A 57,440-nucleotide genomic window follows, 5' to 3' on the forward strand; every position below is an offset into this window, starting at 1 on the left:
TATTGTCCAGTTGTTAACAGCTGCGCGCTAGCCGTCTCCTCGGATTGCCATCTGCATCGGCGTGGGTTAATGTGGTCGAGTCCGACGGGGAGATTTCGAGGCGCGATCAGGGGGGCCTGTTGTGTAGATTTAATTGCTTACAGCCCGTGTGCGATCCGGGGATGCTGAGAGTTGCATTTCCAACTGCGTGATCCGGTGTGCTGACTAGGAAATGGGCAGGTCAGACGACTTTCGGTGATGGTGCAGGATGGCGATATGGCTGAGGGTTCGCTGCCGTCTGATTCGATCATTGTCGAGATTCTGGAGGGTCCGGTTTTTCATTGGGCATAAGTCGGCATTTTTTGCTTAAAGGAGCGATTGTGTTTGGGAAGATTATTTCGACAGCTATGATAGCGGCCGCGATTTCGATCGGGGCAACCTCTATGGCGGTGGCCGATGACGGCAAGTATTACGGGCCGTATCCGGACTTTCAATCCTGCAATTTCGACGCCGGCGCCTCTGGAGCAAGTGGCGGCGCCTGCATTTATTACACAGATAAGCCCGGAGGCCCTGGCTTCTACTTCTGGCTCGACCATTGAGATGCCCGTCGTAAAGAAGTAGCTCGAGGTGTCGCTGCGTGGTAGCCACCGTGGACTTCTGCTCGTGGAGTGGTCTCCACCCCACGAGCAGAAGTCCTGCGAGTCGATCAATCATCCATGATGCTGTGGGGCGAACAGCGCTCCCAGGAGTGATTCAGGCAGGGACGTTCGCGCCGTAACCGAGATCGCGCAGCGCCTGCTTGATCTTGTCCTGCGCCTCGTCCAGCGACTCCGGGCTCGGATCGGTGTCCGCGCCGGAGATGTTGAAATCGCCCAGCTCGAACGCCGGGAAGACGTGCACGTGCAGATGCGGCACCTCCAGCCCGGCGATCAGCAGGCCCGCCCGCGGCGCATCCCACGCCTTGCGCACCGCCTGGCCGATCTTCTGGGCGACCTCGTTGAGCCGCGCGAACGTGGCGGGATCCAGATCCTGCCACTGGTCGATCTCCTTGCGAGGAACCACGAGCGTATGACCCTGGGTGACCGGGGCGATGGTCAGGAAGGCGACGAATTCCTCGTCCTCCCACACGAACCGCCCCGGCAGCTGTCCGGCAATGATCGCGCTGAATACAGATGGCATGGGTTTCATAGTGCCCCGCCCGGGCGGGCGGCGGTGGCCGGGGCGGCCGGCTGTCCTCCCGGTACCCGCATCTGCTGTTCACCCGCGTCCCCTAAGCTGTCACGCGTGCGCGTACTCGTCATCGGATCCGGAGCCCGTGAACACGCCCTGGTGGAAGCCCTGCGGCGGGATCCCGGGGTCACCGCGATCGCGGCCGCGCCCGGTAATCCGGGGATCGGCCAGGTCGCCGAGGTGCGGGCGGTCGATCCGGCCAGTGCGGAGGCCGTCGTGGGCCTCGCCCGGGATTTCGCCGCCGATCTGGTGGTGATCGGTCCCGAGGTGCCGCTGGTGCTCGGTATCGCCGACGCGGTCCGGGCGGCGGGGATCGCCTGTTTCGGACCGTCGGCCGCCGCCGCGCGGATCGAGGGATCGAAGGCCTTCGCCAAGGATGTGATGGCCGCGGCCGGGGTGCGCACCGCGCACAGCGAGGTCGTCGATCATCCGGGCGAACTCGACGCCGCGCTGGATCGCTTCGGGCCGACCTGGGTTGTCAAGGACGACGGGCTGGCCGCGGGGAAGGGCGTGGTGGTCACCGCCGATCGGTCCGCGGCCCGTGATCACGGTGCCGAACTGCTCGAACAGGGCCATCCGGTGCTGCTGGAATCGTTCCTCGACGGTCCCGAGGTCTCGCTGTTCTGCCTGGTCGACGGTGAGACCGTGGTGCCGCTGCTGCCCGCTCAGGATCACAAGCGCGTCGGCGACGGCGACACCGGTCCCAACACCGGCGGCATGGGCGCCTACACCCCGCTGCCGTGGCTGCCCCCGGAGACCGTCACCGAAATCGTCGACGACGTGGTGAAACCCGTTGCCGCCGAGATGGTTCGGCGTGGCGTCCCGTTCTCCGGACTGCTGTACGCGGGCCTCGCGATCGGCCAGGCCGGTCCCGCGGTCGTCGAATTCAACTGCCGCTTCGGTGATCCCGAGACCCAGGCCGTGCTCGCCCTGCTCGACAGTCCGCTCGGCGCGCTGCTGCACGCCACCGCGACCGGAACCCTGGCGCAGGCGCAGCCGCCGGTCTGGAAGGGCGGCGCGGCGATCACGGTGGTGCTGGCGGCGGAGAACTACCCGGGCCGTCCCCGCACCGGCGACGTCATCTCCGGCTCCGAGAGCACGCCGGCCGCGGGCGCGAATGCCGAAGTGCTGCATGCCGGTACGTCGCTGCGCGCGGACGGCGCGCTGCTGTCGGCCGGCGGTCGTGTGCTGAATGTCGTTGCGACGGGTGGTGATCTGACCGAGGCCCGGGCGAACGCCTACGAGCGCATCGCGGGAATCAAGTTGCCCGGTAGCCACTTTCGGACCGATATCGGCCTCGCCGCAGTGGAGGACCGGATCTCGCTGCCCACGCGGGTGTAGTCGAACAGCGGTCCGGGTCAGCCGAGCTGGATGCCGTGCATGGCCAGCCACGGCTGCGGGTCCACGTGTTGTCCGCCGATGAGGATTTCGAAGTGCAGGTGCGGGCCGGTGGAATCGCCGCGGTTGCCGATGCGGGCGATCTGCTGACCGGCGCGCACCCGCTCGCCGACCGAGACCGAGAAGTCGTACATGTGGCCGTACACCGAGATGGTGCCGTCGTCGTGGCGGATGCGTACCCACAGTCCGAAGCCCTGCGCCGGCCCGGCGTCGATGACGGTGCCGTCGGCGACGGCGTAGATCGGTGAGCCGATCGGCGCTGCGATATCGATCCCGTAGTGGAAGGTGCCCCACCGGCCGCCGTACCCGGAGGTGAACACCCCGCGCGCGGGTAGCGCGAAACCGCCGATGCCCGGGGCGATTCCGCCCGGAGCGATGCCGCCGGGAATCGTGGTGGCAGGTCCGGGCAGCCACGGTTGCGGCGTCCCGGCGACCGCCGCGGCGGCCTCGGCCTTCGCACGGTCGAGGGTGGCTCGCGAGGCCGCGGCCACCACCTGCGCCTCGCGCATGCGCTCCCCGTTGTCGATGGCGGCCAGATAGCGCCTGCTGGTTTCGGGTTCGGCCTGCACCTGCAGCGGGTAGGCGACCGCGATCCGTTGTGCCGTACCGGGTTTCGGTGTCGATTCGATCGGCTGCGGCGCCACGGTGTCGGCGGCGGCGAACAGTCCGACCACGACCATTCCGATCACCAGCACCCGATGGTCGCCGACCCAGCCGCGCACCCGGGGCCACAGGGTCTCGAATTCCTCGCGCCAGTCCCGATTCCGCAGCGTACGGCGCCACCGCCGCGACCGCGCGCGCCATTCGACCGCCGCGGCCTGCCCCAGTTCGCGTGAGTGGCGGGCCGAGGACCGTATCCGGCCGGCGATCGAAGGGCGGTCGCGGCGCAGCGTCGTTCGCCAGTCGGGGCGGATCACGGTCCAGCCCCCCTGGTACGACTTCGCGCGGCGTGCCTGGTCAGGCATTCTGCCGACGATAACAGGGGCTCGCCCGGACGCGCAGGCAGGCGCGGCGGCGCACAGCAACGTCTCAGGCACCCGGCGCCGAGGACTACGCTGCGCGCCGGCCGGCGGACGCGGTGTTCTACCGTCGTCTGGTGCGCAGTGAATCCCGGCGGTCCACCGTTCCGACCTTCTATGTCATGGATGTCTGGAAGGCCGCGGCCGAACGCGCCCGCACCCACGGCGATGTGCTGGTCCTGGCGGCCGGTCAGCCCTCCACACCCGCCCCGGTGCCGGTGCGGCGCGCCACCCGGGTGGCCCTCGACGCCGAATTACTCGGCTACACCGAGACTTTCGGCATACCGGAACTGCGCACCGCCATCGCGGCCCATCACCGCGACACCTACGGCGTCGAGGTCGAGGCCGACGACGTGGTGATCACGACCGGCTCCTCGGGCGCGTTCACGCTGATCTTCCTGGCCGCATTCGATGCCGGTGACACCGTCGTGGTCGCTCGCCCCGGTTATCCGGCCTACCGCAATACCCTCACGGCACTGGGCTGCCGGGTGATCGAACTGGACTGCGGGCCCCGGACCCGGTTCCAGCCGACGGTGGCGATGCTGGAGGAGCTGCCCGAACCGCCCGCCGGTGTGATCGTGGCCAGCCCGGCGAATCCGACCGGCACCATGATCGCCCCCGACGAGCTGGCGGCGCTGGCCCGCTGGTGCGACGACCACGGCACGCTGCTGATCTCCGACGAGATCTATCACGGCATCGCCTATTCCGGAGACGACGGCGATACCGAACCGGTGAGCTCGGCCTGGGAGACCTCGCGCGAATCGGTGGTGATCGGGTCGGTGTCGAAGTATTTCTCGATGACGGGCTGGCGGCTGGGCTGGATGCTGGCGCCCGCGCGGCTGCGTCCGGCGCTGCAGCGGCTGGCCTCCAATATGACCGTGTGCCCGCCGGCGATCTCGCAATTCGCGGCGGCGCACGCGTTCGGCGCGGAGGCGAAATCCGAACTCGACGGACACGTCCGCCGCTATGCCCGCAACCGGGCGCTACTGCTCGAGGGGCTGCCCGCACTCGGGATCACCGATCTGGCGCCTGCCGACGGCGCCTTCTACGCCTACGCCGATATCGGTCACCTGAGCGAGGATTCGACGCGCTGGTGCGCGGATCTGTTGGCGCACACGGGTGTCGCCCTCGCGCCCGGAATCGATTTCGACACCCGCAACGGACACCGCACGGTCCGCTTCTCCTTCGCCGGCGCGACCGCGGATATCGAGGAGGCACTCGTGCGACTGGGCCGATATCTGAGCTGACGCACAGACTTTCCGTACCGGCCCACCGGAGCGCGTGGATGCGGTACAAATGATTCGGGTTGTGATTTCAACCCTTGCTATTTCGAACCGGTCCCCGCTGTCCGCTCGGACCGGATCCCGGAAATTTGCGCGGTCCCATGGTCGATTGCACAGCAACGATTCGGCCGGGATTGCACAGACGCACAGATTTGCACAGATCGCACCGATTTGGCACGGATGAACCGATGATGACTGGCACGATGACACGGTGATCACCGCGACGACCCCGAAAGGCGAAAGGCGTCGCCAAGCGTTGGTTGCGGCTGCCGCGGAGTTGCTACTCGAAGGCGGCTTCGATGCCGTGCGCCACCGTTCGGTGGCGACGCGCGCGGACCTGCCCCTGGCATCCACGACCTACTATTTCGAATCGCTCGAAGATCTGATCGCGCGCGCGGTCGAGTTCAGCGGCAATGCCGAACTGGAGTCGATGCGCCGGCGGATCGGCGAGGTCACCCACCGCAAGCGCGGCGCCGAGGCGACCGTCGATCTGGTCGTGGATCTGATGGTCGGCACCGACGGACCCGACGAATTCGCGCGCGGGCGGCTGATCGCCCGGTACGAGCGCTCGGTGGCCTCGGCCCGGCATCCGGAACTGCGCGAGGTGCAGCTGCGGTTGCGCGCCCAGCTCGAGGACCTGCTGGCCGATGTGCTGCGCCGATCCGACCGCATGGTGCGCACCGATCAGTTGCGCCGGCTGGTGGCGGTGGTCGACGGTGCGGTGGTCGCCGCGCTGGCCGAATCCGATCCGCAACCGCGCCGCACCGCCCGCGGCGCGCTGCTGGAACTGATCGATGTGATCGCGCCGCCGGTGCCGCAACCGCTGATGGCGCCGCAGACCGTGCCGTCGGCCGCGGCACAGCATCTGCCCGCGGCCATGCCCCAGCAACCGAGCAGGCATCGAACACTAGACTGACTGTTCGTGAGTCTTGTCCCGAACGTCCTCGCCACCCGGTACGCGAGCCCGCAGCTGGTGCAGTTGTGGTCGCCCGAGAACAAGATCGTGCTGGAGCGCCGGCTGTGGCTCGAGGTGCTGCGGGCCCAGACCGAACTCGGCGCCGCCGGTACCGAGGCAGTCACCGCCGAGGTCCTCGAGGATTACGAGCGGGTGCTGGGCGAGGTCGATCTGGCCTCGATCGCCGAACGCGAGCGGATCACCCGCCACGATGTGAAGGCGCGGATCGAGGAATTCAACGCCCTCGCCGGTCACGAGCAGATCCACAAGGGCATGACCAGCCGGGATCTGACCGAGAACGTGGAACAGTTGCAGATCCGGCTCTCGCTGGAACACGTCTACGAACACGGGGTCGCGGTCGCCGCCCGGCTGGCCGAGCGGGCCGCCGAGTATCAGGCGCTGGTGATGGCCGGTCGCTCGCACAACGTGGCGGCGCAGGCCACCACGCTGGGCAAGCGGTTCGCGAGTGCGGCCGACGAGGTGCTGATCGCACTGCGCAGGGTGCGCGAGCTGATCGACCGGTATCCGCTGCGCGGGATCAAGGGCCCGATGGGCACCGCCCAGGACATGCTCGATCTGTTCGACGGCGACGCCGCCAAACTCGCCGAGCTGGAGCAGAAGGTCGCCCGGCATCTGGGCTTCGCGACCGTGCTCACCAGCGTCGGCCAGGTCTACCCCCGCTCACTGGACCACGACGTGATCTCCGCGCTGGTCCACTTGGGCGCGGGCCCTTCGTCGTTCGCGCACACCGTGCGCCTGATGGCCGGGCACGAACTGGTCACCGAGGGTTTCCAGCCCGGGCAGGTCGGCAGTTCGGCGATGCCGCACAAGATGAACACCCGCTCGTGCGAGCGCGTCAACGGTCTGCAGGTGGTGCTGCGCGGCTACGGCTCGATGGCGGCCGAACTGGCGGGCGCGCAATGGAACGAGGGTGATGTGTTCTGTTCCGTGGTGCGCCGGGTGGCGCTGCCGGACGCCTTCTTCGCCATCGACGGCATGATGGAGACCTTCCTGACCGTCCTCGCCGAATTCGGTGCCTATCCGGCCGTGATCGAGCGCGAGCTCAACCGCTACCTGCCCTTCCTGGCCACCACCCGCATCCTGATGGCGGCCGTCCGGGCCGGGGTCGGGCGGGAGAGTGCGCACGAGGTCATCAAGGAGCATGCGGTCGCGGTCGCACTGGCCATGCGGGAGCAGGGTCGCGAACCGGATCTGCTGGACCGCCTCGCGGCCGACGACCGGATGCCGCTGGACCGCGCCGGGCTGGAGGCCGCCCTGGCGGATCGGACCGCGTTCATCGGCGCCGCCGAGGCGCAGGTGAGCGATGTGGTGGCCCAGGTGCAGAAGCTGATCGACGCGCATCCGGAGGCGGCCCGCTACACCCCCTCGCCGATTCTGTAACCGCCACCGGCCCGATGGTCGCGGCACCGAATCCGCCCGGCGCCGCCGTGCGCGCGGTGGTGTCGCGCGTGCTCGGCGCCGTGCGAATGGTGCGGCGGCGCAGGCGAAATCGCCGACTAGGGTTGCCGGATATGGACCCCTATACGATTTTCGCCGATATCGTCGCCGGGCGGGCGCCCTCGTCCAAGGTCTACGAGGACGACGACGTTCTCGCCTTCATGGACATCCGTCCCATGACGCCCGGTCATCTGCTGGTGATTCCGAAGGTGCCGGCGCGCAGCCTGGCCGAACTCGATCCGGTGATCGGCGGCAAGCTCTTTCAGGTCGCGCAGCGCCTGGCGGCCGCGCTGCGGGAGTCCGAGGTGGCCTGCGACGGGGTGAATCTCTTTCTCGCGGACGGCGTTACGGCCGGGCAGGAGGTCTTCCACGTCCATCTGCACGTCATTCCGCGCACGCCCGGCGACGGCTTCGGGCTGCGCAATCGCGCGACGACTCCGCCGCGTGCGGATCTGGACTATCTGGCCGCATCGATCCGGGGTGCGGCCGGGCGGGCGCAACCGAATGCCGCGAGCGGACAGGACGGAAAGTGGTGGCTCACCTGAGTGGTAATGCGGACCGGGCGGTTTGCTGAGGAAACGCCAGGAGGTCGAAAGCTCCGCACGGCACCACAGTGTGCGTTACTTTGAGTAGCAGTTGTGGCGGGTCGACGGAGGTGGGGACATGCGACGTTCACTCGTTGCTGCGGTGGTGCTGACAGTCGGACTGGGCGTCTTCGGTCCCTGGGTCGGCCCACAGCCACGCGCATCGGCGGCGCGGGTGGTCGGAGAAAACGATATGAGCCCGACCCGGACGGCGCTGTTCATCGATTCGCCAGCCATGGGACGCACCGTTCAGGTCCAGGTCCTGCATCCGGCCGGCGGGGGTTCGCGGCCCTCGTACTATCTGCTCGACGGGCTCGATCCCGGTGTCCAGCAGAGCACCTGGACCAACGCCACCGATGCCGAACCCTTCTTCCACGGTAAGAACGTCAATGTCGTCCTGCCGATCGGCGGGCAGGCGAGCTATTACACCGACTGGCAGCGTGACGATCCGCATTTCGGCCGCTACCGGTGGGAGACCTTCCTGACGCGCGAACTTCCGCCGATCATCGACGCCACCTTCTCCGGCAACGGCGTGAACGCGATCGGTGGCCTGTCGATGGGCGGAATCGCGGCGTTCGTTCTGGCCGTTCGCCATCCGGAGCTGTACGAGGCGGTGGCGGGCTACAGTGCGTGCCCGGATCTGGGTATCGCGCAGGGGGCGATCATGTTCTCGATCGCCAACCGCGGCGGCGATCCGTTCGATATGTGGGGTGCGCCGGGCAGTCCGGAGTGGGGTGCCCACGATCCGGCGCTGCTGGCGGATCGGCTGCGCGGCAAGACTCTCTACCTGTCCACCGGCACCGGTATCCCCGGTCCGCACGAGACCGAGATCAAACCGCAGCTGCCGGAGAACATCGTCCTGGGCGGGCCGATCGAGGCCGGCGTGGACGTCTGTGTCACCGCCTTCGAACAGCGACTGCGCGGTATGCGCATTCCGGCCCGGGTCGATCACAGCCCGGTCGGGACACATTCCTGGTCGTACTGGCAGGACTATCTGCACGCGTCCTGGCCGACCGTCGGCGCGGCGATCGGAGCCTGATCGCCGGCCGTCCCGATCGGCGCGGGCCCGCGACGGCCCGCGCGACCGGATTCCCTCAGGGCTCGGTTCAGTGCGGCTGGGCGCCCGGGCGGTTGAATTCGCCGTCCTTGGCGCCGGCGACGAACGCCCGCCACTCGCCGGGAGTGAAGATCAGCGCCGGCCCATCCGGATTCTTGGCATCGCGCAGCCCGATATTGCCGCTGGCCAGGAAAGCCACCTCGACACCGCCCTCCCCGTCGCCGCTGCGCTGCCAGACCGCCCCGGGCTCGATCTCGCGATTCTTCGCTTCCAACCTGTGCTCCTGCATCGATGTGATCGCCCGCCGGAATCCGCACGGGCGCTGCCGTCCCCGAGCGTAGGCGGTCGCAAGCTGCCGCACCGGCGTCGTTTCCGAATCCGCGCGTACGGGCATGGCCGGAATCACACCGATATGCCGACCTGCGGAATGTGGCATTCGTCCACCCGTTCCGGCAACACCGCTGGTTTACGCCGCAACCTGATCGGAAACCCCATGCACTGTGGCAGTTGGATGGCGTCGACTGGTCAAGAGACCGAGAGGGCGTGCCCTGCCGCACTGAAGGGACGACAAGGATGGAGCACCGCATGGCACCCGTCTTCGACAGTTGCGCGGTGGTGCCCCGGCACCTCACCGTCGAGCAGGCACACAACATCCTGCACAGTCACAGCAGCTGTCCCACCGACCAATGCCCGCGCCGCAAAGCCGCACTGTTCTTCCTGATGGAATCTCGTCGTTCGGCCCGCGGCAACGGGCGTGACCTGCGTCGGCCCGCACCGCGGACCACCGGCTTGGGGTAACGCGGACCGAGCTCGCGCCCCCGTGCTCGCCGATCGGCTCGTGTCGGCGGGCGTGGGGGTGCGCGCCCGGACCGGGCCACCGCGATTACGGTGGTCACCATGGCTCTCGACAGTGGTACCGGAACCATCCAGAACGCCGGCGACGACACGGCGGCGGTAACCCCGCCGGTGGCCAAGAAGGTCCCGGCCGAACGCACCCATCACGGTGACACCTTCGTCGATTTCTACGAGTGGCTGCGGGACAAGGACGATCCCGAGGTCATCGCCCATCTCGAGGCCGAGAACGCCTACACCGACGCCCAGACCGCCCACCTGGCCCCGCTGCGCGCGCGGATCTTCGACGAGATCAAATCGCGCACCCAGGAGACCGATATGTCGGTTCCGGCGCGGCTGGGTGACTACTGGTACTACTCGCGCAGTTTCGAAGGCAAGCAGTACGGCGTGCACTGCCGCTGCCCGATCGCCGATCGCGATGACTGGACTCCGCCGCAACTCGAGGTCGACATCGAGATCCCCGGTGAGGAGATTCTGCTCGACAGCAACGTGCTGGCCGAGGGGCACGACTTCTTCGCCCTCGGCGCCTATTCGATCAGCCACGACGGCACCCTGCTGGCCTATTCGACCGACACGGTCGGCGACGAGCGATATGTGCTGCGGTTCAAGGATCTACGCAGCGGCGAACTGCTCGGCGACGAGATTCCCGGCACCGCGCCGGGGGCGACCTGGTCACTGGACGGAACCCACGTCTTCTATCAGACCGTCGACGAATCCTGGCGGCCCGACACCGTGTGGCGCCACCGCCTCGGCACCGCGAAGACCGACGACGTCACGGTGTTCCACGAGCCCGACGAGCGCTACTGGGTCAGCATCGGCGCCACCCGCTCCGAGAAGTACCTGATGATCTGGGTCGGGTCGAAGATCACCACCGAGGGCTGGATTCTCGAATCCGACGATCCGGAGGGCGAGTTCCGGGTGCTGCTGCCGCGCCGCGAGGGTGTGGAGTATTCGGCCGAACACGCGGTGATCGGCGGACAGGACCGGCTGCTCATCCTGCACAACGATGTGGTCGACGGCGTGAAAGCCGAGAATTTCGTCCTCACCGAGGCGCCGGTGGACGATCCGGCGGCGATGACCATGCTCATCGGCCATCGCGACGATGTGCGGCTCGAGGACGTCGACTGCTTCCGTGATCATCTCGTGCTCTCGTATCGGCGCGAGGCGCTGCCGCGAGTCGCGGTGTGGCCGTTGACTTCCGAGGGCTACGGCGAGCTGCGCGAACTGGAATTCGGCCTGGAACTGTTCTCCGCCGGCGTGGGCTCCAACCCGGAATGGGCGCAGCCGACACTGCGGCTGGGCGTGACCTCGTTCATCACCCCGATGCAGGTCTTCGACTACACGCCCACCACCGGTGAGCTGATGCTGCGCAAACAGCAGCAGGTACTCGGCGGCTACGACCCGGACGACTATGTGCAGCACCGGGATTGGGCGACCGCGGCGGACGGCACCCGGATTCCGATCTCGGTGGTGCGCCGCCGCGACAGTGAGGGTTCCGGTCCGAAACCGTTGCTGCTCTACGGTTACGGCTCCTACGAGGCCAGTATCGACCCCGGTTTCTCGGTGTCGCGGCTGTCGCTGCTCGACCGCGGCATGGTGTTCGCGGTCGCCCATGTGCGCGGCGGTGGCGAGATGGGCCGGCTGTGGTACGAGAACGGCAAGACGCTCACCAAGAAGAACACCTTCACCGATTTCGTCTCCTGCGCGCGCCATCTCGTCGACACCGCCGTCACCACGCCGGAGGTGCTGGTGGCCGACGGTGGCAGTGCGGGTGGGCTGCTGATGGGTGCGGTGGCCAATCTGGCCCCCGAACTGTTCGCGGGCATCCTCGCCAACGTGCCGTTCGTGGATCCGCTCACCTCGATCCTGGACCCGTCGCTGCCGCTGACGGTCATCGAATGGGACGAGTGGGGCAATCCGCTGGAGGATCCGCAGGTCTACGCCTATATGAAGTCCTATTCGCCGTACGAGAACGTGGCGGCCGTGGACTATCCGGCGATCCTGGCGATCACCAGCATCAACGACACCCGCGTGCTCTACGTCGAGCCCGCGAAGTGGGTCGCCGCGCTGCGGGCCACGAAAACGGGCGATGCCCAGCTCCTGCTGAAGACGGAGATGAGCGCCGGGCACGGTGGCGTCAGCGGCCGCTACGAGAAGTGGAAGGAAGTCGCCTTCGAATACGCCTGGGTGCTCGACCGGGTCGGTCTCGGCGAGGTCGGCTGAGGACGGTTTCGGCCGGACCGTGCGGTCGGGTGCCCGCTCCGGGAATTCGTCGGGGCGTCACTTCGGCTGCACGGGGCCGACACCTGCCGCGCGCACAGTGGAGGCATGAGCGGCAACGACCGGGGGTTCGGGCAGCTGATCGTCTCGGTGTCGGGTATTCGCGACACCACACTGGACCAGGCGCGCGCCTTCGCGGCCGAGATGGACGGCCGCGGGGTACGGCTGTCGCTGCTGGTGGCGCCGCGGTTGAAGGGGAAATACCGGCTCACCGAGGATTCGCGGACCCAGCAGTGGCTGCGGGATCGGCGTGCCGCGGGTGACGCGATCGTGTTGCACGGCTACGACCAGGCCGCGACCAAACGTCGCCGCGCCGAATTCGCCGCGCTGCCCACCCACGAGGCGCGCCTGCGCCTGACCGCCGCCGATCGGGTGATGGAGCAGATCGGCCTGCGCACCCGGCTGTTCGCGGCACCGCGGTGGACGGCCTCCGAGGGCGCCGTCGCAGCCCTGCCCGAGGTCGGCTTCCGGCTGGCGCTGGGGTTGACCGCCATCCACGATCTGGAACGGGACACGGCGCAACGCTGCTGGGTGCACGGCGTCGGTGAGGGTTTCCGGGCCGAACCGTGGTGGTGCCACGCACTGATCATGAGCGCGGCTCGCATCGCGCGGCGCGGCGGAACGCTGCGGCTGGCCGTCTCGGCCGCGCAACTGTCCCGGCCCGGACCGCACCAGGCCATGCTGGACGCGGTCGATCTGGCGTTGTTCCACGAAGCGGTTCCGGATGTCTACCGCTGGGCGCCGTACGCCCTGCCGCACGCGGCGTGAGCAGGCTCGATCTCAGCGGACGTCGGCCTGGTCCTCGCCGGCCGCGCGCCGCACGTCCTGCGCTTCGGTGACGATCGCCTCGTCCGATACGACGGCGGTGGCGTCGTGGGTGAAGCCGCCGGCCTCCCTACGGGTGAGTGAGGTCGACAGCGGATGCTTCTTCAGCTGGTCGATGCAACGGTCGATATCGGCCAGCAGCAGATCGGCCATATCGTGGGTGAAGCCGTGCCGGACGACCGCGCGCATGATCGTCTCGTCCTGCCGGTCGGCGGGGAGCGGATAGGCGGCGATCAGCCAGCCGCGCGAGCGCAGCCGTTCCGACAAGTCGTACAGATTGAAGCCGGGATCCTCGCGCAGCCGCCACGACACCGCGCTGATGCCCCGGGTGGGGTTGCCGTCGTGGATCATCTCGAACAGCCCGGTCTCGGTGAGCCCGTGGGCCAGATGTTCGGCGACGCGGTAGATCGCCGACTGCAGCCGGGTGTAACCCGTGCGGCCGAGCCGGATGAAGTCGTAGTACTGGGTGATCGCCTGACCGCCGGGACGGGAGAAGTTCAGATTGAAGGTGGCCATACTGCCGCCGAGGTAGTCGACGTTGAACACGAGTTCGTCCGGGAGGTCGGCGGCCGTGCGCCAGAGCGCCCAACCGGCGCCCAGCGGGGCCAGGCCGGTCTTGTGCCCGGAGGCGTTGATCGACTTCACTCGCGCCAGCCGGAAGTCCCACACCAGATCCGGCGCCGTGAACGGGGCGAGGAATCCACCGCTGGCGGCATCGACGTGCAGCGGGATGTCCAGGCCGGTGCGGGCCTCCAGATCGTCGAGGGCCGCGCTCATCGCGGCGACGTCCTCGAACAGTCCGGTGAAGGTCTGTCCCATCGTCGCGACGACCATGATCGTATTCGAATCACAGTGTGCGGCAATGTCATCCGGCTCCAGTGTGTACCGGTTCCCGCGCAGCGGCACCTGCCGGATCTCGACGTCGAAATACCGCGCGAACTTCTCCCAGCACACCTGCACCGGGCCGCAGACGAAATTGGGGATGCCCTGGCCGCCGTTCTTGCGCCAGCGCGTCTTCGCGGCCAGGCCGCCGAGCATCGCCGCCTCACTGGACCCGATGGTGGAGGTGCCGCGCGTCGAACCGGGATCGGGGCAGTGCCACAGGTCGGCCACCATGTGCACGCACCGGCGCTCGAGTTCGGCGGTCTGCGGATATTCGTCCTTGTCGACGATGTTCTTCGCCAGGCTCTGCGCCATCAGCCGCCGGGCGTTGTCGTCGATCCAGGTGGTGCAGAAGGTGGCCAGATTCATCCGCGACACGCCGTCGAGCATCAGCTCGTCGTGCACGATCTGATAGGCCTCCGGGCCCGGCATCTCGCGGTGCGGAAAGTGGTGTTTGGGTGCGCCGCGATCCAGATCGGGCATCGCGAACAGGTCGTCGGATTCCGATGATGCAGACATCTCGTCCTCTCCGGTGGTCGGATCGCGGTCGATCTCTCCCTCATCATGCCCCGCCGCGGTAGCGGGGCGGTCGCGTACGCGAGGGACAAATCGGGCGAATTCCGGCCCGCGCCGCGCCCGGCGCCGATGCGGCCGATCCCGGAAGGGAGTTAGGTTGGGTACATGACCGACGAATCTCGGACGGCGGCCCTGCGCGAACAGGTGCGCGCCTTGATGCCGCAGGCGAAAGCCGATCTGGCCCAGTTGGTTTCGTATCGGTCCGTGGCCGATGCGCGGCAGTTTCCGCCGGAGGAATGTCATCGGGCGGCGCGATGGGTCGCCGACGCCTTCGCCGGCCTCGGTCTCACCGACGTCGGCCTGCACGAGACGCCCGACGGTAGCGAGGCGGTCGTGGCCCGGTATCCGGCTCCGCCCGGCGCTCCCACGGTGCTGCTGTACAGCCACTACGACGTGCAGCCGCCGGTGGACGAGGCCGCCTGGGAGACGCCGGTGTGGGAGCTCACCGAGCGCGACGGCCGCTGGTACGGGCGCGGCGCGGCGGACTGCAAGGGCAATATCGTCGTCCACCTGACCGCCCTGCGGGCGCTGCGGAACACGCTGGGAGACAAGGGTTATCCGGTCGGCATCACGCTGGTCTGCGAGGGCTCCGAGGAGCAGGGCACCGGCGGTCTGGAGGAATTCGTTCCGCGGCACGCGGACCTGCTGCGCGCCGACGCACTGCTGATCGGTGACTGCGGTAATTTCGCGGCGGGCGTCCCGACCTTCACCCAGACCCTGCGCGGAAACGTGAACGTGCTCGTCACCGTCGAAACCCTCTCCGGCCCTTTACATTCCGGCATGTTCGGTGGGGCCGCTCCGGATGCCGTCGCCGCCCTGATCCGCCTACTCGCGACGCTGCGGGACGAACACGGGAACACCACGGTGGACGGGTTGGCGGCCGATCAGGTCTGGGACGGCGCGCAGTATCCGGTCGAGCAGTTCCGGGTCGACGCCGGCATCCTCGACGGTGTGCAGGTGCTGGGCAGCGGCAGTATCTCGGACATGCTCTGGGCGCGCCCGGCCCTGACCGTACTGGGCATCGATGTGCCGCCGGTGGTGGGATCGGCGGCGGCCGTCCAGCCGAGCGCGCGGGCCCGATTGAATCTGCGGATCCCGCCCGGCGTCGATCCGGCTCCGGCCTTGAAAGCCCTTACCGCGCATCTGGAATCGCATACGCCATGGGGTGCGCGGGTGCGGGTCGAGACCGAGGGCGTCGGTGCGCCGTTCCGGTCCGGGACCGGCGGCCCGGCGCGGCTGGCGATGGAGGACGCCTTCGCCGCCGCCTACGGCCGCACCGCCACCACGCAGGGGCAGGGCGGTTCGATTCCCCTGTGCAACGTCTTCGCCGAGACCTATCCCGACGCCGAGATCATGCTGCTCGGCGTCGAGGAGCCGAAATGCCTCATCCACGCCCCGAACGAGAGTGTCGATCCCAGCGAGATCGAGCATGTGGCGCTGGCGGAGGCATTGTTCCTGTCCTCGTATACGCGGTGAGGGGTTCGAGGACCGGAGGCGCCCGCTAGAAGGTCTTGTTGTCCTCCGGCTCGATGAGCGCGAATTCGGTATCGGCCGGGCGCATTTCGGACAGGCGGCCGAAGTAGATGCCCTGTGCCTCCGGCGCGATGATGCCGTAGTGGATGGGGACGGCGGTGCGCGGCGCCACGGCGCGCAGATAGTCCACCGCCTCGCTGATCTTCATCCACGGCGCGACCGCCGGCACCGCCAGCACTCCGACCGATACCGGCGGCACCCACAGCGAATCGCCCGGGTGCACGAACTGTGCCGGATCGTCGGCGGTGCCGAGCTGGAAGACGGTGTTGTCGACGACCGGCAGCTCCGGATGGATCACCGCGTGCTTGCCGCCGCCCCCGGTGATCTGCAGATCACCGATGGTGACGATATTGCCGGCGTGTACGGCCTGCCACGGTTCACCGCGCTGCTGTGCGGTCTGCGGATCGCTGAGCAGGCGGGCGCTCGGATTCGCGTCGACCAGGGCCTCGATCCGGTTGGGATCGATGTGGTCGGGATGCTGATGGGTGACAGCGATCGCGTCGAGACCCGTGATGCCTTCGAAGCCGTGCGAGAAAGTGCCCGGATCGAACAGGATCTTCGTGCCGTTCAATTCGACGAGGACGCAGGAATGACCGAAGTGGGCGATGCGCATGGATTCACGCTATATCCCCCGGCCGCAGCGTGGGCCCGGAGGCGGCAGCCTGCGTAACCAGGGAGGCCGGCCGACAGGCGCTGTGACGTCCCTCGCAGGGGCCGCGGCCCGGCGCGGCGCCCGGGAGTAGCCCCGATTAAGCTGTTGTGGTAATCCCCCCACCAGCTTGAGGAGCAACGCGTGGCACGAGTTGTGGTCGAGGTGATGCCGAAGGCCGAGATCCTGGATCCCCAGGGTCAGGCCATCGCCGGCGCGCTCGGACGCCTGGGTTTCCCGGGTGTGTCGGATGTGCGGCAGGGCAAGCGGTTCGAACTCGACATCGACGACAGCGTCAGCGATGCCGAGCTCGAGAAGATCGCCGAGGCCCTGCTCGCCAACACGGTGATCGAGGACTGGAAAGTGGTGCGGCTGCCGTGACCAGCTCTGCGCGAATCGGTGTCATCACCTTCCCCGGCACGCTCGACGACGTCGACGCGGCGCGCGCGGTCCGGCTGGCCGGCGCCGAAGCGGTGAGCCTGTGGCATGCCGACGCCGTCCTCAAGGGTGTCGACGCGGTGGTTGTGCCGGGTGGATTCTCCTACGGCGACTATCTGCGCGCCGGTGCCATCGCACGGTTCGCGCCCGTGATGGGCAAGGTCGTCGAGGCCGCCGGTAAGGGTATGCCGGTGCTGGGAATCTGCAACGGTTTCCAGGTGCTGTGCGAGGCCGGACTGCTGCCGGGCGCGCTGACCCGCAACGAGGGTCTGCACTTCGTCTGCCGGGATCAGTGGCTGCGGGTGGAGTCCACCGCGACCGCGTGGTCCTCGCGCTACGACGCGGGTGCCCAGATCCTGGTCCCGGTGAAGAACGCCGAGGGCCGTTACCAGGCCTCACAGGCCGTGCTCGACGAACTCGAGGGCGAGGGCCGGGTGGTCTTCCGCTACGTGGGCGGCAACCCCAACGGTTCGCAGCGCGATATCGCCGGCATCGCCTCGCCGAACGGTCGCGTCGTCGGTCTCATGCCGCACCCGGAACACGCCACCGAGCCGCTGACCGGGCCGAGTGACGACGGACTGGGAATCTTCCTGTCGGTCCTCGACAGCCTCGTCACCACGGCCTGATCGGATCGTCGCTCAAGGAATCACGACCGCCTCGGTGGTCGGTGCCGGGTCTTCCGCCCAGCGCCGGCCGGTCTCGCGCGGCGTGATGCCGTCGTCGGTCCAGGCGGACAGCAACCGCGCGACCTTGGTGTGCATGGTGGTGCGCAGCCGATCGAAGGATGTGTCCGGCACGTCGTCGACCTGACCGAGCAGCAGCCACCACGCCCAGGCGACCGCACCGGCATTGGCGACGAAGTCCGGCAGCACCGGAACGCCGCGGGCGGCGAGCATGGCCTCCGCCTCCGGGGTGGTGGCGGCGTTGGCCGCCTCGACGACCACGCGGGCGCGCACGTCGAACGAGTTGTCCGGCGTGATCGCGTACGAGATGGCCGCAGGAACCAGAATGTCGACCTCGGCGGACAGCACCGCGGTGCGTGGCAGTTGCTCGACATCGGCCGGCAGCCGGGAGCGATCGATCTCGCCGTAGTCGTCGCGCAGCTCCAGGAGTGCCGGGATATCGAGTCCGCCGGCCCGGTGCAGGGCCCCGGCGGCATCGGCCACGGTGGTGACGCGCATACCCGCCTCGTGCAGGTAGTAGGCCGCGGCGCCGCCCATCGTGCCGACGCCCTGGATCGCGACCGTCGTCTCGGCCGGCATCCGGCCCCAGGAGACGGCCGTGGCGAGGCAGGCGTGCGCGACACCGTAGCCGCCGATCACATCGCCCAGCAGGAAACCGCCCTCGACCGCCGCGTTCAGGCCGTCGCGGACCCGTTCCAGGGTGGCGGCCGGATCGGCGGCGCGACGGATCGCGGCGTGATAGCTCTGGCCCAGGCCCAGCTTCTCGAAGATCTCGTCGATCAGATGCTGCGGGACGCCCAGGTCCTCCGCGGTCACCCAGTGCGCGTCGATCCACGGGCGCATGGCCTCGCAGAATCGCTCCAGCACGCCGACGGCGCGCGGATCTTTCGGGTCGAAGTCGATACCGCCCTTCGCACCGCCGATCGGCAGGTCGAAGGTCGCGGTCTTGGCGGCCATCCCGCGCGCCAGATCTTCCACCTCGCTCAACGTGCAGCCGGCGCGCATGCGGGTGCCGCCCGTGGCCAGTCCGCCGCGCAGGGTGTGGACGACGAGGTAGCCGACGGCACCGGTGGCCGCGTCGGTCCACTGCAGTCGCATATACGGCTCGGGGCGGCGGATTGCGGGATTGCCCGGGCCGGTCGCGGGCAGCGCCGGAATGGTCGGGGGAACCGCCGGAATGGTCGCGGCGACTGCCGGGACGGTTGTGGGCACTGCCGGGACGGCGTGTGCGGTGCTCTCGGCCGGATTGTGGATCGTCGTCACGGCGAACTACCTCCTTCGGGTTCGGATGGTCCGACCACCATCCGCGCGGAACGTCGAGTCGCGCGACGATCGGCGTCCGGACCACGTCGTCCCGGCTGGTGATTCGCTGTCACCAGCGTGCGTCCCGCCCGATCACACGTCTATTTACGGTTCGTTCACGGCCATGTTCAGTGTTTCTGCACAGCGCTCCTGGTTTCCGCACAGCGTCGTCAGCCGCGCGTACGGTTTCCGTCCACCGCTTACGCTCGATGCCATGGATCTGTCGCTGCCCCGACTGCGCATGCTGCGCGAGCTCCATCGGCGCGGCACGATCACCGCGGCCGCGAGTGCGCTGCACTACACGGCGTCGGCGGTGTCGCAGCAACTCGCGCAGTTGGAGCGGGACGTGGGGCTGCGCCTGTTCGAGCGGCGCGGGCGCCGGCTGCAGCTCACCGATCGCGGGGTGCTGCTCGCCGAGCACGCCGAGGAGATCCTCGCCTCGGTGGAGCGGGCGACACAGGCGCTCGAGGAGTCCGGGGAGTCGGTGTCGGCGACCCTCACCGCCGGAGTGTGGGCCTCGGTCGCCTCGGGGCTGCTGCCCGACGCGCTCACCGCGCTCGCCCGCGCCCACCCGGGCATTCTGGTGCGGACCAGGGAACTCGCGCCGGAGGCGACGGCCGCCGCGGTGCGCGACGGCACTCTGGACCTGTCGTTCGTGCTCGATTATTCGAATTATCCGATGACCTGGGACCGCGGTCTGGAACGTGCCGTCATCGCGGTCGAGCGGCTCTATGCGGCGGTTCCGGCCGGAGCGGTGCCGGCACGGACGGCGACGCTGGCGGATCTGGCCGAACATCCGTGGATCCTCGCGCCCGCTCGCTCCCATTTCGGTCATGCGGTGCGGCTGGCCTTCCAATCCGGCGGGGTGGCACCGCGCATCGACCACGAGGTGGAGGAGCAGTCGACCGCGATGGCGTTGGTCGCGGCCGGACTGGGCGTCACGCTGGTCTCGGATCTGGGGCTGGCGCTGCGACCGGCGGGCGTGGATATCGTCGGACTCGGCGAGGGGCTCACCAGGACCGTCTCGCTGGCCTACCGCACCAATACGGCACGCCGGGCGGCGCTGCTGTTCGTCGTCAACGCGGTCCGGGCCGCCGCCGTCGACAAGGGACTCGGTCCGGACCGGCCGCTGCTCGCCGCACCGGGCCCGGAAACCGTTGCGCCACCGAATGATTCGGTCGAGATCGCCCACAAGGCGCTCGGACTCGAGTGAGCCGGGCGCCGGTGCCCGGCGTCAGTACAGGGTGTCCAGAATCCGCAGATCCACGCCCTCCGCGCGGGCGATCAGGCTGGGCGGGCGGACCACGTGATTGTCGCGGTACATCCGCGCACCCGACGGCGTCTCCAGCACCACCCCGTCCTCGAGCGCGGCCCGCATCCGCGGCACCTCGAGGGAGCCGACGGCATGGGCCATCGCTCGCAGCGTGTGCAGCGCCTCGTAGGCGGTGTTGCCGAAGTAGGTGAGTTTCGGCGCGAAGCGGCCGTGCATGTGGTGGTAGCGCGCGAGCCGGTCGGGATCGGCGTTCACGTTCGGGAACAGACTGGACGCGACATAGAGATCGGTGTTGGCGCCGGGACCGGCGGCGAGCAGGAGCTGTTCGTCGACGACCGGGCTGACCCGCAATTGCGTCGCGGCCCGGCCCATCGCGGTGAACTGCTGATTGAACCGGACCGCGTCCATCCCGACCAGCAGCATCACGATGCCGTCGACCCGGTCCAGCAGCGGATCGGTGAGGATCGATCCGAAGTCCCGGGTGCCCAGCGGCACATAGCGCTCGTAGTGGACGGCCTCGCGGTACGCGGCACGGACGTCGCGACCGGTGGCCACCGGCCAGATGTAGTCGTTGCCGATGATCGCCCAGTGCCGGGTGCCGAATTCCCGCGACAGCCACCGCATGGCCGGCAGGATGTGGCCGCTGGGCGCCTCGCCGATCATCACCACCTCGGCCGGTTCGTTCGGCAACTCCTCGTAGACGTTGGCGAACAGATAGGGGACGCGCCCGCCGGTGACCCGGGCAACCGCCTGGCGTACCGCCGAGATGTGCCAGCCGGTGATCGCATCGACCATTCCGGTGGCCAGCAGCGCCGAGACCTCGTCGGCCACCTCGGCCGGACTGCGGCCGCCGTCGATGGTCGTCACCCGCACCTGGCGGCCCAGAATTCCTGTGCCACCGTTGATTTCTTTTGCGGCCAAGGAAATCGCGGCTTCACAGGACGGCGCGACAATTCCGACGGGGCCCTGCAGCGGGACGATATTCAGTACCTCGACCACTTCGTCCGGGCTCTCGCCGAAGGAGAACATTCGGTACCCTTCTTCGTATCCGAGCGAAATGATGGGGCGGAGAATATGTCGACCATTGTAAGTGGCGTCGCCACGCTGCACGGGGCGCTGCGCGCTGCGGAACGCGGTTGGCTCCGGCACCTCGACGCGGCACTGTGTGCCAGGCAGTTGACCGCCGACCAGTGGGCCATGCTGTCGAATCTGTCCGACCGCTCCGGCATCACCATGAGCGAGCTGGCGGTTCGCGCCCAGCTACCGCCCTCGTCGGCCACCCGCCACGCCGACGCCCTGGCCGAACGCGGCCTGATTTTTCGAATTGCGGCCGAGGACGATCGCCGCCGCATTCTCATCGGATTGACCCACCGCGGCAAGGATCTGGTGGATTCGGTGCGCGAGCAGGAGTCACTGGCCGAAGAGGAATTGCGGAAACGAATCGGCGCGCGAAATCACGCGGAATTGCTCCGGCTACTCGAGTTGATGGTCGAGACGCAGTCGGAGTGATCCCGTTCGGGGTGCGACGGCCGACTCGGCAAAAATACGGCAATTCCGGCAGCCGTTAGGATCGCCGGTATGCCGGTCTCCACCACCGCGACGGCCTCCGGGCTGTGCGCCTTCGTCGATGCCTCGCCGTCCCCGTTCCACGTATGCCGCACCGTGGCAGCCGAATTGGCGGCCCACGGATTCACCGAACTGCCCGAGGCCCGGCCGTGGGCCGAGGCGAACGGGGGAGTGGGCCGCTACTTCGTGATCCGCGGCGGATCGCTGGTGGCATGGGCCGCGAAGAACACCGATCCGGCCGGGGCGTTCCGGGTGGTCGGCGCGCATACCGACAGCCCGAATCTGCGCGTCAAACAGCATCCCGATATGGCCGTCGCGGGCTGGCAGATGATCGGCCTGGAACCCTACGGCGGCGCGTGGCTCAATTCCTGGCTGGACCGCGATCTCGGCATCTCCGGCCGGCTCACCGTGCGCGAGGGCGACGGGCTGGGGCAGCGGCTGGTGCGTATCGATGACCCGCTGGTGCGGGTGCCGCAACTGGCCATCCACCTGTCCGAGGACCGCCGCGGGGTGACGCTGGATCCGCAACGCCATGTCAACGGCATCTGGGGGCTGGGGGAGCGGCCGCGTTCGTTCATCGCCTACGTCGCCGAGCAGGCCGGCGTCCCCGCCGGCGACGTGCTCGGATGGGAACTGATGACCCACGACCTGGAACCGAGCCGGGTGGTCGGGCGCGATCAGGATCTGGTGAGCGCGCCGCGGCTGGACAATCAGGCCACCTGCTACGCCGGACTGCACGCGTTCCTGGCCGCCGCCGACCGGGACGGCGACGTCACCCCGGTGCTGGCGATGTTCGATCACGAGGAGGTCGGCAGCCAATCCGACCGCGGCGCGCAATCGGATCTGCTGCCCGCGATCCTGGAGCGGATCGTGCTCGCCCGCGGCGGTGGTCGCGCGGATTACCTTGCGGCACTGGCGGGTTCGATCTGCGCCTCCGGCGATATGGCCCATGCCACCCACCCCAACTATCCGGACCGGCACGAGCCCTCGCATCGCATCGAGGTCGGCGGTGGCCCGGTGCTGAAGGTGAACCAGAATCTGCGCTACGCCACCGACGCGGTCGGCGCCGGAGCCTTCGCCCTGGCCTGTGCGCAGGCCGGCGTGCCGTTGCAGCGGTACGTGCATCGCGCGGATCTGCCGTGCGGTTCGACCATCGGCCCGATGACCGCGGCACGCACCGGCATGCCGACCGTCGACGTGGGCGCACCGCAGCTGGCGATGCATTCGGCCCGCGAACTGATGGGCGCCGCGGACGTGCACTCCTATTCGGCGGCGCTGGCGGCCTTCCTCACCCCGGCGGGCCGCGTCGCTCACGCCGAATCGGACACCGTGGGCCGGTAGGCGATCGCCGCGATCACCAGGGCGGCGAAGGTCACCAGCACATAGCTGCTGCCGATGATCTGCTGCCACCACGCCCAGCGCAGTTCGCGGTCGGCGTTGTGCGGCAGCACCCACTGCGGGCCGACCATGAACAGCACGGTGACAGCGGCGGTGACCGCGATCCACATCCGCCGCCGCCGCGCCGCGCGCCCCGGTGTGTCCGGGGCGTCCGCGGCCGGCATCCGGGCGATCAGGTCGCCCGCGACCAGGAGCGCCGGGGCGACCCACACCCAGTGGTGCGACCACGAGACCGGCGAGACCAGCAGGACCGCGGCCGAATTGACCAGCAGCGCGGATACCTGGTGGCCGGCGTCGAGCAGCCGCTTCATCCAGAGCGCGGCCAGTCCGATCGCGATGAGCGACAACCCGATCCAGATCCCCGTCGCGGCCGCGTCGGAGACGCCCAGGCGGAATGCGAAACCCTTGAGCGACTGATTGCCCGCGTACTGCGGCGGGCCGATGCGACCGGTATCCATCAGCGTGTGGAACCAGTATTCGGTGGAATCGTGCGGGAACAGCAGGAATGCCAGCGCGATCGCGCCGATCGCCGAGGCGATGAGGGTCAGGCACGCCCGCCAGTCCCGGCGCAGCAGGAAGTACAGTAGATAGCCGGCCGGAATCAGCTTCACCGACACCGTGATTCCGATCAGCATGCCGCGCGGCCAGAACGGTTTGCGCACCAACGCGTCGAGCGCGACGGCCGCCATCAGGATCAGATTGATCTGGCCGAAGTTGTAGGTCTGGCGCACCGGTTCGGACAGGCCGAGTACGGCGAGCGCCCCGATCAGCAGAATCACCCGGGTGGAGCGGTCCATCCCCGGCCGCACCCGGACCAGCACCAGCCACAGCGTGACCGCCAGGCTCGCCATCGAGGTGAGCAGCACCAGCCATTCGGCGACGGCGAGCGGCATCAGCGCGAGCGGCGCGAAGAACAGCGCGGCCAGCGGCGGATAGGTGAAGGGCAGCCCGATGCCGTGGACCTTGGGCATCGGCCCGTACAGGTCGCCGCCGTCGAGCCACGTGTGCGCGCCGTTGCGGTAGACCTGGAGATCGATGTAGCCGGTCCAGATGTGGGCGGCCCAGGAGACGATCGCCGAGACGACGAACAGGGCAATCGCGATCATGAGCAGCCGTCGCTGCCGAGTCGTCAGCCCCCCGGTGGACCGCGCGGACGACGTGGTCGCGGGCAGTTCGTCCGGATCCGCGACCCTGGATCGATCGTTCACCGGCTCAGCGTACCGGTGAACAGGTGCTGCCTGGTCGTGGTGGGTTTGGCACCCACTAGGCAATTTCGTTTGCAGTCCAATGGGCCGCCCTCCGTGGTAACACTCCGCTGCCTCCTCCGGGCGGCCCATTAGACTGGCGTGGACTCCCCATCCGCGTGCATTCCGTCTCTCACTCCAGCGTCGGAGCTCGTAGCTGCACGTTTGCCCGGCCGAAAGGACCTAGGTAGCCCACCGTGACTGTCCACGTCGACACCGTCAGCGCCGCCGCAGCCACCCCGGATACCCCGCAGCCGTACAAGGAGCTGGGTCTCAAGGACGACGAATACGCGCGCATCCGCGACATTCTGGGCCGTCGCCCCACCGATGCCGAGCTGGCGATGTACTCGGTGATGTGGAGCGAACACTGCTCCTACAAATCCTCGAAGGTGCATCTGCGCTACTTCGGCCAGACCACCACCGACGAGATGCGCGCCTCCATGCTGGCCGGTATCGGCGAGAACGCGGGCGTGGTGGACATCGGTGACGGCTGGGCGGTCACCTTCAAGGTGGAAAGCCACAACCACCCCTCCTACGTCGAGCCGTATCAGGGTGCGGCCACCGGCGTCGGCGGCATCGTGCGCGACATCATGGCGATGGGCGCGCGGCCGATCGCGGTGATGGACCAGCTGCGCTTCGGCGCTGCCGACCACCCCGACACCCGGCGCGTGGTCGACGGTGTGGTGCGCGGTGTCGGCGGCTACGGCAACTCCCTCGGCCTGCCCAATATCGGCGGCGAGACCGTGTTCGACGCCTCCTATCAGGGCAATCCGCTGGTGAACGCGCTGTGCGCGGGTGTGATGCGGGTGGAGGATCTGCACCTGGCCTTCGCCTCCGGCACCGGCAACAAGATCGTGCTGTTCGGCGCACGGACCGGTCTGGACGGCATCGGCGGTGTGTCGGTGCTGGCCTCGGACACCTTCTCGGGTGACGAATCCGGTTCCGGCCGTAAGAAACTGCCCAGCGTGCAGGTGGGTGACCCGTTCGCCGAGAAGGTGCTCATCGAGTGCTGTCTCGAGCTGTACCACGCCGGACTGGTGGTCGGTATCCAGGATCTCGGCGGCGCCGGATTGTCCTGTGCGACATCGGAGTTGGCGGCGGCCGGCGACGGCGGTATGCGTATCGACCTGGACAAGGTGCCGCTGCGCGCGGCGAATATGACCCCCGCGGAGGTGCTTTCCAGCGAATCGCAGGAACGTATGTGCGCGGTGGTGACGCCCGACAACGTCGAGGCGTTCATGGCCGTGTGCCACAAGTGGGATGTGCTGGCCACCGTGATCGGCGAGGTCACCGACGGCGACCGCCTGGTGGTGAACTGGCACGGCGAAACCGTGGTGGACGTGCCGCCGCGCACCGTCGCGCACGAGGGCCCCGTCTACGAGCGGCCCGTGCAGCGCCCTGAGGAGCAGGACGCACTGGTCGCCGACACCACCGCCGGGCTGGTCCGGCCGAAGTCCGGCGACGACCTACGGGCCACGCTGCTGAAGTTGATCTCCAGCCCGCAGCTGTGCAGCCGCAAGTGGATCGTCGAGCAGTACGACCGCTACGTGCGCGGCAACACGGTGCTGGCCGAACATGCCGACGCGGGCGTGATCCGCATCGACGAGGAGTCCGGCCGCGGCATCGCGCTGGCCACCGACGCCTCGGGTCGCTACACCAAACTCGACCCGTACACCGGCGCGCAGCTGGCGCTGGCCGAGGCCTATCGCAATGTCGCCAGCACCGGCGCCACCCCGAAGGCCGTCACCAACTGCCTCAACTTCGGCTCCCCCGAGGATCCGGGCGTGATGTGGCAGTTCCAGCAGGCCGTGCGCGGCCTCGCGGACGGCTGTGTGGCCCTGGGCATTCCGGTCACCGGCGGCAACGTCAGCTTCTACAACCAGACCGGGCAGACCGCGATCCTGCCGACCCCGGTGGTCGGCGTGCTCGGCGTCATCGACGATGTGCACCGGCGCATTCCGACCGGATTCGGCACCGAACCGGGTGAGACGCTGATTCTGCTCGGCGAGACCCGCGACGAATTCGACGGATCGATCTGGTCGCAGGTCGAGCACGAGCACCTGGGCGGTGTGCCGCCGCGGGTGGACTTCGCCCGCGAACAGTTGCTCGCCGAGGTGCTGACCGCCGGGTCTCGCGACGGAATGATCAGCGCCGCGCACGATCTCAGCGAGGGCGGACTGGCCCAGGCGGTGGTCGAAGGGGCGCTGGCCGGTGAAACCGGTGTGCGCATCCTGCTTCCCGAGGGCGACGACCCGTTCGTCACGCTGTTCTCGGAATCGGCCGGACGCGTCCTGGTCGCCGTACCGCGCTCGGAGGAGACGCGTTTCACCAAGATGTGCACCGCGCGCGAACTGCCGTGGGTGCGCATCGGCGTCGTGGATCAGGGCTCGGACTCGGTCGAGGTGCAGGGCCAGTTCTCGATCACGATGGACGAACTGCGCACCGCCCACGAGGGCACGCTGCCCGCGCTGTTCGGCGCCACCGCGAAGTGACCCGATGCGGACCGCGGTGCCACACGGCGCCGCGGTCCGCTCACATCCGGAACGGATCGTGCTCGGCCATCAGCTTTTCCACGCGGGCCTCGTCGATGCGCTGATGCACGCGTGCGGATTCGAACTGGTCGCGGATCACCTTGGCGAGGGTGAAGGCGCTCGAGACCATGAACAGCGTTGTCATCAGCAGGAAACCGCGCTGCCAGATGTCCAGCGGCAGATAGACGATGCCGGCGGTGGCGGCGACGAAACTGACACCGAAGGCGATCGCGGCCTGGGCCAGGAATGCGGGGCTGCTCTTCTGCTGGGTGGGAGTGCTCATACCTCGAGTCTGCGGTCCCGGGCCGCGGGGATCGTGCGTAGAACTACTCGAGTACCCCGGGTAATTCCCGTGGTAGCAGTTGTTTGCCTCACGTGGCGAGGTCCCCGATTTCCACACGCCGACCGCCATACTTGACGGGTGCTCGATACCGCCGAGACTCTCACAACGCTGCGTACGCGCGGCGTTGTGGTCTATCGGCGAGGCCTGCGGCTGTTGCGACGGCTCGAGGACGACATCATCGCGCTCAATTACGTCGGACTCGTCACCGCGACAGTATTTTTCGCCTGGTCGGTGACGCCGTCGCTACTGCCGCGCGACTGGTTGTTCCAAGGCCTGATCAGCGGCCTCAACGCTGCCATCGGCTACGGCGTGGGCTGTCTGCTGGAGTGGGGTTTCCGCAGATTGATCCGGCCGCGCTTGCGTTTTCGCACACCGTCGCTGCGGATTCGCTATGGGGTGAAGGTGACGATCCTGACGATCTGCCTGCTCACCGCGATCTACATGCTCGTCCTCTCGGCCGACTGGCAACGGCAGATCTACGAACTGATGGATATGGAGGGCACCACGCGCGCCGCCTATCTGCGCACCGGTGGGCTCAGTCTCGCGGTGGCGGCGCTGGTGGTGGCGATCTACCGGACGGTGCGGTGGATCGTGCGGTTCTTCGCACGGCTGCTCAGCCGCTGGGTGCGGGTGCCGCCGCAGTTGGCCCCGAGCGCCGGTGCGATCGTGCTGGCCGTGGTGGCGGTGCTGCTGTTCAACGGTGTGCTGTCGGAGGCCTTCTTCACCGTCGCCAACTCGGCGTTCAGCGTGCGCAACGACAAGATGACGCCCTACGCGGTGCAGCCGACCGACCCCGGACGCTCCGGCAGCCCCGCATCGCTGGCCAAATGGGACACGCTCGGTTCGGAGGGGCGATGGTTCGTCTCACACGGACCCGATGCCTTCCGGATCGGCGCGGTGACGGGTAAGCCCGCGCGCGAACCGGTCCGGGTCTACGTCGGCCTCGGCTCGGCGGGCGAGGGGCAGACCCAGGAGCAGCTGGCGGTCGCCGAACTCGAACGCACCCACGCCTTCGATCGCAAGGTGCTGGTCATCGTCACCACCACCGGAACCGGATGGGTGAACTCGGCGTCAGCCGGTGCGCTCGAGTACATGTACGGCGGCGACACCGCGATCCTGGCCTCGCAGTACTCCTATCTGCCCAGCGTGCTGTCGTTCCTCGCGGACCGGGAGAAGGTCGCGGTGGCCGGGAAGAAGATGTTCGACGCGGTGTACGCCGCCTGGTCGGCGCGGCCGCCGCAGTCGCGGCCGAAACTCCTGGTCTACGGGGAGAGCCTGGGCTCGCAGGGCTCGGAGGCCGCCTTCGACGGGCTGGCCGATCTGCGTGCCAAGGTGGACGGCGCGCTGTGGGTGGGACCGCCGAATTCGAATCGGCTGTGGAAGCAGTTCGTCGAGCGCCGCGATCCCGGCACCCGCGAGGTGGAGCCGATCTACGCCGACGGTCTCGTGGTCCGCTTCGCCTCCGGCGCACCGGATCTGGCGAAACCGTCACCGGAATGGCGGCATCCGCGCATCGCCTATCTGCAACATCCCTCCGACCCGATCGTCTGGTGGTCGCCGGATCTGATCCTCTCCCAACCGGATTGGCTCTCCGAACCGCGCGGCTCCGACGTGTCCACGCAGATGCGCTGGTGGCCGCTGGTCACCTTCTGGCAGGTCGCCGCCGACCTGACCAACGCCCAGGGCGTCAGCGACGGGCACGGCCACAACTACGGCACCCTGGTCCTCGACGGGTGGGCGGCCGTGCTGCCCCCGCCGGATTGGAATCCGCAACTGCAGGAAAGCATTCGGACCCAGCTGGAACTGTCGGAAGCATTCGAACGCGCGGTGAAATGAGAGGCGTAGTCGTCACCGCCACGGCGGAGAACACGCACTCGCACGGTGCGGGTCGATGAGTCGCCGAGGCCTGGCACGCGCCCTTCCGGCAGCCTGCGTCGCCCTGATGTGGAGCAATCTCGTGCTGCCGCGGCTGGGGTCGGGCATACGCGGCCGCACGCTCGCCAACGCCGTGTTCGCGACCGGTTACGCCGCTGTCTTCGGCGGCCGGCCGAAGTGGCTGTCCCGGCGCGGATTGGCTTGGGGCGCAGCCGCATTCGGTACGGTCGGTGCTGCGTACGGCGTGGGCCTCGCGGTGCCGGGCATCCGTGATCGGATAGCGAAGGTCGCCGATCGTGCCCCGGAGGTGAGTACGGCCGAATGGGTCGGCCTGCACATTCCGGTGGGCACCGTCTACAGCGAGGAGCTGATCTTCCGGGGCACACTGGATCGGCTGTTCGATGATGCGGGGCCCGTGCGAAGGCATTGCGGCGCAGTGGTATTCGGCCTCTGGCATATTCATCCGGCGCGGTCCGCAGGCGACAGCGTCCCGGTGACTGTCGCCGTCACCACCGCGGGCGGCCTGCTCTTCTCGTGGCTTCGCCGCCGCTCCGGCAGCGCGACGGCGCCCGCCCTCGCCCACCTCGCCCTGAATGCCGGCGGTGCGCTGGCCCCGCCGGCGGCCGCGGCGCTGCGCGGACGGGGTCCGTCTCACCGTTAGGTCGCGGCTCGATCTGTTCCTACCTGTTGACGCCTGTGGACAGGTCGCGTCGACGGTCCGGCGACGTGGCGCGTCACCCCCGCCCACCGCCTGCGCGATATGTCCGAGCGGCTCGCTACGCTCGGTGGAATGGCGCGACATTCGGCTGTGGACCCTGCTCAGGTGCGTGATTCGGTGGCAGCGGTCGGTGCGTGGCTGCGCGACGAGTCGGCGGCACAGCCGGGGCGGTCCGAGCTGGCGGCGGCCGTGCGCGGAACCGCGCGGAGTCTGGCCGCGGCGGCGCCGGGCGCCTCGGTGGAGGTGCGGGTACCGCCCTTCGTGGCGGTGCAGTGCATCGAGGGTCCGCGGCACACGCGCGGGACGCCGCCGAATGTGGTGGAGACCGACGCGCGGACGTGGCTGTTGCTCGCGACGGGACTGCTCGATTTCGAGACCGCGGTGGAGACGGGCGCGCTGAGCGCCTCCGGAATCCGGGCGGGAGAGTTGGCCCGCTGGCTGCCGCTGGTGGCGCTGTGAATCCGGGGCGGGCTCGGTGAACTAGGCCGGGGCGGGCTCGGTCCGGTTGATCGGCTTGCGCTCCAACCCTTTTCGGTCGTAGAAGCGTGTCACGATCAACCCGAGCGCCACACCGATCCCGAGGCCGAGCACGGTCATCCAGAATCCGCGGGTGAAACCGGCCGCGCCGTTGCCGTCGAAATACAGCAGCGAACGCACCGCCAGGAACACCTGATGCATGGGTTCGAAGGTGGCCAGCCAGCCCAGGTACTTCGGCGTCGCCTCGATCGGCACCGTGCCACCCGACGACGGCAGTCCCAGCACGATGAACAGGATCATGTTCACCAGCAGGCCCGCCGAGCCGATCGCGGCCAGGATGGAGATACCGGTGAATCCGACCGCGATGATCGCGAGCACCCCGTAGAGATACAGGCCCAGCGGATTGTCCAGAGGCATCCCCAGCGCCGCGCCGATCCCGAGCAGAATCGCGGAGACCACCACCGCGGCGACCGCCATGACCGCCCACTTGATCAACAGCGTGCGGAGTCTGGAGACCGGTGTGGCGGGATAGTGCACGTACCACGGCCCGTATTCGGTCGGCACGAACCCGAGGGCCGAGTCGATCATCGTGTGCACGATCATCGCGCCGAGCATGCCGGCCATCAGCAACAGCAGTGCGTAGAAGAAGGCGGTCAGCCCTTGACCGGATCCGCCCGGCAGGGGGTGGAACTCCTGGACCAGGATCTCCAGCGGTTGCGCCAGCGTGAGGCGGGTCGCGCCGGACAGTTCGGGGGCGGGCGGGCCGCCCGGCGCCGGCGTGAGCTGAGTCCGCACCTGCTCGACGAGCTGCTGACCGACCTTGTCGTTGATCTGCGGCAGCGCCTGATTACCGAAACGCACCACGATCTGGGTGGCGTAGGTGCCCGAACGCGGATTGGTCATCAGGGTGATGATCGGACGCTCGATATCGCCCGGTATGACACTGCCCACACCCAGGATCCCCAGCCGCTTGCTGAAATCGCTGGGGATGACGACCGCGCCGTAGACCTGGCCGTTCTGCATCTGCTGCTGGGCCTCCGGCAGCCCGAGTACGCGCAGATCGATCTGATCGGCGGGTACGGCGGCACGTAGTCCGTCGGCGACCTGGTCGCCGAAGTTCACGTGTTTTTCCTGGCCGGGTGCGCCGAGCGTCTCGCCCACGTCCTGGTTGACCAGGGCGATCGGGAAGTCGTGCAGATTTCGCTGCGGATCGACGACGTAGTCGAGATACAGCAGGCCCAGCAACGCCGCCACCACTGAGAGGACCGCCACAGGGAACATCCATCGAAACGGAATCAGCCGCCGCAGATTTCGACTTTGTAGTGCGGTGTCGGTGCTCGCCACGGTCGAACCGTAGCAGCAAACAGCTCGCCACCCGGCGGATCCGGACGTGGGTTTCGCGCGGATGACCCGTAGACTGATGAGTGCCCCCCGCCCGACTAACAGGGAGCAAACGGTGACCCACGCCGATCTGTCTATCCCGAAGACCGCCGCAGGCCGAAACACCTCCGCAGTCGACGAGCCTGAGAACGAGCCCCGCGAGGAGTGTGGCGTCTTCGGCGTCTGGGCTCCGGGCGAGGATGTGGCCAAGCTCACGTATTACGGCCTCTATGCCTTGCAGCACCGCGGACAGGAGGCCGCCGGTATCGCGGTCGCCGACGGTGCGCAGGTGCTGGTGTTCAAAGACCTGGGCCTGGTCTCGCAAGTCTTCGACGAGCAGACGCTGGCGGCGATGCCCGGGCATATCGCCATCGGGCACTGCCGTTATTCGACCACCGGTTCCACCATCTGGGAGAACGCGCAGCCGATCTTCCGGACCACCGCGGTCGGCACCGGACTCGCGTTGGGACACAACGGAAATCTGGTCAACACCGCCGAATTGGCGACCCGGGCCCGGGAGTTGGGTCTGATCAACGGCCGCCTGCCGGGCAGCGCGATCACCGCCACCTCGGATTCGGATGTGATGACGGCGCTGCTGGCCCATGCCGCGGCCGACAAGAGCATCGAGCAGGCGGCCATGGAGTTGCTGCCCACGCTGCGCGGCGCCTTCTGCCTGACCTTCATGGACGAGCACACCCTCTACGCGGCGCGAGACCCGCAGGGCGTGCGGCCGCTGTGCCTGGGCCGCCTCGACCGCGGCTGGGTGGTTGCCAGCGAGACCGCCGCGCTCGACATCGTGGGCGCTTCGTTCGTCCGCGAGATCGAGCCGGGTGAACTGCTGGCGATAGACGCGGACGGGGTGCGTTCGCTGCGGTTCGCCAATCCCGAACCGAAGGGCTGTGTCTTCGAATACGTCTACCTGGCCCGGCCGGATTCGACGATCGCCGGTCGCTCGGTGCACGCCACCCGGGTCGACATCGGCCGCCGGCTGGCTGCCGAACATCCCGTCGACGCCGATCTGGTGATCCCGGTCCCGGAATCCGGTACGCCCGCCGCGGTGGGCTACGCCCAGGGATCCGGTGTGCCCTACGGCCAGGGACTGATGAAGAACGCCTATGTGGGCCGTACCTTCATCCAGCCCAGCCAGACCATCCGCCAGCTCGGTATCCGGCTCAAGCTCAACCCGTTGCGCGAGGTGATTCGCGGGAAGCGGTTGATCGTGGTCGACGACTCGATCGTCCGCGGCAACACCCAGCGCGCCCTGATCCGGATGCTGCGCGAGGCCGGGGCGCTGGAGATCCACGTGCGCATCGCCTCACCGCCGGTCAAGTGGCCGTGCTTCTACGGCATCGACTTCGCCTCGCCGGCCGAGCTGATCGCCAACGGCGCCGGACCGGAACTGGCGGAGGGCTCGCAGGATTCGGAAGCGGCCATGGTCGAGAGCGTGCGCCGTTCCATCGGCGCCGACAGCCTGGGCTATATCTCGCTCGATGGCATGATCGCCGCCACCGAGCAGCCGCGCACCCGGTTGTGCTGCGCCTGCTTCGACGGCAAATACCCGATCCCGCTGCCCGACGAGGCCGCCGTGGGCAAGAACGTGCTCGAGGGGATTCTCTCCGGTAAGCCGGAATCGGAACTGCTGGGCGAGAACGCCAACGCGAGCGCGCTCAGCCGCCCCTGAGCGGCACGGGTGACGTGGCCGGGCCTGTCGTCGTGGCGGCCCGGCGTGTTCATCGAGGATCTGGCCGAATCAGCCTGTGGCGCAAGCGCATTCGCCGTCGATCCGGTTGGGCTAGGGGCTCGGTGACGTGCTCGACGGTGTGAGCAATCCGCCGACCATCATCAGAATGCACTGCTCGGCCTCGGCGCCGGCCGCATCCGGATCGTCGGCGTGCGCGACGATCATGCCCGCCTCGGTGACAGCGGCCAGAATCAATTGGGCCAGGGTGCGGACCGGGACCGCGGGCGCGAGTCCGGACTCCACGGCCAGTTCCAGCTGATTCATGATCAGGCCGAGGCCGTGGCGCGCTTCCATCTCCCGCCAGCCCTGCCAGCCGAGTACCGCCGGACCGTCCGACATGGCGATCCGGACGGTTTCCGGGCGGCGGCTGAATGCGAGGAAGGTATGCAGGCCGGTCGCCATCGCGGCCAGCAGATCGGTCGGGTCGGGCAGGGCGTCGATCGCCTGCCTGATCTCCTCGGTGTTGTCCGCCTCGAGTTGTTCCAGTACCGCGATGAACAGGCCACGCTTGTCGCCGTAGTGATGATGCAGCGCGCCGCGGGTGACACCGGCCGCGGCGACGATCTCTTCCGCCGACACCGCGGAATATCCGCGTTCGGCGAACAGCCGCCGCCCGACCGCCTCCAGACTTGCCCGCGTCGCGCGTGATCTGTCCTCCTGGCTACGGCGTGGCATGCAGCCGAGTGAACTCCACGATCAACCGGCTGAGCAACTCGGGCTGGTCCTCGGCGATGAAGGTGAGCGAATCCTCGATCGTGCGCAGGGTGGCGTCGGGCAGATCGTGTGCCAGTCGCTGCGCGAACTCGAGCCGGAACACCTTGTCCTCGGGTGCCCAGGCCAGCAGCACCGGCAGATCCCACTCGCCGAAACTGCGTGCGGCCGCGAGGGTGTGACGCTTGTGGATATCGCGCAGGAACCGGCGCAGGTCGGCGCGGATCGCCGCGGAGTTGCGGCTCGGCAGCAGATACGAATCCGCGATCTCGTGCGGCAGCGGCTGTTTCGTGACCAGCCCGTAGGCGATGGGCAGACGCTGGGCCGGCCGGAAACGCAGGCTCTGCAGAACCGCGGTGAGCAGGCCGGGCACGCGCGAGAGTCGCGGCAGCGGAGTGAACGGCTGCGGGAAGAACTTCTCGTAGGCGTCGCAGTTGGTGAACACCACGCGCCCGACGCGGCTGCGGTCGCGCGACAGCATGATCTGCGTGATCGCCCCGCCGGTGTCGTTGGCCACCAGGGTGACGTCGGTGAGATCGAGTTCCCGCAGGAACGCCGCGATCAGATCCGCCGCGCCGGTCGGGGACAGGTCGGCGGCGGGCATCGGCTCCGAATGCGAGCCGAACGGCCAGTCCGGGGTGAGGCAGCGATGCCCGGCCGCGGCGACGTCCGGCACCACCTTGCGCCACAGATCGGCGTTGACGAGCAGACCGTGCACGAAGACCACCGGCGAACCGGAACCGGTGTCGTGATAGCGGATGCGGCCGCCCGGCACCGCGACGTGTCGAATCGGGCCGAGGCTGGTGCTGATTCCCATGAGATGCCTTCCGGAGTGGGGGTGATGTGTTCCAGAGTTACCTACATACCGTATGTATGTCAATGGGGGATGTGACGGTAGCCTCGAATCCGTGCGTGCAGCCCAATACCGGTGCAGTCTCGTTATCCGGCTCCGGTAGCGTGATCAGGCATCTGTCCGCCGATTCGGTTTGGAGCTTTCCCGAACAATGACTGAGCAGACCCCGAGTGGTGCCGGTGTGAACGACACCGGCGCCGACGAGGCCCAATCCGGAGGCGCGTCGTATGCCGCCGCCGGTGTCGACATCGAGGCCGGCGACCGCGCAGTCGAGTTGTTCGCGCCGCTGGCCAAGAAGGCCAGCCGGCCCGAGGTGCAGGGCGGTCTGGGCGGTTTCGCCGGATTGTTCGCGCTCAAGGGTGGCTACCGGGAACCGCTGCTGGCCGCCTCCACCGACGGTGTGGGCACCAAGATCGCGGTCGCGCAGGCGCTGGACAAGCACGACACGGTCGGCCTGGACCTGGTCGCCATGGTCGTCGACGATCTGGTCGTCTGCGGCGCGGAACCGCTGTTCCTGCAGGATTACATCGCCGTCGGCAAGGTGGTTCCGGAACGGGTCGCGCAGATCGTGTCCGGTATCGCCGAGGGCTGCATCCAGGCCGGATGTGCGCTGCTGGGCGGCGAGACCGCCGAGCATCCGGGCCTGATGGGCGCCGACGACTACGACATCTCCGCGACCGGCGTCGGCGTCGTGGAGGCGGACGAGGTGCTGGGACCGGACCGGGTCCGGCCCGGCGACGTCGTCATCGCGATGGGCTCCTCGGGCCTGCATTCCAACGGCTACAGCCTGGCGCGCCGGGTGCTGCTCGACATCGATCGGATGGCCCTCACCGGGCACGTCGAGGAATTCGGCCGCACCCTGGGCGAAGAGTTGCTGGAACCTACCAAGATCTATGCCAAGGATTGTCTGGCACTGATCGCCGAGACCGATGTGCGCACCTTCGCGCACGTCACCGGCGGCGGTCTGGCGAACAATCTGGCTCGGGTGCTGCCGGCCGGGCTGGTCGCCGAAATCGACCGCGGCACCTGGAATCCCGCGCCGATCTTCAAGCTGATCGCGCAGCGCGGCCGGGTCGAGCGGGCGGAGATGGAGAAGACCTTCAACATGGGCGTCGGTATGGTCGCCGTCGTCGCCCCCGAGGATGCCGATCGTGCGCTCGCGGTGCTGACCGCGCGGCATATCGAATGCTGGACCCTGGGATCGGTCAAGAAGGCCAAGGACGCCGACGCCGCGCGCGTGGCGCTGCTCGGCGAACATCCCCGATTCTGACCGGAAATACGATCGCCTCCTCGACCCGGGTACGGCCCGGTTCGAGGAGGCGATTGTCGTTCGATTGAGCCGCTGCGGCATCCGAAGGCGACCGGCGGAAGCGCGGCGGGGCGGCAGTGTGCCGAGGCACGTTCGACGCGGGTAGTGCCGCCCTCGGTATCACTGATACCCGCGGCGGCATCCCGTACTACGAGCCCTCATCGAGGTGGGATCGGTCGACCCTATCGGCCGAAAACGCTGCGCGACGTGCGAAGGGGGAGGCCCCTCAGGCCTCCCCCTGCAACGCGTCGATCGGAGTCAGCGGCGCCAGTCGTCGTAGTCCTCATCTTCCTCCCAGCGCTTGAGCGATTCGTCCGAATCGTGTTCTTCGGACAGCAAACCGCTCCGCCGGGGGGTGTGCCCCGACAGCTCGCGCTGAAGGCTCGCGAAGTCGGTCGACGGCGAGCTGTACTTCAGCTCGCGTGCAACCTTGGTCTGCTTTGCCTTAGCCCGGCCACGGCCCATGGCTGACCCCCTCGCGTCACTGCGGGGCGGCCTGGGGTGGTTGGCGGCCCCGTTCGAATTAATAATCTTCCTGACAGACACTTTAGCGTGTGTCAGGCGGTCGCGCTTCCAGGAGTGGGTGAAGACTGCGGAACATCCACCGTCGGCGGGGCGGTCGAGCGGGGCTTCGGCGAAATGGTGAGCTTCTACACCGCACCCGGGATTGCCCGGATGATGCCGACCCGCGCCCCGCCGCCCAGTACCGGCGGCCCGGCGAGCGCGGTGTGGGCCTCGGTCCACTCGACCCCCATACGCTGGAGAATCGCCTGCGTCAGCGGCATCCGGGCGCGGTCGTGGCCGTCATCGATCTTGTAGGCGAAGGCGCGGCCGTCCGGCAGGGCCCCCGCGTGCACACCGTCCGCCCCGATCTTGCAGACCAGTCCCGGGGTCGCGCGCATGGTCTCGAGATCGGGGGCGTCCGTGCCCGAAATCACTCGGGGGTGGTGGCGAATCGCGTCCGCGACCCGGCGTTCCGGCGATCCGGGGGCGGCGGTGGCGAGACGGGCGTAGGCGCGGGCCAGGTTGATCAGCGAGACCGGGACGATCGGCAGGCCGCAGCCGTCGATGCCGAGGTCGGTCTCGGGTTCGCCGGTGATGTCGGCGATCGTCGCCGTGACCGCCCGCTGCAGCGGATGGGAGGGGTCGAGATATCCGGTCGCCGGCCAGCCGTTGATCACACAGGTCGCCAGCATCGCGGCATGTTTGCCCGAGCAGTTCATGTAGATCTTGCGCGGGGCCGAGTGACGATCGCGCCCGGCCAGCGCCTCGGCGCGGGCCTGTTCGCCCATCGGCAGATCCGGCGGGCACTCCAGGCTGTTCTCGTCGAAGCCGAAGCGTTCCAGCAACCGCCGTACCAGCGCCAGATGGTCGGGTTCGCCGAAATGCGAGGCGGTGGCGATGGCCAGTTCGGCCTCGTCCACCGGCTCGAAACCGTTGCGCAGCAAGGTGATCGCCTGCATGGGTTTGTTCGTCGACCGCGGGAAGATCGGCAGATGCACCTCACCCAGGGTGAGCGAGGGCTCCCCGTCGGGTTCGACGATCACCACCGACCCGCGGTGCACACATTCGCGGAAGCCGGAGCGAACCACTTCCACCAGTTCCACACTCATGGCCGGTCTCCTCCCTCCGCGCTGCCGGCAGCCGTCGCACCCGATGCCTCCGCCCGCAGCACCGCCCCGCCCGGCATCGCCGAGTGCGGCGTGGCGGCCCCGGTCGCCGCCGGCTTCGACGCCGTCCGGCCGGCCGTCGCATCCGACCTCGCCGCGATGCCGAGCCCTTCGGCGGGCGCGGTGGTCCGCGCCGCGTTGGCGGTCCGCCGCGCATGCCGGGCGATCTGCATGCGCACATCGTCGGAGATCGTCGGTTCGGCGGCGAGTAGATGCTCCAGCCGGGCCGGATCGTGGCCGGTGAACAGGTCGCGGACCGTGATGCCGTGCTCGGGAATGTGGTCGACGTGCACCCGGTCACCGGCCCCGATCGTGCCCTCGGTCAGCACCCGCAGGTAGGCGCCGGTATCGGCCTGCAGGGTGAAGCGCTTGACCCACTGCTTCTCACCGGACCAGTGCCCGAAGGTCGCGCACGGCACACGCGGTGCGCTCACCTCGAGCACCGCCTCGCCGACGCGCCACCGTTCACCGATCACCGCATCGCTGACCGGCAGCCCGGACACCCGCAGATTCTCACCGAACCAGCCGGGAGCCAGTGTGCGGCCCAGTTGCTCGCCCCACTGCCGCGCGTCCTCGTCGGCATAGGCGTAGACGGCCTGGTGGACGCCGCCGTGGTGTTTCGTATCGCAGACGTGGTCACCGGCCAGGCCCAGTGCGCGGACCGCGACCCGGTCGGCGACCGGGCGCTTGTCGATCGCGGTCCGGCCGACCCGGCTCACCTTCGCGGGCACCTCGAGTTCGGCATGCAGGACACAGACCGCGAGCACGTGGCCGATCGCGCCGATTTCCCGGGGCGCTGCGGGCGCGTTCACCGGCCGCGCAACTTGTCCACGGCGAGCCGGCCGGCCTGCGGCTCGTCATCGGACGGGATCGAATCCGGATCGATGGCGGCGGCCATCGGACCGGCCTCCAGCCGGGTGTCGGCGGGAATGGCGCGTTTGATCAGCGCGAGTGCGATCGGTCCCAGTTCGAAATGGTCGATCACAGTGCCGAGCCGGCCGACCGCGCGGCCGCTGGCGGTCACCGCGTCACCGGCCGCGGGCCGGGCATCGGCGGAGCCGTCCAGGTGCAGCAGCACCAGATGCCGCGGCGGTTTACCGAGATTGTGCACGCGGGCCACGGTTTCCTGCCCGCGATAGCAACCCTTGTTCAGATGGACCGCGCCGAATTCGTCCGGGCCGCCGATCCAGTGGGCCTCGTGCGGAATGGTCCGATCGTCGGTGTCGACGCCGATACGCGGGCGCAGTGCGGCCACTCGCAGCGCCTCGAATGCCCACAGTCCGGCCGGTTCGGCGCCGGCCGCGGTCAGCGCCGTCCACAGCTCGCTCAGCCGCTCGCGCGGTACGACCAGGTCGTAGGAGTCCTCGGTGGGCCACGGCATCCGGCGCAGGAATCCGCCGCCGGGCAGGGCGACCGCGCCGTACACCTGCGGCAGGGCCGCGATTCCGAGCGTCTCGGTCAGGTCGCTCACCCGCGGTCCGAGCAGGCTCAAGACCGCGTGGTCCGGAGCGGCCTCGGGTTTCGCGTCGGCCCAGAAGACCATCTTCTGCAGGAAGTCGAGCAGCGCGGGGCCGCGGTCGGCTTCGGTATCGATCCACACCGTGCCGTCGAGTTCGGTGAGCACGAAATGGTGCTGGACGCGTCCGTTGAGGTCCAGATCCAGATTCTCGGCGGACCGGCCGTCGCCCAGGTCGGCGATGTGCTGGCTGGAAATCGTGTGCAGCCAGCTCAGCCGTTCGGCGCCGGTGATCCTCGCCACGAAACGTTGGGAACGGTCCACGAGAGCGACACGCTGGGCCGCGGCACGCTGTTCCCCGAAGGGATCGCCGTAATGCCAGGCGACCGCGGCATCGGGACTTTCGGGCGGGCCGGGCACGGCCCCTGGGAGACCGAGCAGTGGACTGGGGGCGGCAACCACGGACACGTTTTCCACAATAGGCGGTCGCGCCGACCCGCGCCGCGCAGCGGGTTGCCGCAGGTGTGCGGTGAGTATGCCGTGGATACGCCTGTGGGCGCGGGGCTCGCCCGGGCGTTGCCGGACGATTGCGTACCCACGCCTGGAGCGCTCGATTCGCCTAGGCTGCCACGCATGGTGGATCGAGTTCTGGTGACACTCGACGGTACCGTCCGGAATCCGGACGAGCCGTTGCTCTTCGCGGACGACATCGGCGCGTTGCGCGGCGACGGCGTCTTCGAGACGGTTCTGGTGCGTGACGGTAAAGCGAGTGCATTGGAATTACACCTGGCTCGGCTACGCCGCTCGGCCCAGGCGCTGGACCTGCCGGACCCCGACGTCGCCCAGTGGCGCACCGCGGTGGAATCCGCGGTCAAGGAATGGGGGTCCGACCGCGAGGGCGTGCTGCGCATGATCGTGACCCGGGGTCGCGACGGCGCCGAGTCCAGACGGGTCGGTTCGGGCGAACTGTCGGGCCCGGCACCGGATCTCACCGGCTACGTGCTGGTGAGCGCGGTCGCCGAGCGGGTGAGTAAGGCTCGCGCCGAAGGTATCTCGGTGATCACCCTCACCCGCGGCATCTCCACCGAACTCGCGGCCACCGCTCCGTGGCTGCTGCTCGGCGCCAAGACGCTCTCCTATGCGACGAATATGGCGGCGCTGCGTTTCGCGGCCCGCCAGGACGCCGACGACGTGATCTTCACCAGCACCGAGCATCGTGTGCTGGAGGGACCGCGCTCGACGGTCGTGATCCAGCGCGACAAGCAGTTGCTCACCCCGCCCGCGCGCGACGGCGTGCTGCCCGGCATCACTCAGCGAGCCCTGTTCGTCGAGGCGGGGAAGGCCGGCTGGGACTGCAGCTACAAATCGCTGTTCACCGCGGATCTCGTTACCGCCGACAGTGTTTGGCTACTGTCGAGCATCACGCTCGCCGCGCGGGTGGCGACGTTGGACGGGCTGCGGATGTCGGCGCCGGATTGTGCCGAAGAGATCGCGGATCTCGTGAATCGCGGGATCGAGCGAGCCTGGAATATCGCCGACTGGACCTGATTCGATCGTCGTGTCGGAGTCGGATCGGAACCCGTTACCGCGCAGCAATAATTGTTGGAATGTCGTGACGTAGGACTCGTTGCCCCACGGCTGTTCCGGCGTAGGCTCTACTACGACATGTCGTAGTACGTGTGGATATCCCGCATGACACAGGAGGCCGCCGGATGGATGTCGTCGACGTCTCACGTTGGCAGTTCGGGATCACGACCGTCTATCACTTCATCTTCGTACCGCTCACCATCGGCCTCGCGCCCTTGGTCGCCGGGATGCAGACCGCATGGGTGATCACGGGTAAGGATCATTGGTACCGGCTGACGAAGTTCTTCGGCAAGTTGTTCATGATCAACTTCGCGCTCGGCGTCGCCACCGGCATCGTGCAGGAGTTCCAGTTCGGTATGAACTGGAGCGAATACTCGCGCTTCGTCGGCGATGTCTTCGGCGCCCCGCTGGCCATGGAGGGCCTGGCCGCGTTCTTCCTGGAATCGACCTTCCTGGGCCTGTGGATCTTCGGCTGGTCGCGGCTGCCGAAACTGGTCCACCTGGCCACCATCTGGCTGGTCGCGATCGGCGTGAACGCCTCCGCCTACTTCATCATCGCCGCGAACTCGTTCATGCAGCATCCGGTCGGCGCCCGCTACAACCCCGAATCCGGCCGCGCCGAACTGGAGAGCATCAGCGCGCTGCTGACCAACAACACCGCGCTGGCGGCCTTCCCACACGTCGTCGCGGGCGCGTTCCTCACGGCCGGCACCTTCGTCGCGGGTATCGGCGGCTGGTGGATGGTCCGCAACGCCCGCTCGGGTCATCCGGAGTTGATGGCGGAGGCGCGCGGTATGTGGCGGCCCGCCGCCCGCGCCGGGATGTGGGTGATCGTGATCGCCGGCATCGCACTGATATTCACCGGCGACATCCAGGGCAAGCTGATGTTCAAACAGCAGCCGATGAAGATGGCTTCGGCGGAATCGTTGTGCCACACCGAAACCGATCCGGATTTCTCGGTGCTGACCGTCGGCACCCACAACAACTGCGACAGCATCACCCGCGTCCTCGAGGTGCCCGGCGTGCTGCCGTACCTTGCCGAAGGCAAGTTCAGCGGCGTGACGCTGCAGGGCGTCAAGGACCTGCAGGCGAGCTACAACGAGAAATTCGGCCCGGGCGACTACCGGCCGAATCTGTTCGTCACCTACTGGACCTTCCGTGCCATGATCGGCTGGGCGGCGGGCTCGGCGGTGATCGCGCTGCTGGGCTTCTGGATGACCCGGCGCGGCCGGATACCGGATCAGCCCTGGTTCAAGTGGGTGAGCCTGATCTGCATTCCGACGCCGTTCCTGGCCAACAGCGCGGGCTGGGTCTTCACCGAAATGGGCCGCCAGCCCTGGGTGGTCGCACCGAATCCGACCGGTAATCCGGCCATCCGGATGACCGTGCAGCAGGCCGTCTCCGGGCATACCGCCGGCACCGTGCTGACCTCGCTGATCGTCTTCACACTGGTGTACGGCGCCCTGGCGGTCGTGTGGTTCTTCCTCATGCGGCGCTATGTGATCGAGGGACCTGAACAGCCACCCGCGGAGACGGAAACGTCTGCGGTCGAGAAGCTTTCGTTCGCGTACTGAGGAGCCGAGGATGAGTCTGCCCGAATTCTGGTTCTTGCTGATCGGTGTGCTGTTCACCGGCTACTTCGTGCTCGAGGGTTTCGATTTCGGCGTCGGCATACTGATGCCGATCATCGGCCGCGGCGACGAAACGCGAAAACGTGCCGTACTCAACACGATCGGGCCGGTCTGGGACGGCAACGAGGTGTGGCTGATCACCGCCGGCGGTGCGATGTTCGCCGCCTTCCCGGAGTGGTACGCCAGCCTGTTCTCCGGGTTCTATCTGGCGCTGCTGCTGATTCTGGTGGCGTTGATCGTGCGTGCGGTGGCGATCGAATGGCGCGGAAAGATCCATGATCCGCGCTGGTACAGGTGGTGTGACGCCGCGATCGTCTTCGGTTCCTGGGTGCCCGCCCTGGCCTGGGGGCTGGCCTTCGCGAATATCGTGCACGGAGTACAGCTCAACGCGCACAAGCAGATCGAGGGCGGTCTGCTCGGCCTGATCAACCCCTACGGCCTGCTCGGCGCCCTGACGCTGCTGCTGTTGTTCATCCTGCACGGCGCGGTGTTCATCGCCTTGAAGACCGGTGGCGACATTCGCGAGAGTGCCGAGCGGATCGCCCGGGTTGTCTGGTTGCCTGCCACCGTGGTCGCCGGCGCGTTCGCGCTGTGGACGCAGTTGGCCCACGGCCAGGGATGGACGTGGATTCCGTTGGGCGTGGCGGTCTTCGGCCTGCTGCTCGCGGGTGGTGCGGTGCTTCGGCACCGTGACGGCTGGGCGTTCACCGGCACCGCCGTCACCGTGGTCGCCGCGATCGTGCTGCTGTTCGGTGCCCTGTTCCCGTACGTGCTGCCGTCCACCATCGACGCCGCCTACGGGCTCACCGTCGACGGCCGGATGGTCGACGGGCATCCCACCGTCAGCGCCTCCTCCACGCACTACACGCTGGTCGTGATGAGCTGGGTCGCGGTGGTGCTGACCCCGGTCGTGCTGATCTACCAGGGCTGGACGTACTGGGTGTTCCGCAAGCGCATCACCGTCGAGCAGATTCCGGCGCCGATCGGCCTGTCGATGCGCAGCGGCGCGCGGTAGGTCCCGATGGCCCGTCCCGTCGATCCCCGGCTGTGGCGCCACGCCCGCTCGGCCCGCCGCTACCTGATCATCAGCGTGGGACTGTCGCTGGTGATCACGGCGGGCATCGTGGTCGCGGCGCTGATGCTGGCCCGGATCGCGGCGGGCGTCATCACCGAGCCCGGCCTGCGCACGGTCGGCGCGTGGACGACCGAGCCGGCGATCCTGGCGGCGGCGATCGCGGTGCGGACGCTGGCGAGCTGGTGGCAGTCGCGGCTCGCGCATCGGGCCGGCGCGCAGGTGGTCGCGGAATTGGAGAATTCCGTGCTGGCCGCCGGAGCCGCCCTGCCGCCGCGCGAAATGGAAAGCCGGCGTACCGAACTCGCGGTGGTGGTCGGCGACGGCCTGGGCGGTCTGCGCGCCTATCTCACCGGCTACCTGCCGGCGCTGCTGCTCGCGGTGCTGGTACCGCCCATCGTGCTGACCGTGATCGCCGTGCACGACCTCACCGCGGCGATCATCATCCTGGTGACGCTGCCGCTGATCCCGATCTTTATGATCCTGATCGGGCTGATGACCCAGGGCCGTGCCGCCGACGCCCTGGCCGCCACCACCCGGCTGTCGGAGCAGATGCTCGACCTGTTCGCGGGGATGCCGACGCTGCGGGCGCTCGGCCGGGAAACCGGTGCGGCCGAAGACGGTTCGCCGACCATGCGGCATCGGGTCCGCGAGCTGGGCGAGGCGTTGCACAAGCGGACCATGGCCACCCTGCGGATGGCGTTCCTGTCGTCGATGGTGCTGGAAATGCTGGCCACCCTGTGCGTGGCGCTGGTCGCCGTGTCGATCGGCATGCGGCTGGTCTTCGGGCATATGGGGTTGTACGCGGGCCTGCTGGGCCTGATCCTCGCCCCGGAGGTCTATCTGCCGCTGCGTGCGGTGGGGGAGAGATTCCATGCCGCGCAGGACGGAATGGCCGCTGCCGAACGGGCTTTCGCGGTATTGGACCCGGACGGCTCGGTGGCGGTCCCCGCGCCCAGCGGACCTCCCCGGGCAGATGCCCCCACCGCTCGGCGATCCGGCGAGCCGCCCGCGGTGCGAGTCCCGGTGACGGTCGAACCGGCGGCGGGAGATATCGAGCTGTGTGATGTGTGGGTGCGTGCGCGGGACGGGTACGCACCCGCCGGATTGTCGGGTGTGCTGCGTCCTGGGGCGGTGACCGCTCTCGCCGGCCCCAACGGCAGCGGGAAATCGACTGCGCTGCAGGTGATATTGGGTTTGATGTCACCGGACCGGGGTGCGGTTCTGGTGGGCGGGCGCCCGGTCGGCGAGTTCGATCCGGACGCATGGTGGTCGCATATCGCCTGGTTGCCGCAACGCCCGGTGCTGCTGCCCGGCACCTTGCGCGAGAACCTCGAACTCTTCGGCGCCCGAGCTCGCGACGCCGGGTGCGGTGAGGGCGGCGACGACGCGGCCCGCCGCGCCGAAGCCGTCGACAAGGCGTGCGCGGCAACGGGTTTCGACGCGGTCCTCGCCGAACTTCCGGACGGGTGGGACACCGTGGTGGGCCCCGGCGGCCTCGGCCTGTCCCTCGGCCAGCGCCAACGCCTGGCAGTGGTGCGCGTGCTGGCCGCCGACCGGCCGATTCTGCTGTTCGACGAGCCCACCGCCCATCTCGACGAGCGCAGCGAAGCCACCGTTCTCGCCGCCCTCACCGAACGGGCCCGCGCGGGGGCGACGGTCGTCGTGGTAGCGCACCGGCCCTCGGTGCTCGCCATCGCCGACCACATCATCGAGGTACACGCGCAGACGGAGCCGAAGCCGGCGGAACATCCTGCCGCGCAACGGGAGTCGGCCGATCTAGGCCTTCGCCGGGCGCAGCCACCGATCGACGGGTCCGGCGGTTCTCGGGCGTACGACGACGTCGGAGAAGGGCTGACGCATCGCGCTGTGGGGTGGACTCGGCCCACGGGCGATGGCTTCCCCGTGGATTCCGAGCTTCCCGGCGGCGAGGATCGTCACTCCGAAGCCCCGGGCACGGAGGGACAGGACTCCGCCTGTTCCGAGCCGGGTACCTCGCGGGCGGATGGTGTGTCGAAGCACATCGGTGACGCGGACGCGAAGACGTGCCCCGAGCGACCTCGCGAATCGGATGGGCCGGAGCACGTCGCCCCCGCAACGGCGGATCGGGAGGGCGAGGTGCGGCGGGGCGATGCGCACGCATCGGGCACGCCCGTTGCGCCGATCGGAGTCGGCCCGACGAGGACGGGGGAGTGGACGCCGTGAGATCCCTGTGGGCCGAACTGCGCGAGCTGCGGCGAGTTTCGGAGATCTCTCCGTGGCGCGTGGTCGTATCGATCTGCTGGGGGACGATCGCGCTGGGCAGTGGACTCGCGCTGGCGGCGCTGGCGGCGTGGCTGATCGCGCGGGCGTGGCAGATGCCGCCGGTGCTGGACCTCAGCGTCGCCGTGGTCGCGGTGCGCGCGCTGGGTATCTCCCGCGGGCTGTTCCGCTACATCGAGCGGCTGGCGACCCATGACGTGGCACTGCGCGCGATGACCACCGCCCGTACGTCGGTGTACGCGGCCCTCGCCCGCGCCGATTTCTGGACGCTGCGACGCGACGGCCGAGCCGAGCCCCCGCAATGTCGGCCCGCCGGCCTGTCACCGGGGGGAGAAGTCGGCCGTCCGGACTCGGGGACCGGTGCCGGACCAGGGAACGGTCTGCTGCGCCGAGGCGATCTGCTCACCCGGATCGGCGCGGATATCGACGACCTGGGTGCCGTGGTCGTGCGGGCGGTGGTTCCCATCGCCGTGGCGATCCTGCTCTCGGTCGCCGCCGTCGCCCTGCTCGCCACCATTTCCGTGCCTGCCGGTGTGATCCTCGCGGTCGCCCTGCTGGTCTCCGGCGGGTTCGCCCCCTGGTTGTCCGCGCGGGCGGCCAGGGACGCCGAACTGGCCGTGCAATCCGATCGTGCCGAGTTCCGGGCCGCGGCCGTCACCGTGCTCGATCACGCCGCCGAGCTACGGGTCGCCGGCCGGCTCGACGCGGCGACGACGGCAGCCACGACCGCCTCGGCACGCGCGGTACGCGCCGAGGACCGGGCGGCCGCACGCAGCGCCTGGGCCGCCGCGGCGACCCCGCTGTCCGTCGGAGCCAGTGTGCTCGGCGCGTTGCTCATCGGAATCACGTTGTACGGCAACGGTTTCGGCGCGACATCCGAGCCGCTGCAACCCGCGCCGGCCGGCGGTATCACCCCGATGGCCTTCGCGATACTGGTGCTGCTGCCACTGTCGGCCTTCGAGGCCGTGGCGGTGCTGCCGGCCGCCGCGCAGGCCCTCACCAAGGGCCGTGCCGCCCTGCGCCGCATTCGTGCCATCGACCCGGCCGAGTCGGCGCGGGCGGTCGCTACCGACGACGTCGCTACCGACGACAATGCCTCGGCGCCGGCCGATTACGCGTCCGGTGATCTGCGGGCTCGCCTGATTCGCGCGCTGCCCGACCTGCCGCCGGGCCGCCGGATCGCGGTGGTCGGTCCGAGCGGGGCAGGTAAGACCACGCTGCTGATGAGCTGGGCCGGACTGTTCGACGCACCGCGCCCCGGCCGGACCTTCTTCGCCGAGGACGCCCACGTCTTCGGCACGTCCGTCCTGGAGAACCTCCGGGTGGCCCGCGGCGACGTGACCGATGCGGAGGCCGAAAATGCCCTGCGTGCGGTCGGTTCCGGCCCGTGGCTCGACGCCCTGTCGGAGGGTGTGGACACGGATCTGGTCGGCGGCGCGGCCGCACTCTCGGGCGGGCAGCGCCGCCGTCTGCTGCTGGCGCGCGCACTGGTCGCCCCCGCCGACACCCTGCTGCTGGACGAACCCACCGAACATATGGAGGCGGCGGCGGGTGCCGAACTGCTGCGCGCACTGCTCGACGAAACCAGCGGTCTCGTCGACCCGGACCGCACGGTGGTCGTCGTCACCCACCAGCTGCCCCCGGACCACCGTGCCGACACGGTGGTCACGGTCGCACCCGGCGGCGAGATATCGATCACCCGCCGCGTCCCCGCCTGACCCGGCGAACGCCCAGGTCGGCGTGGGGATTCGGCTCTGCGAAAAATCCGTTGCAGCCCCGCGTCCACGGCCGGTAGTTTCGTCTGTACACGGGAAAGGAGGTGGTTCGAAGAATGGATATTCAGAGGACGCGTGAGGTGGCTGCCGGTTGAGCGCCACAGCCGCGGTCTCCGTACCGCGGCCCGCTGCAGTGGATTCGGTCCCCGCGCGAGCGCTGAACTAATCCAAGGCAGTCACCCGGCCCCCGAGCCCCCGGTTTGTCCGACCGGGAATCGCGAGAGACGAGATCTCCGCGGTAAGGCTCGGGGGCCGTACCCGTTTCCGCCTCGTCCCGTATGCGGATTTGGGCTCGGCTCAGCCGATGTAGCGCTGGAGGCGGGCGGAGAGGCGGGGCTTCAGGGCGCCGTCGGCTTCCACTCGTTCCTCGACGTAGCCCAGGTCGCCGCCTTCGACGATGCCGTACAGGCGTTTGGCGCCGCCGACCACCGCGCCGGACTGGCTGCGGATCACGACATCGGTGGCCAGTTCCCAGGACGACTGGGTGAGGGCCTGACCGTAGAAGAGTTCGACGATTCCGGAGCTGTGGGTCAGCAGGAGTTCGATGACCTCGTCGTCGCCGTCGATGCCGACCCGCCAGAAGCCGCTTTCGCGCAGATCGGGGCCGGAGTAGTTGCCTTCGGCGTCGATGACCCAGGAACGGGAATCCCAGGCCAGATAGTCGCCACCGTCGTGGGAGACGATGATCTGCTGCCCGAAGTGGTAGTCGCCGCCGCGCTCGGGATCGTTGCCCTCGCCTTCACCGCGCCAGACGCCCACCAGGGGCAGCAGCGCGAGCATGGAGGCGCTCAGATCGGGACCCAGCCGCAGATTCGCCGTGTCCTCGGGCAGCGGCAGACCCGGCAGCTGCGGGATGTTGCGGCCGCCGGTCGATTTGGCGCGCTCGGCAGCGTCGGCTACCGCCTCGTCGCCACTGCGGCGAGCCGCATCGTCGGGACTGCGGCGAGCCGCATCGTCGGGCTCGCGGCCCTCTGCGTGCGCTTGTGAGGCGTGACCGTTGGTCGCTGCGTTTTCGACGTTCTCGCTCGCCGAATCGGTCACGACTCGGTGAAGAGCCGGTAGAGGACGTAGAGCCCGAACCAGGCGATCAGCACGGAGCAGATGACCAGCAGAATCTCGAAGGTTAAGACCACATATCGGAGTTTAACGACCCGCTCGGCGAAGACGAAAACGGCCCCGGGAAAACGAATCCCGGGGCCGTTCGCGTGCGATGAGCGCAGTTTTCCGGCGCCTGCCGGCGACGCTCCGCGTCGGTGTTACTTGGCGACGCTCACGTCGACGTTGTGGACGCCCGCCCCTTCGGGGCTGACCTTGGCCGAACCGTTGCCGGCCGACGACAGGGCCCGGATGGTCCAGGTGCCGGGCGCGGCGAAGAAGCGGAAATCACCGGTGCCGGAGGCCACGACCTCGGCGGTGAACTCGTCGCTCGAGTCCAGCAGGCGGACGAAGGCGCCGCCTACCGGGTTACCGTCCGCATCGAGGACGCGTCCGGTGAGGACGGTCTCCTTCTCGGTGTCGACGTTGGCCGGAAGGGCCTGACCCTGGGTAGGTGCTGCACACATATCTATTTACGCTCCCAACTCGATCGGTGCACCGACGAGGGAGCCGTATTCGGTCCAGCTCCCGTCGTAGTTCTTGACGTTCTTGTGGCCCAGCAGCTCCTGCAGCACGAACCAGGTGTGCGACGAGCGCTCACCGATGCGGCAGTAGGCGATGGTCTCCTTCTCGCCGTCGAGGCCCGCTTCCTTGTAGATGGAAGCCAGTTCCTCGTCGGACTTGAAGGTGCCGTCCTCGTTCGCGGCCTTGCTCCACGGCACGTTGATGGCGCCGGGGATGTGGCCGGGACGCTGGCTCTGCTCCTGCGGCAGGTGCGCGGGAGCGAGAATCTTGCCGGAGAACTCGTCGGGCGAACGCACGTCGACGAGGTTCTTGACGCCGATGGCCTGGATTGCGTCGTCGCGGAAGGCGCGGATCGACAGGTCCTGCTCGGAGGCCTTGTAGGTGGTCGCCGGGCGGGTCACCGCATCGGTCGACAGCGGGCGGGCGTCGAGCTCCCACTTCTTGCGGCCGCCGTCGAGCAGCTTGACGTTCTGGTGGCCGTAGAGCTTGAAGTACCAGTACGCGTACGCCGCGAACCAGTTGTTGTTGCCACCGTAGAGAACGACGGTGTCATCGTTGCCGATACCGCGGGCCGACAGTAGATCCGAGAACTGCTCCCGGTTGACGAAGTCACGCCGAACCGGATCCTGCAGATCCTTCTTCCAATCGAGCTTGACGGCACCTTCGATGTGGCCCGTGTCGTAGGCGGAGGTGTCCTCGTCGACCTCGACGATCACGACGCCGGGGGTGTTGAGGTTCTCTTCGACCCAGTCTGCGGAGACCAGGACATCGGAGCGAGCCATGTTGTTCCTTTCGATGTGACTTGCCGGGGTATGTGGAGAGATGAACGGTGGATTGTGGGCCGGTCAGTTCGTCGAGCTGCTCGAAGCGACCGGGGTTCGCGAGGTGAACCGCTGGGTGAGCGGATAGATCTTGCAGCCCAGGCAGATTCCGAACGCCGCGTTGAGGAACGCCGCGAACAGTGCGAAGGCGGTGAAGATCGCGCCCACCACGCCGGATCCGGCCGCGAAGCCGACGAAGCCGACGATCGCGAACACGAAACCGACCAGCTGCGCGAACCGCAGCGGCGGCACCGGCTCGGTCTCGGTCGCCGGGCCGACACGCGGCGCGACGAAGGTGGCGAACAACCACCCGTAGGGGCTGCGCCGCGGGCCGTACAGCGCGCCGAGGGCGAAGACGATCGCCTGCAGAGCGATCAGCACCGCCGCGCCGGCGGTGGAGAAGGCGGAGACGATCAGGACCAGCACGAGGACACCGGTGGTGATCCACGCCGCGAACCGCGGTCCGCGGACGTCCACCTGACCGGTGGGTGAGTTGGTGTTCTGAGGCACGGGGGCTCCTGCGCTGAAGGAAGGCTTATCTGGCTTATCCGGTTGCGGGTTATCCGTCAGATAGGTCGGATCACCGGGGGATCGACGAGATCTCACACGCGGTGGAGAAACCGGTCGGCGGCAGGGATACGAAAGGCCGACCGGCTACATGCACAGGCAGCAACAACCGCCGAGGCGGCACAGATCGACTGTGCGGCGTCGGGTGAGCATCAGCTCTCGGCGGGTTTGCACGCCAAGCAGTTTACCCGGTTTCGGGAGGGAATTGGACCCGGGGTACGAAACTCGACCCGACGCCGGGCGCGTGGACGGCTCGCACGCCGGGCGCAACGATGCTCGGAAAGCCCTCGTGAGCAGGAGGTTCAGGCCGCCTCGGGGACCGTCAGCGGCGCAAGGGCACTACGCAGATCGGTGGCCTTGGGCACACCGGAGATCCGGAACCGCTCACGCCCGTGGGCGTCGAAGACGAATGTGGTGGGCAGCGACAGGACGTTGAGTTCGCGCGCGAGTTCGGCCTCGGCGTCGATATCGATCTCGACGTCGCGGGGCGGCCGCACGGTATCGGCCAGATCGGCGACCACGCCGGCCACCACCCGCCGGACCGCGGCGCAGGGACCGCACCATTCGGCGGAGAAGTGCAGAACGGTCGGCACCGCCTCGGTGACACCGACCGCGCTGAGCAGTTCGGTGCGCGAACCCGCGATCTCGGTGGTGCCGGCCGTCCGCACGCGGCCCTCGCGGTAACGCAGGGCGATACCCGCGGCCACCCCGGCCAGCAGGACGACGGCCAGAATCGTGAGTTCAATCATGGTCGGGCAAACCTGTCCATATCAATGCGAATATTCTCCCCTTCCCCCTCTACCACGATATTGCCGCCGATGGCCTGCACCTTCTTCGGGGGCACCCCGAACGGCAGATCCTTGGTGTCGATGGTGCGGGTGAAGCGGGCCAGGACCGCGGCCTTGTCCAGGTCGGGACCCAGTTCGGCGGCGGTGGTCGTCGGCGCGTTGCTCTCGACGCCGCCGTGATAGAGGTCGGTGGCGACCAGTTTGATCTGATCGCCGTCGAGGAACAGATCGGCCTTCACGCTGACTCGATCGGTACTACGGGTCTCGGGTCCGAGCTGGATGGTGCCGGTGAGGACCAGCGCGCCCTGGGTGGTCATGCCGGAGCCACCGGAACCGCCGGTGCCGTCGGATTTGTCGGCCGGGCGGGTGACCACCTCGAGGTCCGGAATGTTGAACAGCCGTCCCAGTTCGACCGGTTCGATCCGCATCCGACCGGCCACCTGGTCGACCATCACCGAGCGCATGTCGTTGTCCACCAGATCGTGCATCGACAGGTGGACGCCGTTCAGGGTGGCTTCGACCAGGATTTCGCCGGGAATGTCGGGGCGGTTCGCGCGCGCCCGGATCTCGAGATTGCGGTAGTCGCCGCGCGCGGTCTGGGCCAGGAACGGGAATCCGTGAATGGTCACTTCGGGATCGGCGCTGAGTTCACCGCCGGCCCGCAGCGACCGCGAAACCCGGTACTCCGAGTAGGCCGCCGCAGTGAAATCGACCACTACGGCGATCGCGACCACCAGCAGCAGCCCGACGATCAGTTTTCTCATCCACATGCTCCGAGTTCAGGCCGTCCGGGCGCGCGGTACACAGCGGTCGCGCGCGGAGGGGTGCGAGGCGTGGGTGTCCCGAGGAGAGGCTACCCGGTACGAAGATATCTGCCCGGACCGTGCGGGCCGCGCGGGTGTGGGCCCGGCGGTGGCCATCACCGCTGGTCCCCGTGCGAGTGCGGAATACATGATCGGGGCCCCGCACGCGCTAATGTAGGCACGAATTACCTGTGCCGACGCGCATGGATTCGCGAATGACGTCGAGGTTGCCCGCGGACATGCCAGATTGGGAGGAGAGCCGGTGGAGTTGCTCCTGCTGACCTCCGATCCGAACCCGGAAGCCGTGCTGCCGTCGCTGGCGCTGCTGCCGCACAATGTGCGGCCCGCGCCCACCGAGGTGGCGTCGCTGCTCGAGGCGGGAACCGCGGATGTGGCTCTGGTCGATGCCCGCACCGATCTGGCCGCCGCGCGCGGACTGTGCAGACTGCTCGGCAGCACCGGTTCCTCGGTGCCGGTGGTGGCGGTGCTGACCGAGGGCGGTCTGGTCGCGGTCAACGCCGATTGGGGGCTGGACGACATTCTGCTGCCGGGAACCGGCCCCGCGGAACTGGACGCCCGGCTGCGCCTGCTGGTCGCCCGAAACGGCGGCGCGGCCAGTCCGGAGAACACCGGCAAGATCACGCTCGGCGAACTGGTCATCGACGAGGGCACCTATACCGCGCGGTTGCGCGGCCGCCCGCTCGACCTGACCTACAAGGAATTCGAGCTGCTGAAATATCTCGCACAGCACGCCGGCCGGGTCTTCACCCGCGCGCAGTTGCTGCAGGAGGTCTGGGGTTACGACTTCTTCGGCGGCACCCGCACGGTCGACGTGCACGTACGGCGGTTGCGAGCCAAACTCGGCAGCGAATACGAGTCGCTGATCGGCACCGTCCGCAACGTCGGTTACAAGGCGGTTCGCCCGGCGCGCTCGGCCAACAACAAGGGCGGTGAGCAGGCGGCAGGCATACCGGACGAGGGCGACGACGGCGCCGACGACAACCAGTTGACCCAGGTCAACGGCAGTCCGTCCTGAGGTCGGTGGGCCGGGACGCGAACGGGATGCCGGTGCGGTGGTTGCGGCCCGGACGATCGGCCGGCGAAAAGGATTGCGCCGAAAGGAAACCCGCAGCCGGGACAGGTGTTCGCCGCAGGCGGGAATCAGGGCGGTAGCCGAGCCGGTTGTCGGAAGGGCCGGTTGTCGGAACAGCCGGTGTGTCGGCGGACGTGAACGGATGAGCGAGGGATGGGTGTGAGCGTGCAGGTGCCGGAATGGACCACCGATTTGGCCCCAGCGACCGCGGCGAAGATCGTGGACCTGGTGGAACGCGCGGGGGCCGCCGACGCAGTCGCGCCGATCTCCGAACAAGCGGTGCTCTCGGTGACCACATCCGGGCACGACGATACCGATACCGATGCGCCGGTCGGGCGGACGCGGCACCTCGCCGTCGAGCGCGACGGCGAACTCGTCGCGTACGCGAATCTCGTTCCCGCGCACGGTGATCACCCGGCGATGGCCGAGGCCGTGGTGGATCCGCGGGTGCGCGGCCGCGGGATCGGCGCGACGCTCGTCGCCGCGGCCCTCGACGCGGGTGGCCCGGGTGCGCGGATCTGGGCGCACGGCAATCTGGCGCCGGCGCGGGCGGTCGCGGGGCGGCTCGGACTGACCGTCGCGCGCGAGCTGTGGCAGATGCGACGGGCCCTGACGCAGGCTCCGGACGGCGATCGGGCAACCGTCGAGCTACCGGAATTGAAGGTGCCCGCCGATATCGTGCTGCGGACCTATGCCGGGCCCGCCGACGACGCGGAGATTCTGCGGGTCAACAACGCCGCCTTCGACTGGCATCCGGAACAGGGCGGCTGGACCGAGGCCGAGATCGCCGTCCGGAGGGCGGCGCCCTGGTTCGACCCGAAGGGGCTGTTCATCGCCGCCGATCCCGCGGATCCCACGCACATCCTGGGCTTTCACTGGACCAAGGTGCACGATCCGGACGAGAACTCGGACGCGGTCGGTGAGGTCTACGTGGTGGCCATCGACCCGGCCGCTCAGGGCCGCGGTCTGGGGCGCGTGCTCACCCTCGCGGGCCTGCACTATCTGCGCGATCGGGGTCTCGGCGCGGTGATCCTCTACACCGAGGCCGACAACACCGCGGCCGTGCACACCTACACTCGTCTCGGGTTCGAGACGGCCCACATCGACGCCGCCTACACCGCCCGGTGATTCGCCAGCAGTAACGCTGCGGCAAATCTCACAGGTTTGAACCGCAATCGCGCCGGGTTGTTCACTCTGCGTTCACTTGCCCAGGTCCCGCTGTCAACCGGACGAATCTACTTTGATCGTGGGCGGCATTCGCTGCTCGGTGCGCAAGTTCTCTGCGAACGGCCACCCACTGGACTCGTCCGGTCGTTGAGGGATCGGACGCGTACGAAGCGTTTCCCGGAGGAACAGGTGAAATTCAAGCGCAGCGGCGCTCTCCTCGGCGTGCTGGCGGCAGCCGGCACTCTGACACTGACTGCCTGTGGTAGCGACGACAACTCGGCCGCGACCGGTAACACCACCAAGGTCGATGTGGCCTGCGGTGGCAAGAAGGCTCTGAAGGCCAGCGGATCCTCCGCTCAGAAGAACGCGATGGACCGCTTCATCGCCGCCTACGAGCAGAACTGCGAGGGTGCGAAGCTGGACTACACCTCCAGCGGCTCCGGCGCCGGCGTGAACGAGTTCGTCGGTGGCCAGACCGATTTCGGTGGTTCGGACTCGGCTCTGGACCCGAAGAAGGACGAGCCGAAGAAGGCCGCCGACCGCTGTGGCGCACCGGCCTGGAACCTGCCGACGGTCTTCGGTCCGATCGCCGTCACCTACAACCTCGACGGTGTCACCAACCTGACCCTCGACGGCCCGACCGCGGCGAAGATCTTCAACGGCACCATCACCAAGTGGGACGACCCGGCGATCAAGGGCCTGAACCAGGGCGTGAACCTGCCGTCGGACCAGATCCACGTGATCTTCCGCAGTGACGAGTCGGGCACTACCGACAACTTCCAGCGCTACCTGGACGCCGCCTCCAACGGCGCGTGGGGCAAGGGTGCGGGCAAGGCGTTCGCCGGCGGTGTCGGCGAGGGCGCGAAGGGTAACGAGGGCACCTCGGCCGCCATCAAGAGCACCAAGGGCTCCATCACGTACAACGAGTGGTCCTTCGCGCGGTCGCAGAACCTGTCCACCGCGCAGATCATCACCGATGCCGCCGTGAAGCCGGTGGCGCTCAACACGGAGTCGGCCGGTAAGGCCATCGCCTCCGCGAAGATCGTCGGCGAGGGCAACGACCTGATCATCGACACCAAATCGTTCTACAAGCCGGCCGATCCGGGCGCCTACCCGATCATGCTGGCCACCTACGAGATCGTGTGCTCGAAGTACGCCGACGCCGACACCGGCAAGGCCGTCAAGGCGTTCCTGACCTCGGCGATCTCCAACGGTCAGAACGGCCTCGAGGACTCCGGCTATGTGCCGATCCCGGATGCGTTCAAGACCAAGCTGACCACCGCGATCAACGCCATCTCCTGATTGCGAAACCCATGACCGTCCACGACGAAGTCACCGCCGCGGGCCAGTCGGATTCGACCGGCCCGCGGACGGGCAATGAAGTCCCGCCGGGAGATACTTCCTCCATGCCGAGTGAGTCGAGCACCAAGCCGGCCGGTCGCAACGCCGGCGGTCACAGCCGCCGGGGTGAGACCGTTTTCCGTTCCCTGGCCACGGCCGCCGGGGCGACGATCGTCGCGGCGATCGCGCTCATCGCGCTGTTTCTGCTGATTCGCGCGGTGCCGTCGGTGGCGGCGAACAAGGCGAACTTCTTCACCAGCGCCGAGTTCAACGTCACCAACGCCGACAACATGCACTTCGGCATCCGCGACCTGTTCATGGTCACGGTGCTGAGTTCGCTGCTGGCACTGCTGATCGCCGTGCCGCTCGGCGTCGGTATCGCGTTGTTCCTGACGCAGTACGCGCCGAAGGTGTTGTCGCGTCCGTTCGCGATGCTGGTCGATCTGCTCGCGGCGGTGCCTTCGATCGTGTTCGGTCTGTGGGGTTTCCTGGTGCTGGCCGAGAAGCTGGCACCCTTCGAACAATTCCTGAACGACAAGTTGGGCTGGTTCTTCCTGTTCAAGGAAGGCAACGTCTCCATCAGCGGCGGCGGCACGATCTTCACCGCCGGTGTCGTGCTCGCGGTGATGATCCTGCCGATCATCACCTCGGTCAGCCGCGAGGTCTTCCACCTGACTCCCCGGGCGCACATCGAGGCCGCACAGGCCCTGGGCGCCACCAAGTGGGAGGTGGTGCGGATGACCGTGCTGCCGTACGGCCGCAGCGGTGTGATCGCCGGTTCCATGCTGGGCCTCGGCCGCGCGCTCGGTGAAACCATCGCGGTGCTGATCGTGCTGCGTACCGCCGCGACACCCGGCCACTGGTCGCTGTTCGACGGCGGTTACACCTTCGCCTCCAAGATCGCCTCGGCCGCTTCGGAATTCAGCCAGGCGTTGCCCACCGGCGCCTACATCGCGGCGGGCTTCGTCCTGTTCGCGCTGACCTTCATCGTCAATGCCCTGGCTCGGATCGCCGCCGGCGGGAAGGTGAACGGGTGATGACCACCACGTTGGACAAGCCGATCAAGGCGCCCACGTTCCGCCACGTGAGCCTGGGCCGCAAGGTCCGCAACAATGTCGCCACCTCGGTCATGTGGCTGTGCTTCGGCATCGCGCTGGTGCCGCTGGGCTGGGTGCTGATCCTGGTGCTCAACAAGGGTTTCCACGCGATCGTCAGCAGCGGCTGGTGGTCCAAGTCGCAGAAGGGCGTGCTGCCCGACCAATTCGCGGGCGGTGTGTATCACGCGATCTACGGAACGATCGTGCAGTCGGCGGTCGCCGCGGTGATCGCGGTGCCGCTGGGCATCATGGCCGCGGTCTACCTGGTCGAATACGGTCGCGGCTGGC

Annotated in this window: 52 protein-coding genes and 2 pseudogenes (1 of these 54 cut by a window edge); 32 read left to right on the forward strand and 22 right to left on the reverse strand. The window is 68.4% G+C overall.

Annotation, left to right across the window (positions count from 1 at the left end; translation table 11 throughout):
- The first annotated feature begins 359 nt into the window (after positions 1-359).
- On the forward strand, positions 360-578 hold the full coding sequence (locus C8258_RS32220; RefSeq protein ID WP_146161180.1) for a hypothetical protein: 219 nt from the start codon (positions 360-362) through the stop codon (positions 576-578).
- Positions 579-732: 154 nt separating this feature from the next.
- On the opposite strand, the gene C8258_RS07410 is transcribed toward C8258_RS32220, so the two are convergent.
- A complete protein-coding gene (locus C8258_RS07410; RefSeq protein ID WP_106954621.1) occupies positions 733-1,158 on the reverse strand; it encodes an HIT family protein in 426 nt (141 codons plus the stop codon).
- Positions 1,159-1,263: 105 nt separating this feature from the next.
- Here C8258_RS07410 and purD point away from each other — a divergent pair, with 105 nt between their 5' ends.
- A complete protein-coding gene (gene purD / locus C8258_RS07415) occupies positions 1,264-2,550 on the forward strand; it encodes a phosphoribosylamine--glycine ligase (protein ID WP_106954512.1) in 1,287 nt (428 codons plus the stop codon).
- A 17-nt stretch (positions 2,551-2,567) separates the two neighbouring features.
- On the opposite strand, the gene C8258_RS07420 is transcribed toward purD, so the two are convergent.
- Positions 2,568-3,572, reverse strand: a complete 1,005-nt coding sequence (locus C8258_RS07420) for a M23 family metallopeptidase (RefSeq protein ID WP_106954513.1) — start codon at positions 3,570-3,572, stop codon at positions 2,568-2,570.
- Positions 3,573-3,703: 131 nt separating this feature from the next.
- Here C8258_RS07420 and C8258_RS07425 point away from each other — a divergent pair, with 131 nt between their 5' ends.
- The 5 genes from C8258_RS07425 (at position 3,704) to C8258_RS07445 (ending at position 8,945) form a co-directional block, all read left to right on the forward strand.
- A complete protein-coding gene (locus C8258_RS07425; protein ID WP_199195621.1) occupies positions 3,704-4,873 on the forward strand; it encodes a pyridoxal phosphate-dependent aminotransferase in 1,170 nt (389 codons plus the stop codon).
- A gap of 247 nt (positions 4,874-5,120) precedes the next feature.
- Positions 5,121-5,825, forward strand: a complete 705-nt coding sequence (locus tag C8258_RS07430; protein WP_083870566.1) for a TetR/AcrR family transcriptional regulator — start codon at positions 5,121-5,123, stop codon at positions 5,823-5,825.
- A 6-nt stretch (positions 5,826-5,831) separates the two neighbouring features.
- Positions 5,832-7,265: an adenylosuccinate lyase gene (purB, locus tag C8258_RS07435; RefSeq protein ID WP_039775995.1), complete on the forward strand. Its 1,434-nt coding sequence runs from the start codon at positions 5,832-5,834 to the stop codon at positions 7,263-7,265.
- 131 nt (positions 7,266-7,396) lie between these two features.
- Complete coding sequence (locus C8258_RS07440) at positions 7,397-7,867, forward strand: HIT family protein (protein ID WP_106954623.1); 471 nt, start codon at positions 7,397-7,399, stop codon at positions 7,865-7,867.
- Between the two features lie 118 nt (positions 7,868-7,985).
- A complete protein-coding gene (locus tag C8258_RS07445; RefSeq protein ID WP_106954514.1) occupies positions 7,986-8,945 on the forward strand; it encodes an alpha/beta hydrolase family protein in 960 nt (319 codons plus the stop codon).
- 67 nt (positions 8,946-9,012) lie between these two features.
- On the opposite strand, the gene C8258_RS07450 is transcribed toward C8258_RS07445, so the two are convergent.
- Positions 9,013-9,237, reverse strand: a complete 225-nt coding sequence (locus tag C8258_RS07450; RefSeq protein ID WP_223273481.1) for a DUF397 domain-containing protein — start codon at positions 9,235-9,237, stop codon at positions 9,013-9,015.
- A 311-nt stretch (positions 9,238-9,548) separates the two neighbouring features.
- Between C8258_RS07450 and C8258_RS07455 the strand changes: the two genes are divergently transcribed.
- The 3 genes from C8258_RS07455 (at position 9,549) to C8258_RS07465 (ending at position 12,863) form a co-directional block, all read left to right on the forward strand.
- Positions 9,549-9,761: a hypothetical protein gene (locus C8258_RS07455; RefSeq protein WP_063065915.1), complete on the forward strand. Its 213-nt coding sequence runs from the start codon at positions 9,549-9,551 to the stop codon at positions 9,759-9,761.
- A gap of 99 nt (positions 9,762-9,860) precedes the next feature.
- Positions 9,861-12,038, forward strand: a complete 2,178-nt coding sequence (locus tag C8258_RS07460; protein WP_106954624.1) for a S9 family peptidase — start codon at positions 9,861-9,863, stop codon at positions 12,036-12,038.
- A 105-nt stretch (positions 12,039-12,143) separates the two neighbouring features.
- Positions 12,144-12,863 carry a DUF2334 domain-containing protein gene (locus C8258_RS07465; protein ID WP_106954515.1) on the forward strand — a complete coding sequence of 240 codons (720 nt, stop codon included), beginning with the start codon at positions 12,144-12,146 and terminating at the stop codon, positions 12,861-12,863.
- Positions 12,864-12,875: 12 nt separating this feature from the next.
- On the opposite strand, the gene C8258_RS07470 is transcribed toward C8258_RS07465, so the two are convergent.
- A complete protein-coding gene (locus C8258_RS07470) occupies positions 12,876-14,321 on the reverse strand; it encodes a glutamate decarboxylase (RefSeq protein WP_106954516.1) in 1,446 nt (481 codons plus the stop codon).
- Between the two features lie 162 nt (positions 14,322-14,483).
- On the opposite strand from C8258_RS07470, the gene C8258_RS07475 reads away from it, so the two are divergent.
- On the forward strand, positions 14,484-15,854 hold the full coding sequence (locus tag C8258_RS07475; RefSeq protein ID WP_106954517.1) for a dipeptidase: 1,371 nt from the start codon (positions 14,484-14,486) through the stop codon (positions 15,852-15,854).
- A gap of 25 nt (positions 15,855-15,879) precedes the next feature.
- On the opposite strand, the gene C8258_RS07480 is transcribed toward C8258_RS07475, so the two are convergent.
- The gene (locus C8258_RS07480; RefSeq protein WP_106954518.1) at positions 15,880-16,524 is read right to left on the reverse strand and encodes an MBL fold metallo-hydrolase; all 645 of its coding nucleotides are present in this window, start codon (positions 16,522-16,524) and stop codon (positions 15,880-15,882) included.
- A 180-nt stretch (positions 16,525-16,704) separates the two neighbouring features.
- Between C8258_RS07480 and purS the strand changes: the two genes are divergently transcribed.
- Together purS and purQ are read left to right on the forward strand one after the other, a co-directional pair.
- Positions 16,705-16,941 carry a phosphoribosylformylglycinamidine synthase subunit PurS gene (purS, locus tag C8258_RS07485; protein WP_030517414.1) on the forward strand — a complete coding sequence of 79 codons (237 nt, stop codon included), beginning with the start codon at positions 16,705-16,707 and terminating at the stop codon, positions 16,939-16,941.
- Complete coding sequence (gene purQ, locus C8258_RS07490) at positions 16,938-17,624, forward strand: phosphoribosylformylglycinamidine synthase subunit PurQ (protein ID WP_106954519.1); 687 nt, start codon at positions 16,938-16,940, stop codon at positions 17,622-17,624. Before purS ends, purQ begins: the two co-directional genes overlap by 4 nt.
- Positions 17,625-17,636: 12 nt before the next feature.
- Here purQ and C8258_RS07495 read toward each other — a convergent pair whose 3' ends face one another.
- On the reverse strand, positions 17,637-18,779 hold the full coding sequence (locus C8258_RS07495; RefSeq protein ID WP_106954625.1) for a Glu/Leu/Phe/Val dehydrogenase dimerization domain-containing protein: 1,143 nt from the start codon (positions 18,777-18,779) through the stop codon (positions 17,637-17,639).
- A gap of 418 nt (positions 18,780-19,197) precedes the next feature.
- Between C8258_RS07495 and C8258_RS07500 the strand changes: the two genes are divergently transcribed.
- Positions 19,198-20,196 carry a LysR family transcriptional regulator gene (locus C8258_RS07500; RefSeq protein ID WP_106954520.1) on the forward strand — a complete coding sequence of 333 codons (999 nt, stop codon included), beginning with the start codon at positions 19,198-19,200 and terminating at the stop codon, positions 20,194-20,196.
- A 21-nt stretch (positions 20,197-20,217) separates the two neighbouring features.
- Here the strand turns inward: C8258_RS07500 and C8258_RS07505 are convergent, their stop codons facing one another.
- Positions 20,218-21,285 carry a substrate-binding domain-containing protein gene (locus tag C8258_RS07505; protein ID WP_106954521.1) on the reverse strand — a complete coding sequence of 356 codons (1,068 nt, stop codon included), beginning with the start codon at positions 21,283-21,285 and terminating at the stop codon, positions 20,218-20,220.
- 45 nt (positions 21,286-21,330) lie between these two features.
- On the opposite strand from C8258_RS07505, the gene C8258_RS07510 reads away from it, so the two are divergent.
- Complete coding sequence (locus C8258_RS07510; protein ID WP_036497765.1) at positions 21,331-21,765, forward strand: MarR family winged helix-turn-helix transcriptional regulator; 435 nt, start codon at positions 21,331-21,333, stop codon at positions 21,763-21,765.
- A gap of 69 nt (positions 21,766-21,834) precedes the next feature.
- Entirely contained in the window at positions 21,835-23,163 is a 1,329-nt protein-coding gene (locus tag C8258_RS07515; RefSeq protein ID WP_106954522.1) for a M18 family aminopeptidase, read from the forward strand.
- Here C8258_RS07515 and C8258_RS07520 read toward each other — a convergent pair.
- The gene (locus C8258_RS07520; RefSeq protein ID WP_233224927.1) at positions 23,133-24,428 is read right to left on the reverse strand and encodes a glycosyltransferase 87 family protein; all 1,296 of its coding nucleotides are present in this window, start codon (positions 24,426-24,428) and stop codon (positions 23,133-23,135) included. The genes C8258_RS07515 and C8258_RS07520 overlap by 31 nt on opposite strands.
- A 233-nt stretch (positions 24,429-24,661) precedes the next feature.
- Here C8258_RS07520 and purL point away from each other — a divergent pair, with 233 nt between their 5' ends.
- Positions 24,662-26,956 carry a phosphoribosylformylglycinamidine synthase subunit PurL gene (gene purL / locus C8258_RS07525; RefSeq protein WP_106954524.1) on the forward strand — a complete coding sequence of 765 codons (2,295 nt, stop codon included), beginning with the start codon at positions 24,662-24,664 and terminating at the stop codon, positions 26,954-26,956.
- A gap of 40 nt (positions 26,957-26,996) precedes the next feature.
- Here purL and C8258_RS07530 read toward each other — a convergent pair whose 3' ends face one another.
- Positions 26,997-27,278, reverse strand: a complete 282-nt coding sequence (locus tag C8258_RS07530) for a YiaA/YiaB family inner membrane protein (RefSeq protein WP_039776015.1) — start codon at positions 27,276-27,278, stop codon at positions 26,997-26,999.
- 138 nt (positions 27,279-27,416) lie between these two features.
- Between C8258_RS07530 and C8258_RS07535 the strand changes: the two genes are divergently transcribed.
- The 3 genes from C8258_RS07535 (at position 27,417) to C8258_RS07545 (ending at position 30,390) form a co-directional block, all read left to right on the forward strand.
- On the forward strand, positions 27,417-29,174 hold the full coding sequence (locus C8258_RS07535; protein WP_106954525.1) for an alpha/beta-hydrolase family protein: 1,758 nt from the start codon (positions 27,417-27,419) through the stop codon (positions 29,172-29,174).
- A gap of 55 nt (positions 29,175-29,229) precedes the next feature.
- Positions 29,230-29,874 carry a CPBP family intramembrane glutamic endopeptidase gene (locus tag C8258_RS07540; RefSeq protein ID WP_106954526.1) on the forward strand — a complete coding sequence of 215 codons (645 nt, stop codon included), beginning with the start codon at positions 29,230-29,232 and terminating at the stop codon, positions 29,872-29,874.
- Between the two features lie 129 nt (positions 29,875-30,003).
- Complete coding sequence (locus tag C8258_RS07545; protein WP_063011861.1) at positions 30,004-30,390, forward strand: sterol carrier family protein; 387 nt, start codon at positions 30,004-30,006, stop codon at positions 30,388-30,390.
- 21 nt (positions 30,391-30,411) lie between these two features.
- Here C8258_RS07545 and C8258_RS07550 read toward each other — a convergent pair whose 3' ends face one another.
- A complete protein-coding gene (locus C8258_RS07550) occupies positions 30,412-31,689 on the reverse strand; it encodes a YhgE/Pip domain-containing protein (RefSeq protein WP_106954527.1) in 1,278 nt (425 codons plus the stop codon).
- A gap of 175 nt (positions 31,690-31,864) precedes the next feature.
- On the opposite strand from C8258_RS07550, the gene purF reads away from it, so the two are divergent.
- Positions 31,865-33,469 carry an amidophosphoribosyltransferase gene (purF, locus tag C8258_RS07555; RefSeq protein WP_036497769.1) on the forward strand — a complete coding sequence of 535 codons (1,605 nt, stop codon included), beginning with the start codon at positions 31,865-31,867 and terminating at the stop codon, positions 33,467-33,469.
- A gap of 111 nt (positions 33,470-33,580) precedes the next feature.
- Here the strand turns inward: purF and C8258_RS07560 are convergent, their stop codons facing one another.
- Complete coding sequence (locus tag C8258_RS07560; RefSeq protein WP_106954528.1) at positions 33,581-34,204, reverse strand: TetR/AcrR family transcriptional regulator; 624 nt, start codon at positions 34,202-34,204, stop codon at positions 33,581-33,583.
- Positions 34,191-35,057 (reverse strand): alpha/beta fold hydrolase, encoded by an 867-nt coding sequence (locus C8258_RS07565; protein WP_106954529.1) that lies wholly within the window; start codon positions 35,055-35,057, stop codon positions 34,191-34,193. Before C8258_RS07565 ends, C8258_RS07560 begins: the two co-directional genes overlap by 14 nt.
- A 187-nt stretch (positions 35,058-35,244) precedes the next feature.
- Between C8258_RS07565 and purM the strand changes: the two genes are divergently transcribed.
- Entirely contained in the window at positions 35,245-36,363 is a 1,119-nt protein-coding gene (gene purM / locus C8258_RS07570) for a phosphoribosylformylglycinamidine cyclo-ligase (RefSeq protein ID WP_051024195.1), read from the forward strand.
- Between the two features lie 297 nt (positions 36,364-36,660).
- On the opposite strand, the gene C8258_RS07575 is transcribed toward purM, so the two are convergent.
- From C8258_RS07575 to C8258_RS07590, 4 genes and pseudogenes are all read right to left on the reverse strand, one after another.
- On the reverse strand, positions 36,661-36,867 hold the full coding sequence (locus C8258_RS07575; RefSeq protein WP_106954530.1) for a DUF3073 domain-containing protein: 207 nt from the start codon (positions 36,865-36,867) through the stop codon (positions 36,661-36,663).
- A 185-nt stretch (positions 36,868-37,052) separates the two neighbouring features.
- Positions 37,053-38,015: an asparaginase gene (locus C8258_RS07580; protein WP_106954531.1), complete on the reverse strand. Its 963-nt coding sequence runs from the start codon at positions 38,013-38,015 to the stop codon at positions 37,053-37,055.
- A gap of 218 nt (positions 38,016-38,233) precedes the next feature.
- Positions 38,234-38,857, reverse strand: a pseudogene (locus C8258_RS07585) (MOSC domain-containing protein); the annotation flags it as partial.
- A 23-nt stretch (positions 38,858-38,880) separates the two neighbouring features.
- Complete coding sequence (locus C8258_RS07590; protein WP_369974721.1) at positions 38,881-39,996, reverse strand: folate-binding protein YgfZ; 1,116 nt, start codon at positions 39,994-39,996, stop codon at positions 38,881-38,883.
- Between the two features lie 165 nt (positions 39,997-40,161).
- On the opposite strand from C8258_RS07590, the gene C8258_RS07595 reads away from it, so the two are divergent.
- The 5 genes and pseudogenes from C8258_RS07595 (at position 40,162) to cydC (ending at position 47,798) form a co-directional block, all read left to right on the forward strand.
- A complete protein-coding gene (locus tag C8258_RS07595; protein WP_106954533.1) occupies positions 40,162-41,076 on the forward strand; it encodes an aminodeoxychorismate lyase in 915 nt (304 codons plus the stop codon).
- A gap of 164 nt (positions 41,077-41,240) precedes the next feature.
- Positions 41,241-42,689: a cytochrome ubiquinol oxidase subunit I gene (locus C8258_RS07600; RefSeq protein WP_106954534.1), complete on the forward strand. Its 1,449-nt coding sequence runs from the start codon at positions 41,241-41,243 to the stop codon at positions 42,687-42,689.
- A 10-nt stretch (positions 42,690-42,699) separates the two neighbouring features.
- Complete coding sequence (cydB, locus tag C8258_RS07605; RefSeq protein WP_106954535.1) at positions 42,700-43,761, forward strand: cytochrome d ubiquinol oxidase subunit II; 1,062 nt, start codon at positions 42,700-42,702, stop codon at positions 43,759-43,761.
- 6 nt (positions 43,762-43,767) lie between these two features.
- Positions 43,768-45,552: pseudogene (gene cydD / locus C8258_RS07610) on the forward strand (thiol reductant ABC exporter subunit CydD); the annotation flags it as partial.
- 467 nt (positions 45,553-46,019) lie between these two features.
- Positions 46,020-47,798, forward strand: coding sequence for a thiol reductant ABC exporter subunit CydC (gene cydC / locus C8258_RS07615; RefSeq protein ID WP_369974727.1), 1,779 nt, complete (start codon positions 46,020-46,022; stop codon positions 47,796-47,798).
- Positions 47,799-48,152: 354 nt separating this feature from the next.
- Here cydC and C8258_RS07620 read toward each other — a convergent pair whose 3' ends face one another.
- The 6 genes from C8258_RS07620 to C8258_RS07645 all read right to left on the reverse strand — a co-directional run bounded on the left by C8258_RS07620 (position 48,153) and on the right by C8258_RS07645 (position 52,415).
- Positions 48,153-48,896: an FABP family protein gene (locus C8258_RS07620; RefSeq protein WP_063011839.1), complete on the reverse strand. Its 744-nt coding sequence runs from the start codon at positions 48,894-48,896 to the stop codon at positions 48,153-48,155.
- A gap of 215 nt (positions 48,897-49,111) precedes the next feature.
- Complete coding sequence (locus tag C8258_RS07625) at positions 49,112-49,417, reverse strand: DUF1416 domain-containing protein (RefSeq protein WP_036497793.1); 306 nt, start codon at positions 49,415-49,417, stop codon at positions 49,112-49,114.
- 6 nt (positions 49,418-49,423) lie between these two features.
- Positions 49,424-50,257, reverse strand: coding sequence for a sulfurtransferase (locus C8258_RS07630; RefSeq protein ID WP_036497794.1), 834 nt, complete (start codon positions 50,255-50,257; stop codon positions 49,424-49,426).
- 63 nt (positions 50,258-50,320) lie between these two features.
- Positions 50,321-50,806 carry a DUF4395 domain-containing protein gene (locus C8258_RS07635; protein ID WP_233224928.1) on the reverse strand — a complete coding sequence of 162 codons (486 nt, stop codon included), beginning with the start codon at positions 50,804-50,806 and terminating at the stop codon, positions 50,321-50,323.
- 359 nt (positions 50,807-51,165) lie between these two features.
- Complete coding sequence (locus C8258_RS07640) at positions 51,166-51,612, reverse strand: thioredoxin family protein (protein WP_106954538.1); 447 nt, start codon at positions 51,610-51,612, stop codon at positions 51,166-51,168.
- Positions 51,609-52,415: an LmeA family phospholipid-binding protein gene (locus C8258_RS07645; protein WP_036497841.1), complete on the reverse strand. Its 807-nt coding sequence runs from the start codon at positions 52,413-52,415 to the stop codon at positions 51,609-51,611. Before C8258_RS07645 ends, C8258_RS07640 begins: the two co-directional genes overlap by 4 nt.
- A 301-nt stretch (positions 52,416-52,716) precedes the next feature.
- Here C8258_RS07645 and C8258_RS07650 point away from each other — a divergent pair, with 301 nt between their 5' ends.
- From C8258_RS07650 to pstA, 5 genes are all read left to right on the forward strand, one after another.
- Complete coding sequence (locus tag C8258_RS07650) at positions 52,717-53,490, forward strand: response regulator transcription factor (RefSeq protein WP_036497800.1); 774 nt, start codon at positions 52,717-52,719, stop codon at positions 53,488-53,490.
- Between the two features lie 210 nt (positions 53,491-53,700).
- Complete coding sequence (mshD, locus tag C8258_RS07655) at positions 53,701-54,675, forward strand: mycothiol synthase (protein WP_106954539.1); 975 nt, start codon at positions 53,701-53,703, stop codon at positions 54,673-54,675.
- A 228-nt stretch (positions 54,676-54,903) separates the two neighbouring features.
- Positions 54,904-56,016: a phosphate ABC transporter substrate-binding protein PstS gene (pstS, locus tag C8258_RS07660; RefSeq protein WP_106954540.1), complete on the forward strand. Its 1,113-nt coding sequence runs from the start codon at positions 54,904-54,906 to the stop codon at positions 56,014-56,016.
- A gap of 104 nt (positions 56,017-56,120) precedes the next feature.
- A complete protein-coding gene (gene pstC / locus C8258_RS07665; RefSeq protein ID WP_036497844.1) occupies positions 56,121-57,092 on the forward strand; it encodes a phosphate ABC transporter permease subunit PstC in 972 nt (323 codons plus the stop codon).
- On the forward strand, positions 57,092-57,440 hold the start of the coding sequence (pstA, locus tag C8258_RS07670; RefSeq protein ID WP_036497805.1) for a phosphate ABC transporter permease PstA. Its footprint extends 551 nt past the window's final position; the window shows 349 of its 900 coding nt (coding positions 1-349); it begins with the start codon at positions 57,092-57,094; its stop codon lies beyond the right edge, outside the window. Before pstC ends, pstA begins: the two co-directional genes overlap by 1 nt.

The organism is Nocardia sp. MDA0666 (genome assembly GCF_003023875.1).
GTDB lineage: Bacteria > Actinomycetota > Actinomycetes > Mycobacteriales > Mycobacteriaceae > Nocardia > Nocardia aobensis.

Excerpts from the sequence above, each read along its gene's own strand:
- mshD (WP_106954539.1), top strand. The coding sequence starts at position 53,701 with ATGGGTGTGAGCGTGCAGGTGCCGGAATGGACCACCGATTTGGCCCCA.
- C8258_RS07455 (WP_063065915.1), top strand. The coding sequence starts at position 9,549 with ATGGCACCCGTCTTCGACAGTTGCGCGGTGGTGCCCCGGCACCTCACC.
- C8258_RS07470 (WP_106954516.1), bottom strand. The coding sequence starts at position 14,321 with ATGTCTGCATCATCGGAATCCGACGACCTGTTCGCGATGCCCGATCTG.
- C8258_RS07445 (WP_106954514.1), top strand. The coding sequence starts at position 7,986 with ATGCGACGTTCACTCGTTGCTGCGGTGGTGCTGACAGTCGGACTGGGC.
- cydB (WP_106954535.1), top strand. The coding sequence starts at position 42,700 with ATGAGTCTGCCCGAATTCTGGTTCTTGCTGATCGGTGTGCTGTTCACC.
- C8258_RS07480 (WP_106954518.1), bottom strand. The coding sequence starts at position 16,524 with ATGCGCATCGCCCACTTCGGTCATTCCTGCGTCCTCGTCGAATTGAAC.
- C8258_RS07440 (WP_106954623.1), top strand. The coding sequence starts at position 7,397 with ATGGACCCCTATACGATTTTCGCCGATATCGTCGCCGGGCGGGCGCCC.
- C8258_RS07600 (WP_106954534.1), top strand. The coding sequence starts at position 41,241 with ATGGATGTCGTCGACGTCTCACGTTGGCAGTTCGGGATCACGACCGTC.
- C8258_RS07645 (WP_036497841.1), bottom strand. The coding sequence starts at position 52,415 with ATGAGAAAACTGATCGTCGGGCTGCTGCTGGTGGTCGCGATCGCCGTA.
- purM (WP_051024195.1), top strand. The coding sequence starts at position 35,245 with ATGACTGAGCAGACCCCGAGTGGTGCCGGTGTGAACGACACCGGCGCC.
- pstC (WP_036497844.1), top strand. The coding sequence starts at position 56,121 with ATGCCGAGTGAGTCGAGCACCAAGCCGGCCGGTCGCAACGCCGGCGGT.
- C8258_RS07475 (WP_106954517.1), top strand. The coding sequence starts at position 14,484 with ATGACCGACGAATCTCGGACGGCGGCCCTGCGCGAACAGGTGCGCGCC.
- C8258_RS07510 (WP_036497765.1), top strand. The coding sequence starts at position 21,331 with ATGTCGACCATTGTAAGTGGCGTCGCCACGCTGCACGGGGCGCTGCGC.
- C8258_RS07500 (WP_106954520.1), top strand. The coding sequence starts at position 19,198 with ATGGATCTGTCGCTGCCCCGACTGCGCATGCTGCGCGAGCTCCATCGG.
- C8258_RS07410 (WP_106954621.1), bottom strand. The coding sequence starts at position 1,158 with ATGCCATCTGTATTCAGCGCGATCATTGCCGGACAGCTGCCGGGGCGG.
- C8258_RS07545 (WP_063011861.1), top strand. The coding sequence starts at position 30,004 with ATGGCGCGACATTCGGCTGTGGACCCTGCTCAGGTGCGTGATTCGGTG.
- C8258_RS07580 (WP_106954531.1), bottom strand. The coding sequence starts at position 38,015 with ATGAGTGTGGAACTGGTGGAAGTGGTTCGCTCCGGCTTCCGCGAATGT.
- C8258_RS07505 (WP_106954521.1), bottom strand. The coding sequence starts at position 21,285 with ATGTTCTCCTTCGGCGAGAGCCCGGACGAAGTGGTCGAGGTACTGAAT.
- C8258_RS07460 (WP_106954624.1), top strand. The coding sequence starts at position 9,861 with ATGGCTCTCGACAGTGGTACCGGAACCATCCAGAACGCCGGCGACGAC.
- C8258_RS07465 (WP_106954515.1), top strand. The coding sequence starts at position 12,144 with ATGAGCGGCAACGACCGGGGGTTCGGGCAGCTGATCGTCTCGGTGTCG.
- C8258_RS07550 (WP_106954527.1), bottom strand. The coding sequence starts at position 31,689 with ATGTTCCCTGTGGCGGTCCTCTCAGTGGTGGCGGCGTTGCTGGGCCTG.
- C8258_RS07560 (WP_106954528.1), bottom strand. The coding sequence starts at position 34,204 with ATGCCACGCCGTAGCCAGGAGGACAGATCACGCGCGACGCGGGCAAGT.
- C8258_RS07640 (WP_106954538.1), bottom strand. The coding sequence starts at position 51,612 with ATGATTGAACTCACGATTCTGGCCGTCGTCCTGCTGGCCGGGGTGGCC.
- C8258_RS07420 (WP_106954513.1), bottom strand. The coding sequence starts at position 3,572 with ATGCCTGACCAGGCACGCCGCGCGAAGTCGTACCAGGGGGGCTGGACC.
- C8258_RS07630 (WP_036497794.1), bottom strand. The coding sequence starts at position 50,257 with ATGGCTCGCTCCGATGTCCTGGTCTCCGCAGACTGGGTCGAAGAGAAC.
- C8258_RS07575 (WP_106954530.1), bottom strand. The coding sequence starts at position 36,867 with ATGGGCCGTGGCCGGGCTAAGGCAAAGCAGACCAAGGTTGCACGCGAG.
- C8258_RS07530 (WP_039776015.1), bottom strand. The coding sequence starts at position 27,278 with ATGAGCACTCCCACCCAGCAGAAGAGCAGCCCCGCATTCCTGGCCCAG.
- C8258_RS07495 (WP_106954625.1), bottom strand. The coding sequence starts at position 18,779 with ATGCGACTGCAGTGGACCGACGCGGCCACCGGTGCCGTCGGCTACCTC.
- C8258_RS07625 (WP_036497793.1), bottom strand. The coding sequence starts at position 49,417 with ATGTGTGCAGCACCTACCCAGGGTCAGGCCCTTCCGGCCAACGTCGAC.
- C8258_RS07515 (WP_106954522.1), top strand. The coding sequence starts at position 21,835 with ATGCCGGTCTCCACCACCGCGACGGCCTCCGGGCTGTGCGCCTTCGTC.
- C8258_RS07540 (WP_106954526.1), top strand. The coding sequence starts at position 29,230 with ATGAGTCGCCGAGGCCTGGCACGCGCCCTTCCGGCAGCCTGCGTCGCC.
- C8258_RS07565 (WP_106954529.1), bottom strand. The coding sequence starts at position 35,057 with ATGGGAATCAGCACCAGCCTCGGCCCGATTCGACACGTCGCGGTGCCG.
- C8258_RS07595 (WP_106954533.1), top strand. The coding sequence starts at position 40,162 with ATGGTGGATCGAGTTCTGGTGACACTCGACGGTACCGTCCGGAATCCG.